Consider the following 57,671-nt stretch of genomic DNA (forward strand, 5'->3'; position numbering starts at 1 on the left):
ATGAAGCATTTGCAGCACAATCAATTGCTGTAGATCGTGAATTAAGCTTTAATCATGATAAACTAAATGTTAACGGGGGTGCCATTGCTCTTGGTCACCCAATCGGTGCTAGTGGTGCTCGGATTTTGGTAACGCTATTACATGAGATGGAAAAGCGTGATGTGAAAACGGGCTTAGCCACATTATGTATCGGCGGTGGACAAGGCGTAGCAACAGTTGTGAAGCGCCCTTGATGTCAATAAGAAGGTGATTAGAAATGGGAAAGAAACGAAAACAGCAACAACATACCGACAATAGTGTAACAGCTAGTCTACCTAAGCAAGAGGCCGTTACATTAGCAGATCAGCTAGGTGGCGATGTGCTAGCAAAATTAAAAGCAGCGAAGCAAGATTTAACTGCTAAAGAGCAGGCGGCAGAAGAAGAACGTCAAGCAAAACTGGCCTTTGAACGTAAACAACGAGAAAAAAACAAATCGTTTGAAGAACTTTTGAACGAATACGGCGATAAAGGTACTAAATATTAAGAGAGAACAGTGAATTCACATAGGTGGGTTCACTGTTTTATATTTACAGCATAAAATTTATACGGTTGTGGTCGATATATAAGGAGAGATTTTTGAAATTAATGGAACGGGAGACGCTGCCAATAACATATACCTAATTGTAATTTAGTATCAATTAAATTATGTTAGGAGACCAACATGGTAGAATTACAAACAGAAAGAATAAGATTAATTCCTTTAAACGCTAAGTATCTTAATTTACTAATAGCGCATGAGGAGCAAATGGCGGCGGAGTTGTCATTAAGTAAAGGTGTAGGGAGTTTAGATGACGAGCTTAAACAAGCGTTGTATTTTAGACTTTCCAAAGTATTAAAAGACGAGCAAAATTATCTGTGGCACACGAATTGGTTACTTGTCTTAAAAGAAAAAAATTGTGCTGTTGGTGGCATAATGCTAAAAGGTACGCCAAATGAGCAAGAGGAAGTGGTGATCGGGTATTATACTTTGCCTCCTTATTGGAGGCAGGGCTATATGACAGAATCAATCATAGCTCTTAAAGACTGGTTACTCCATCAGCCAAATGTAAAATACGTTATCGCTGACACGGAAAAAGAAAATATGGCTTCCCATCGAGTTTTGGAAAAAGCAGGGGCTGTCTTGTTTAAAGAAACGAAGTCCCTCTATTTTTGGCGGTTCCACCTTTAAAATAAAAGACAAAAGGCTATAATTGAGCCTTTTGTCTTTTATTTTTGAGTATTTTTCTTACTGCAACAATGAGACTAACAAAAACAATGGCTCCAGCTGTATCGACAAGCACATCTTGAGCACTCATTGTACGACCTGGCGTAAAGCCTTGACGAAATTCATCAAGCACCGCAATTATAGCTGTTCCACCGATAGCAATACTTGCTGCAAAACGTCTTTTTCCCCAGGCAAAGTAAAGGCCAAGTGCGATGCATCCAAATCCCATGAAGTGTGTCAATTTACGAATTAAAAACTCTACAAATGGAAAATAACCTCGCTCTTCCACTGAAACGATGATTCCCCAATAGGGAATTTTTAAAATAGATAGTTGTTCTTCGAAAGGTTTATTGGCGAGCAAATCTTCTAATTCTGGTAGTATACTTTGTTGCTCATAGGTCATACTAGAGGAGATTACTAGTACAACTAGACAAATGAGTAAAATTAGCCATTTTTTCATCGATGTTCTTGATAGTACTCATTTTTTGTTAGCACATTAGCTACCTTGAAATCTGTTATTGAATTAATTTTCTCGTAGGAAGCAAGCGTTTGTGCTAGTTGTTGTTGTGAGCTTGCACCAATGACCGTAGAAGCGATTGTTGGCTCTTTCAGATTAAAAGCGATAGCCAAAGCATGCAAATCATCATAGTGTATAGCTAAGTCTGTTAACGTTGATGTTAACTCCTCAGCAGTATAGGTGTTAAAACCATTTACATGTTGTAAACGTTGTTGCCAGCTATTCGTTAATAAGCCCTTTGCCACTGTGCCACGTGTTACAACAGAAGCACCCTGTTTCGCAATAAAGTTAAACCATTCTTCAGGGCGGCGATCGAGGGCACTGTATTGCATCATGACGCTTCTAGCGGAGCTTGCAGGTAAAAATCGCTGCAATACATTAGGACGTATGGAGGATATACCATATTCACGAATAAGCCCTTCTTTTTTCAGTCCTTCAAATGTGTCAATTATCCCGTCCCAATCATCTTCGATTGTGCCACCGTGTAATTGATATACATCAATGTAGTCTGTTCCTAAACGTCGTAAGCTAGCATGGACAGCTTCTTTTATATAGGATGGTGATGCATCCCAATGCCAGCCATCTATCCCTTCTGCCCACCGATTACCTACCTTTGTTGCTAGAATGATATCATGACGACGCTTACCTAACGTTGTACCGATAATCTCTTCATTTGCACCATAATCATATAAATCCGCTGTATCAATATAGTTAATGCCAGCATCTAATGCCATATCGACAATGGCAGCTGCTTGTGTTTTATCTGTCGAAAGAGACATGCCTCCTAAACTAATCTCTGAAATAAACAATTCACTTGTACCAAGCTGTCTTTTTTTCATACGAATGACCTCCTTCGATTTCTCTACTTGTAATGGTACAATGAACATATCTGAAGAACAAGCGAGGTTATCGTCAATGAAAAAGTTTGAGGAAAAAACAACGAAAACGACACCGATCTATGACGGTAGAATAATAAAACTACAAATTGATGATGTCACTTTACCAAATGGACAGGATGCAAAACGTGAAATAATAAAGCATCCAGGTGCAGTAGCAGTGATTGCTGTTACGGACAAGGGTAAACTAGTGTTAGTAGAGCAATATCGCAAAGCACTGGAGCGTTCTATTATTGAAATTCCGGCTGGAAAGCTTGAGCCAGGTGAGGAGCCAGTGATGACAGCACGTCGAGAATTAGAGGAAGAGACAGGTTATGGCGCACATCAACTTACTTTTTTACAAACATTTGCAACATCACCAGGCTTTGCGGATGAAGTTATTCATTTGTTTGTGGCGAAGGGATTATATACAATAGACAATAAAGCAGATTTAGATGAGGATGAATTTGTCGAACTATTAGAAGTTTCGTTGGAAGAAGCACAAGTAATGGTGGCTGACCAGCGTATATATGATGCTAAAACAGCATTCGCAGTGCTATGGCTAGCTGCAAATTTAGAAAATAATCTTTTAGCATAATAGAGACGGACGAGCATAAGCTGTACAAACCTTGATAGAAAAGGAGCATGTTTATGTCTCGTACGGTGTCTATTTTTTATCACGCTTCCATCATTGCAGTAAGTTTTGTTTGTGGCGTTATTTTCTTTCATATTATTGGTGGACCGAAAGCGGAACCCTTTCTATTATTTATAGAGCCTCGTTTAGCAGATGGGGACAGGCAATCCATTTTTCGTTTAGTACTGCCTGTTGCTATTTCCATAGGTCTTATATTATTACTAGCAACACATAGCGTCTTAAAGGTGTTAGTGCGTGTGACGGTAGCCATGCGTGCCACTTTTTTTGGCTTTAGTTCGGTTTTTTTATTACAAAAACTTGAAGCTTTTTGGCTTTATACGATTTGGTGGTTTCCATTTCAGCTCATCTATTGTATATTGTTGCTAGTCCTATGCAATTTACTTGTACCCGCTTGGTCAAAGCGAAAAATCGGGAAACAAGTATCTGGTCGGACAATTTTGTTGAATTTTATCGCATTTTTCATCATAATAGTTGCTGAGTTTATTGTTATTTCTTATGTGTTAAAATGATGGATTGAATAGACCAAAATTGTGATCAGATAAAAAAGTAGAAGCATGTTAGAAATCTATTCACTATCTTGTAATAGGATTTACTCCTTTGGTATAATGGAAAGAGTTTAGGGGGGCGTCACATGGAGAGCCGAATTGATCGTATAAAAAAACAGTTGCATAGTGCTAGTTACAAGCTGACGCCGCAGCGAGAAGCGACAGTTGCTGTTTTGCTTGAGCACGAAGAGGACCACCTAAGTGCTGAAGATGTTTATCTTTTAGTAAAAGAAAAAGCACCTGAGATTGGTCTAGCTACTGTTTATAGAACGTTAGAATTATTAACTGAGCTCAAAATTGTCGACAAAATCAACTTTGGCGATGGCGTATCGCGCTATGATTTACGCCAAGAGGGAGCTGCCCATTTCCACCATCATCTTGTTTGTATCGAATGTGGTGCTGTTGATGAAATTCAAGAAGATTTACTTGAAGATGTGGAAGCCGTTGTTGAAAAACGTTGGAACTTTATCATAAAAGATCACCGACTAACTTTCCACGGCATATGCTGGCGCTGTCATGATAAAAACGACGAATCGAATGAAGAAAAATAACGAAAAACTGTCTGTTTTAATCTTTGGTATAGATTGAATCGGGCAGTTTTTTGTTTTTTTTATTGAAGTATAGACACCATTAGGGTTGGTGGTTTATGTCGAATGGAGGGTCCTTTAGCACATTTCTTAAGGCCATGCTAAAATAGAGAATAATTGACAGTGAGGGGGCGTTGTGATGAATGAATTTCAATATGCAGTAGAGGACTATATCCATTTTATTCAGGTGGAAAGGCAGTTATCTGTTAATACATTAGCATCCTATCGCCGAGATTTAGAAAGCTATGTACATTTTTTAAAGGAAGCAGAAGGTATGTCTGATTTTAGTGTGGTAGAACGGACAACTATATTACGCCATTTAGAGCAATTGCGGGCACAGGGAAAGACAAGTCGTACCGTTGCCCGTCATATTTCTTCGATTCGGAGTTTCCACCAATTTTTACTACGAGAAAAGCGCGCAGAAACTGATCCGACAGTCCATTTGGAGATGCCGACAATTGAGCAAAAGTTGCCTAATATTTTATCTATCCAAGAGATTGAAGCTTTACTAACAGCTCCTAATAAAAGTAAGCCACAAGGTATACGTGATCTTGCCATGCTGGAGTTATTATATGGCTCTGGTATGCGCATCAGTGAACTTATTGCACTAGATTTAGCTGATATTCATATAACAATGGGTTTTGTACGTGTATTTGGGAAGGGTGGCAAGGAGCGAATCATTCCACTCGGCAAAAGCGCACTTTCGGCAATAAATGCCTATTTAAATGGTGCTCGTAGTCAATTACAGGGAAAGTACCCCAAAACAGATGCGTTTTTTATTAATCAAAGAGGGAAACGTTTAACAAGGCAGGGTTGTTGGAAATTAATGAAGGAGCATGCGCTAAAGGCAGGCATCCAACATGAATTAACACCACATACATTGCGTCATTCCTTTGCCACTCATTTGGTTGAAAATGGAGCCGATTTACGAGCGGTGCAGGAGATGCTTGGTCATGCAGATATTTCTACTACGCAGATTTATACACATATTAGCAAAACAAGATTATCTGAGGTCTATAAGCAATTCCATCCACGGGCTTAAAAGTTAATAGGAAAAAATTATATTTCAGTCGGATGTCTGACCTTTATTTTTCGCATTTTTTTGGTAAAATAGAGTCATGAGATTAGGAGGCAACCATTATGAATAAACCATTTAACAAAATCCATGTTGTTGTCATGGATTCCGTAGGTATTGGTGAAGCGCCAGACGCTGCAAAATTTGGGGATGTTGGCGCACATACACTAGGACATATCGCTGAAAAAATGAATGGGCTTACAATGCCAGTAATGGAGTCATTTGGTTTAGCGAATATTGAACCATTGCATGGAATGCATGCAACTACTGACCCTAAAGCATACTACGGTAAAATGCAAGAAGCATCAGTTGGTAAAGATACGATGACAGGCCATTGGGAAATCATGGGGTTAAATATTGATAAACCCTTTAAAGTGTATCCAGATGGGTTTCCAGCAGAGCTAATTGATGAGCTAGAGAAACGTACAGGTCGGAAAGTGCTATGCAATCAGCCAGCAAGTGGTACACAAGTAATTGAAGATTTCGGGAAGGAGCATATGGAAACAGGTGCGATTATTGTCTATACATCAGCCGATCCTGTTTTACAAATTGCTGCTCATGAAGAAATCATTCCGTTAGAAGAGTTATATAAAATTTGCGAAATTGCTCGTGAATTAACATTACAGCCTGAATATTTAGTAGGTCGCGTCATCGCACGACCATTTGTTGGTACGCCTGGAAACTTTACTCGTACATCCAATCGTCATGATTATGCGTTAAAGCCATTTGGTCGTACAACAATGAATGTTTTGAAGGACGCGGGATTAGATGTGATTGCAATTGGAAAAATCTCAGATATTTTCAATGGTGAAGGTGTGACAGATTCTGTACGTACAAAAAATAATATGGATGGTATGGATCAATTTGCAGAAGTTGTACGTCGTGACTTCCGTGGTCTAAGCTTTTTAAATTTAGTCGACTTTGATGCCAATTTCGGCCATCGACGTGATCCTCTAGGCTATGGACAGGCATTACAAGAATTTGATGCACGTCTACCAGAAATTCTAGAGGCAATGTCAGAAGACGATCTATTAATTATTACAGCAGATCACGGCAATGATCCAACCTTCCCAGGAACAGATCATACACGCGAATATGTACCACTAATTGTCTATTCACCACGTTTTAAAGGTGGTGCGGAACTTGCGCTTCGTGAAACCTTTGCAGATATTGCAGCAACAGTTGCAGAAAACTTTCATGTAGACGCACCGCCATTCGGTAAAAGTTTCTTACATGATTTGAAATAAGGGGGTTTTTTGTATGAATATGGTTCAATTGTTTGAAAAGAAAAAACAAGGATTAGAGCTTTCTCAAGCTGAAATTCAGTATTTTGTTGAAGGCTATACGACAGGCTCTATCCCAGATTATCAAGCAAGTTCTTTATTAATGGCGATACGTTTATTAGGCATGTCTGATGATGAGACATTTTATTTAACTAAGGCAATGATCGAATCAGGCGATGTCATTGATTTAACATCTATTGAAGGCTTTAAAATTGATAAACACTCAACTGGAGGTGTTGGTGACAAGGTTACACTTGTTGTTACGCCAATTATTGCTGCTCTAGGAATTCCTGTTGCGAAATTTAGTGGTAAAGGCTTAGGGATTACTGGTGGGACAATTGATAAACTTGAATCCATTCAAGGCTTTAAAACAGAGCTTTCATCACAGGAGTTCATTGATAATGTCAATCAGCATAAAATTGCCGTTGCTGGACAAACAGGTAATCTAGTACCAGCCGACAAAAAATTATATGCATTGCGTGATGTGACAGGTACTGTCGATTCTATTCCATTAATCGCAGCGTCGATTATGAGTAAAAAAATTGCAAGTGGTGCCGATGGTATAGTCCTCGATGTAAAATGTGGCTCAGGTGCGTTTATGAAGACGCAGGAAGAAGCACAGCGTTTAGCAGATACAATGACGGCTATTGGAGAAAAACTTGGCCGTAAAGTCATCGCACACATCAGTGATATGGATAATCCGTTAGGGAAAATGATTGGTAATAAGCTTGAGGTAGTGGAGGCTTATGCCCTATTAAGTGGACGTATGGAAGAAACGCATGAAGATTTGGTTGATGAATGTGTTGTCATCTCTTCCTTGATGTACCAAATTGCGGCAGGTGTGAATGAAGCGGAAGCAACAGCTGCTGTTAAGCGAGTGCTAGCAGATGGCTCTGCAGCTGCAAAATTCGAGGAGTTTATTGTGGCGCAAGGAGGAGTGGTCTCTGATATTGTTCAAAATGACACAGCTCATAAAGTAGCAGTGACAGCGGTTTCAGAGGGCACGGTGGAGACGATTAATGCATTATTAGTTGGAGAAGCAAGTGTTAGTCTAGGCGCTGGACGTTTAACGAAGGAATCAAAGCTTGATTATGATGCAGGAATTCAGCTAATCGCCAAAAAAGGTGATCATGTCAATAATGGCGATACGATTGCTTATTTGTATTCCAATCAGTCAATTGATGAAGAGACAATTAATAAAATTCAGCAAGCTTATACAATTGCATAAAGATTATTAGCGAGAGCCCTCACTTATAAGGGTTCTCGCTTTTTTGTGCGTTCGATGAATCGCCAAAATTTAGAGCTCGATAGCGTTTAGAAATTGTAGATTTATCCCATACTGCACATAACCTAAAAAGCTATAAGTATGTCGATTAGACACTATTTCGGAAGACTTTGCACTAGTTCTGTCAGCCACAAGGATTCAACCTATTGAATGTGGAATTGCACGAGGAGGAGGCGATGTTCATGCATTATCAATTAGAAATGGTCACAAGAGAGACAGTCGTTATACGTTTGTTTGGGGAGCTCGATCATCATGCCGTTGAACAAATTCGAGCGAAAATTTCTGCAGCAATTTTTCAAGGCACTGTGACGACCATCATTTGGAACTTGGAAGGACTATCTTTCATGGATAGTTCGGGAGTTGGATTAGTGCTTGGTCGTATGCGTGAGTTAGAGGCAGTTGCTGGGCGAACTATATTATTGAATCCATCGCCAACAATGCGAAAAGTATTTCAATTTTCAGGTTTAGGACCGTGGATGATGGATGCAACAGAGGAACAAGCGATTGATCGCGTAAGGGGGATTGTAAATGGATAACGAAATGACATTAACTTTTTTGGCAATTAGTGAAAATGAAGCTTTAGCGCGTGTAGCTGTTACAGGCTTTATTGCTCAATTAGATCCAACTATTGATGAGCTATCAGAATTTAAAACAGTTGTCTCAGAAGCAGTTTCCAATGCTATTATTCATGGCTATGAAGAAGATGGTAAGGGTGTTGTGACAGTTCATGCTAAACGTGAGGATGATATTGTGACAGTATCTGTCATGGATAAAGGGATAGGAATTGAAGACGTTAGTCGAGCGATGGAGCCATTATTTACAACAAAAAGTATGATGGAGCGTTCGGGTATGGGCTTCACGATTATGGATAGCTTCTCAGATCAGCTGACAGTTATATCAAAATGGCAAGAAGGAACAACTGTAACATTCACGAAGAAATTTTACACAGTTCGCACAGCGGTAATGTGAGGTTAAACCCGTGAAGCCGTTAGAACAGTCGTCCGATAAGCTATTGTCTCAGGAGGAAATGCGTGATTTAATTGCACGCGCACAGCAGGGCGATCATGAGGCTCGTAAACGAATGGTAGAAGGCAATACGAGACTTGTGTGGTCCATTGTTCAACGTTTTACAACGAGAGGTGTTGAGCTTGAGGATTTATTCCAGATTGGCTGCATAGGGCTCATGAAATCTGTGGATAAATTTGATTTAACCTATGATGTGAAATTTTCAACCTATGCTGTACCGATGATCATTGGAGAAATTCAGCGCTTTTTAAGGGATGATGGCATGGTGAAGGTGAGCCGCTCTATTCGTGAGCTCAATTTTAAAATCCGTCATGCTACAGATGAATTTATTAAAAAGAATGAACATCCACCAACCATTCAAGAGCTTGCTCAGGTGCTTGGTGTGACAACAGAGGAAATTGTTACCGCATCCGATGCACTGAGAGACCCTGCCTCTCTTCATGAGCAATTGTATGAGAGTGAAGGGGATTCCATTACACTAATGGATCAAATGAAGGATGAAAAATCGGAGCAACCCTTTGATTACATCCCATTAAAAGAAGTACTAACAAGACTTGAGCCAAGAGAGCAGTCTATCATATATCTTCGCTATTTTTCAGATTGCACGCAAACTGAAATTGCAAATAGATTAGGTATTTCGCAGGTACAGGTTTCCCGTTTAGAGAAAAAAATCCTTGCCCAGCTGAAAAGTTGGATGGCAACAAGTGCAACAGTGGAGCAGGAAGCAATAAAAAAAGACATCTAAGAAAATGGTGACAGCATGACAAATAAATTATTTAACAGCTTAGAAGAAGCCGAAGATTTTCTTATAGAACAATTTGGTGACGGCGAATCGTTTGACGTTGGTATTAAACACTTATTTGTCAAAGATTTGCCGGTCCTTTGTGCATATATTAGTGGGCTTGTAGATGGAGAAGCTTTAACACAGTTACTATCTAGCATGCTTCCAGAAGAGGACATTGAAATTGATGTAGAGGATGAGAAGGAATATTTTGAGTCTTACTTTAATTTCCATGGACGTTCAGAAGAAACAGAGCGTAAAGCCTATTTACTAGCCATTTTAAGTGGACAAGTCACCTTTATTACTAAAAGTGGCTATTGCTATGTTGCGGAGCTTAGAAACTATCCAGGTCGTTCTCCAGAAGAGCCGGATAATGAAAAAGTTATCCGTGGATCAAGGGATGGCTTTACAGAAGGGATTTCTCAAAACACTGCCTTAATACGTAGGCGAATTCGTAATAGTAATCTACGTTTCGAGCTACATAAAATATCCAAAATCGGTCAAACCGACGTGGCGATCGCGTTTATGAAGGATGTTGCCAATGAAGATATGCTCGAAAGTTTACGACAGCGTCTTGGACAAATAAATCATGATGGCTTGACGATGGCCGATAAATCATTAGAAGAATGGCTCTTTAAACAAAAGTTCCACCCAGTTCCATTTGTACGTTATACGGAGAGACCTGATATTGCTGCAGCGCATCTACTTGAAGGGCATATAGCTATATTAGTCGATACTTCTCCATCCGTTATTTTAGTACCTGTTACAGTGTTTCATTTATTGCAGCATGCAGAGGAATATCGTCAAGCACCCACAGTAGGGACGTTCGTACGTTTTATGCGATATTTTGGCTCTGTAATGGGTTTACTTTTATTGCCATTGTGGTATGTATTTGCAACGAATGAATCCCTACTTCCAGATGCCCTCTCCTTTTTAGGTACGGAGGAGAAATCGCATGTACCTTTATTACTACAAATTTTGATTGCAGATATTGGAATAGAATTTTTGAGGATGGCCGCCATTCATACTCCGTCACCACTGTCCACAGCGATGGGGTTGGTTGCGGGGGTAATCATTGGTCAAATTGCCATAGATGTTGGATTATTCTCTTCAGAGGTGGTCCTCTATACAGCGGTGGCAGCCATTCTTATTTTCATTATTCCATCCTATGAGCTTAGTATCTCCATTAAAATTTTTAGGTTACTGTTACTTCTGATGACGGGTCTCTGGGGTGTCAATGGGTTATTTATTGGTTTATTTTTATTGTTTACGTATTTATGTTCATTGCGACCAATGCAGGCACCTTATTTATGGCCGCTTGTTCCATTCTTTCCAACAGCGATGCTTCGTGTCATTATTCGCTTCCCAATGACAGCGGATGCACTAAGACCTTATGTAGTCGCTTCCAAACAGCGAAAAAGATCATAGGAGCCGTTGCACTCGTTTTTTTCATGTGATAAAGTTCACATATAGTATTTTGTGATTTTTGCAAAAATTATTTTCATTCAAGAAAAAGTAAGAACTATACATTTGTTTTTTATAGTTGAGGGAAATAATTTTTTGATGGAATGGTTCTAATATAGTAAAGAACCATTCCACTTTCAAATCGTAAAAATAACAAGATGGAACGATGTGAAAAGGGAGAGATGCACATGCATTTATATGGAACACAAGCGATTTCTGAAGATGGTCATTTAACAATTGGACAGGTAGACACATTAGAGCTAGCAAAAGAGTATGGTACACCACTTTTCGTGTATGATACTGCACTTATTCGTAAGCGTGCGCGTAGCTTTATCGATACGTTTAAAAAACTAGGTGTAAAAGCAGAAGTAGCTTATGCTTCAAAAGCATTTGCATGTGTAGCAGTGTATCAATTAGCAGCAGAAGAAAATTTATCATTGGATGTTGTATCTGGTGGCGAATTATTTACGGCCTTAAAGGCTGGTTTCCCTGCAGAGCGCATTCATTTTCATGGTAACAATAAAAGCATTGCTGAATTAGAGCTAGCTTTTGACTCCAAGATTGGATGTATTGTTGTAGATAATTTCTATGAAATACAGCTTTTAAAAGATATTTCGGAGCGCCGTCAGCAAAAAATGCGTATATTATTACGTGTTACACCAGGTGTGGAAGCACATACGCATGATTTCATCACGACAGGTCAAGCAGATTCAAAATTCGGCTTTGACTTAAACAATGGTCAAGCAGATGAAGCATTCCAACAAACATTTAACCATGAATTCCTAGAGCTTCTTGGTTTACATTGCCATATTGGCTCACAAATTTTTGACACTGCCGGCTTTGGGTTAGCTGGAGAAAAATTGATTGACAAAATTTCTGATTGGAACAAGACTCACGGATTTACATGTACTGTGTTAAACTTAGGTGGGGGCTTTGGTATTCGTTATACTGAAGAAGATGCACCGCTTGAACCACAAGTATATGTAGAGGATATGATTACAGTTGTCAAAAATAAAGCAACTGTTCTTGGACTGAAGATGCCGGAAATTTGGATTGAACCAGGTCGATCACTTGTAGGTGATGCAGGAACATCTCTTTATACAATCGGTTCACAAAAAACTGTGCCAGATGTGCGGAAATATATTGCTGTTGATGGAGGTATGAGCGATAATATCCGTCCCGCATTATACGACGCTAAGTATGAGGCAGTCATTGCAAGTAAGGCGAACGAGCCGAAAGATGAACTTTATACAGTTGCTGGTAAATTATGTGAATCTGGCGATAAATTAATTATTGATGCTAAACTACAAGATGCTGCTTCAGGTGATGTATTAGCCATCTTCTGTACAGGTGCGTATGGTTATTCGATGGCTAGTAACTATAATCGTGTGCCAAGACCTGCAGTTGTATTTGTAGAGGATGGACAGCATCAACTAGCTATTCGCCGCGAAAGTTATGAAGATATTGTGCAAAACGATCTCCCGCTAACTTTAAAAAAGGGTGAGTAAATTTGAGGAAAAATAAGTGGGTATTACTAGCGTCCATTACAACATTTATTTTATTATGGGGCGTAGTCTATTGGGTGTTGGCGTCGAAAGGTATTCTCGGACCTGGTTCGTAAGACAGAAATTGGCTTGCGGTAAAAGTACAAATCGTGTAGGATAGTCAAAGATTATGTACAGCTAGAAAAAGAGGGAATAGACAAATATGTTAATTCGATATAAAAAAGCTTTAGAGAAAATAGCAATGGGGCTACTTTCATTTATGCCTAACGAAAAAGACGTAAAAAAGCTTACAGAAACCATCCACTCCTATGAAAATGACGATAATTGGGTTTTATACTTATGGAAAAAGAATGATGAATATGTTGGCATTGTAGGGCTTGTTGTTGATGAGCATAATATAGCCACAATCCAGCACGTGTCGGTGATCCCTTCCTATAGAGGAGAGGGCGTAGCAACGGAGATGCTTCAAGAAGTGGCGGAACTTGGCCAATATGAAAGTGTACGCGCTACAGATGAAACACGTAGTTTTGTTCAAAAATGTATTCATTGTATCGATGAAAAAGCAGACGATTAACAACGTCTGCTTTTTCTTTGTTTGCTTTCTTGTCGCTCTGCAAGAATATGTGAGCGATCTCGAAGCATATGTTTATGAAGAAGATAATTTGAGCTATTTGATGGCAAAAGCTTTATACGTACTAGGGCTAAATCCAGCAAGTGAGGTGAGAGAGTAAGCTGGAAAGATTGAAAGGACTTGCCCATTTCAATCGAAGTGATAGCTTTTGTTATTTGTGTTAGGAGTTCAAGATAATCAATTTCTTGGAAAAAAACATGCCCTTCATTTACTTGAAAGTTATGAAGTGCTTTTTCTAAAATTCGTTTAGCACCAGTATTGTTACCACGTCGCCAATGATAGAAACCTGTTGCCAGCTGCACATAGCCGACAAGCGGATGCATTTTATCGCCAGGTGCAATTTCCTTCCAATATTCCTCTAGCACTTCATGGCATTCAAAAAAATCTTGATTGCCATTAAAATAGGCACAGTAATCTATAAATAAAGTATGATGCTGTGGATGCATTTTGGACTCCTTTCCACTATACTAAAAGAACATAGAATCTCAGGGTGGTAAAATAATGTCTTATGAAGTAAAATTAGAAGCCTTTTCAGGGCCTCTTGATTTATTATTGCATTTAATTCACAGATTGGAAATTGATATCTATGATATCCCAATGGCTGAAATTACACAACAATATATCGACCATATACATGCAATGCAAGTATTAGAGTTAAATGAAGCAAGTGAATATTTAGTAATGGCAGCAACGTTACTGGCAATTAAAAGCCGCATGTTATTGCCAATTCACGAAGGAGAGATGGAGGACGCAGAATTAGAAGTGGACGGCCCTGACCCTCGTGAAGAACTGGTGCAACGCTTAATCGAATATAAAAAATACAAGGAAGCAGCTAGTAATTTGCAAGAGCTTGAAACAGACCGAGCACAGGTATTTACGAGGCCACCTGCTGATTTAACAGGATTAGCCTCAGAAGAACAGATGGCTTTATTTGATTTGAATGTGAATATCTATGATATGCTTGGAGCATTTCAGAAATTAATGCGTCGCAAAAAATTAAAAAAACCATTAAAAACTACTGTAGCAAGGCAGGAACGATCAGTAAAAGATCAAATGCGCTCTGTTGTGGATTCTTTACGATTAACAGGTGGACGTGCATCATTTTTCGAGCTTTTTCCCTTTGAAGATAAGCCAACACTTATTCTGACGTTTGTATCTCTTCTTGAACTGATGAAACGTCAGGTCGTCATCGTAGAGCAAGATGGTAACTTTGAAGAATTAACGGTTACCTTACAGAAGGAGGAATGGGAAGATGACGAAAACATTGATGTTACAGAGTAGAATTGAAGCCTTATTATTTGTTGTAGGAGATGATGGCTTAACGATTAAACAACTTTCACAACTCTTAGGAGAGCAGGAAGAGCTGATTCTGCAAACAATGAATACCTTGAGAGAAACCTACGAAGAAGATTTAACAAGAGGAATCACGGTGAAAGAAATTGCAGGCGTTTATCAGCTCATTACAAAATCTGAGTTTGCCGATACGATTCAAAGATTAGTAGAAAATCCAACCGCACAATCCTTATCTCAAGCCTCCCTCGAAGTGTTGGCAATCGTGGCATACAAACAGCCCATTACCCGTGTAGCAATAGAAGATTTGCGTGGTGTCAAGTGTGAGCGTCCCATCCAAACATTAGTTTCACGAGGATTAATTAAAGAAGTAGGACGGTCAGAAGGGACTGGACGTGCCATCTTATATGGAACAACCAAAGAATTTTTACATTATTTTGGCTTAAATAGTATAGAAGAAATGCCTCCTCTACCTGAAGAGGATCTTGTTGATACAGAACAAGAAACAGATTTATTTATGACAAAGTTCCAAGAGACATTTAGCGTGGCAAAATAATGGGTATAATGGTTGGCCTTCAACATAAATATAAATCTATAATTTCCTATCACATTGAATAAGGAGTGGCTCGTTGCTTCGGTTATTTCGTTTAACACTGTTTATGATCATTGTGTTAATGGTAATGCTTCCTCAGACTAGCTTTGCAAGAGGAGGAAGCGGCTATGCTGTCTTAGATGGCGATACTGGACGGATTTTAATAGGGTCCAATAGCGATGAACGATTACCTATTGCTAGTCTAACGAAAATTTGGACAGCACTTGTGGCAATTGAAAATAGTGACTTGCAGGATGAAGTTGTAATATCTCCGAAGGCTGCTATGGCTGAGGGAAGCTCTATTTACCTACAGGCTGGTGAAACGGTGACAGTTGAAACGTTATTGTATGGCTTAATGCTGCGTTCCGGCAATGATGCTGCAACAGCTTTAGCCGAACATGTAGGAGGCTCTGTAGAGGGTTTTGTCAAATTAATGAATGAAAGAGCTGTTATTGCAGGTCTTACCAATACCGTCTTTATGAATCCTTCTGGTCTTCATCATGATGAGCATTTATCGTCTGCAAGAGATACTGCTGAGATGTTAAGACTTGCTTTGCAAAATAAAACCTTTGAGAAAATTGCTTCAACGGTACTTTATCGGGCAAATACAGTAAACGGAATGCTATGGGAAAATAAACACCGTCTATTAAGAGAAGGCTCAGGAATGGCGGCAGATATAGATGATGAGACAGAACAGCCTGTTAGTTCCTTAAAGTCAGCCACTGGTACTGCTTTCGCTGGGAAAACGGGCTTTACTAAGGTTGCTGGACGAACACTTGCAACGGCCTTTCAAAAGGACGGGCAAATCTGCATTGTCGTCACATTAAATGAATCAGATGATTGGAATGTACATCGAGGCTTATCTAATAAAGTATGGCAAGATTATAGTCTTGAAACAGTAGTGAAAAAGGGTAAATACAATGTCAATAAAAAGTTAGCTATTCGTTTACAAGAGCCCGTTCGACTACAGTTAAATAAAGAGGAGAAAGAACAAGTGAGGCAAGTATTACATGTTTCAAGGAAACGCCAAGAAGCAGTTTTGTCGATCTTTATAGGAGAAGAACGGATTTATGCAACGCCAGTAAAAGTTGAATCAGCGGATCGTTAAAAACGATTTGCTGATTTTTTTACATTATTTGATCAATTGATGTTAAATTTGGTAAAATGATAATGAGTGTAAAAATTCTTAATTTTCTTAAAAAAGGGGGTGCGGAAATTGAGGAAAGCTTCAATGGAAAGTAATGGTAGGCAAATTCAATTTGGGCTAATCATTATCTTATTTTTATCAAGTTTAATTGTCCCTGTCATTCTACTATATCCAATTCAAGAGATACTATATCGACCAAATGAATTTTATTATTTTGCACCTTATTTTAATGCTTATATTATCTTTATGGTCTCTTTATTTGTCATGGCCCTCGTACTACTAATCAATTATTTGATCATACCTAAAACGAAAAAAAGAAAGAATATTCAACGTGGTCTAGTGTCTACTTCCTTATTAATTGCCTTAGGTTTCATCGCATTAAGCTTTAATACTTATAAATGGATAGATTCAAGCGGTATTCATATGAATCCATTTTTTAGTTTAAAAGTAAATTTTGTCGAGTGGGAAGAAATAGTGAAAGTTGAGCAGGTTAATCTAGAAAAAAGTGGTGTGACAAAGCCTGATCATCTGGTTTTTACAATTCAAGATGGTTCCACAATTGAGGAACCTTTGGCAGGCAACATGGTACTGGCTAAAAACTATATAGCCAATGAGTTAAAGCAGCGTGGCCTAACAATTGAAAATGTATACAAATAAAAGCTGCCGAATGGTAGCTTTTTTTGTGTCAAAATAAACATTTTACAATCGATTCGCATGATTATCAAATGAGTATACTGCTAGTAAACAAAACAAAATCTCGGTTCAAATGTTAAGAAATTAACGAATGAGAAATTAGTCGGAATACTTAATTAAAAAATGTGAAATTTGTTTTTCTTTAATAATGTCTAAAAGTATGACATAATTTTCACAGATTAGCGGGAAAAATAACCCTATTCATTGGATCGAAATCGAATGATGACGAACGTGTCAATGTGAAAGAAAACTAGAGGTGAAGAAATGGAAAGATTACAAAAGGTCATTGCCTATGCAGGCGTTGCGTCAAGGCGCAAGGCAGAGCAATTGATTTTAGAAGGTAAAGTTAAAGTAAATGGTGTAGTGGTTCGTGAGTTAGGAACAAAGGTATCTAATTCCGATACAATTGAAGTAGAAGGTGTGAAATTAGAAAAAGAAGATAAGGTATATTTCTTACTTTACAAACCACGTGGAACAATTTCTGCAGTTACAGACGATAAAGGACGCAAAACTGTCACAGATTTATTTCATCATATTCCGCAACGTATTTTCCCAGTTGGTCGTCTTGATTATGATACATCTGGATTATTGCTATTGACAAATGATGGAGAATTTTCCTATATGTTGACACATCCGAAATTTAAAATTGACAAAACATATATCGCTCGTGTCAAAGGTGTGCCAACAATTGAAGGACTTAAAAAGCTTCAACGTGGGATCAAATTAGAAGATGGTAAGACAGCACCTGCTAAGGTAAGCATGACATCTTTCGATGAAAAAGCGGGCAAAGCTATTTGCGAAATTACGATTCATGAAGGGCGCAATCGCCAAGTTCGTCGTATGTTTGAAGCGATTGGAACACCCGTTGTTAAATTAAAACGCGAACGCTTTGCTTTCTTAGATTTATTTGGCCTTACTCCAGGAGAATACCGTGAATTATCAAAGCATGAAGTAAAGCAACTACGTGTGTTAGCAGAAACAGGAAAGCTTGATTAATGCAATTTTGCCAGAAGAAAGTGTGGATACCACAAGAGGTATTTGGATGTTTACACTTTCTTTGTGGTGAAATCGTTCATAAATCATTCATAATTAATAGCTAAGTGTTTTTGTATCATTTTGCTATAATAGGTGAGAATAGTACACCTAGTAGCAGTTTGTTCAAAAAAGCTGTAACACATTTAATCCGGTATTGTTGACGTCAATGTGAAAGAAGCTTTTACATATTTATAGACGTATAGAGAGTGAAAAAGTTCTATTTGTTTCTTCAATATGTAAAAGCAACGCAAGCCGTAATTGATAGGGGGTTTATTAACTTGGAGAAAAAGAAAAAACGTCTTGTACTGCGAACTGTCATTTTAGCTGTGTTAGCGTTGGCAATCGGGTACACAGTATATGGAACAGCAACAAAGGAAAAAGTAGAGTTAGTAGCAGTAGGCTCTGAGGCACCTGACTTCACGTTAGTAGATTTAAACGGTGAAAAACATAAATTGTCGGATTATAAAGGGCAAGGGGTATTTTTAAATTTCTGGGGAACTTGGTGTAAGCCTTGTGAGAAGGAAATGCCCGCAATGGACAATCAGTATCAAGAATTTAAAGATCACGGTGTACAAACATTAGCTGTCAATATTGCTCAAACAGATTTTGAAGTACAGAATTTTGTCGATCGATATGGGTTGTCATTTCCAGTAGTTATCGACAAAACAAAAAGTGTTATGACTGCTTATAATGTAGGACAATTACCTGCAACAGTGTTAATTGATCCAGAAGGCAAAGTGGCCAAAATTATTACAGGTGAAATGACGGAGAAAGATATTGCTTCGTACATGGAATTAGTGAAGCCAAATAAGGAGTAAATGACGATGGAAAAAATCATTTGTGCTTGTGGTCATAGTAATCCATACGGCACGAAGCTTTGTGAGAAATGTGGTCGTCCTTTAACCGAAGAAGAAAAACAAAATAAAGTTGTTGATATGCGCTATGATGGTATGGCCATTCGCTCCAAAACATATAACAAATCATTTGTTGATAAAATATGGAATTTCTTCTCAAGTGTTAAAGTTGGTATATCCTTAATTATTATCACATTAATTGCTGCTTCAGTCGGAACATTACTACCGCAAGAGTTTTACGTAAAAGCTTCTGATATGGAGAAGGGGGCTTATTACGCAGACGTATATGGTACATTCGGTAAAATCTATTATACGTTGGGGCTTTCGGATTTATATAGCTCATGGTGGTTCCAGATTTTAGTTGGTATGCTAGCAGTTTCAATTATAGTGGCAAGTCTTGACCGAGGCATTCCACTTTATAAATCATTAAAGAATCAACGTGTTAAAAGACATGAAAGCTTTATGAAGCGTCAGCGCATTGTTGCAGAAGGACAAGTGTCAGCGAGTGCGGAGGAAACGCTTGATAAAGTGGCTCAAAAAATGACTGAGATGAAGTATTCTGTTCGTCGAGATGGTAGCGCTCTCTTAGCTGAAAAAGGACGCTTTTCTCGTTACGGTCCGTACATAAACCATGTAGGTCTCATCATTTTTTTAGGTGGGGTCATGCTACGTCTAGTTCCAGGCTTCTATGTTGATGAATCGATATGGGTGCGTGAAGGTGAAACACGAGCTATCACTGGAATGGAAGGCTATTTCATTGAAAACCGTGACTTTATTTTAGAAACACATGATAATACACCTCAAGGTGAGCAAGTTAAACAGGGTGTGAATGTAGTGGCAAAAAACTTCCAGACCGATATTACACTTTACAAGCAACCTGAAGACGCATTACCTGGGGATACGGAAAATCTAGAAAAAGTAAAAGACTATTCTATTCGTGTAAACCATCCTTTGAAAGAAGATGGCTTTGCCCTTTACCAGATGGATTATCGTCTAAATGAATTAAAACAGATGAACTTTGAATTAATTAATAAGACGACAGAGAAATCATTAGGTAAGGTAGAGATTGATTTAACAAATCCTAAAAAAGAGTATGATTTAGGGAATGGTTCATCCGTTCAAATTCTTGTCTATACACCTGATTTTGATGGATTTGAAAATGGGGAACCTCAGACTAAAACGTCTATTCCAAATAATCCTGCATTTTTATTTAAAATGACTACACCAGAAACTCCTGAAGGAGAAGTAAGCTTTGTTGAAATTATGCAGCCTCCTTTAGAACCACTGGGTGAAAATAAATACAGAATGAAATTTGCTAGTGCAGAGATGCGTGATATGTCAGGTATTACGGTGCGAAAAGATAGTACCATCCCTATTCTGTTTGTTGGTGGGGTCATCTTTATGATCGGTGTTGCCATTGGCTCTTACTGGAATCATCGTCGTTTATGGCTTCAAGTGGAGCCAGACGGCCGTGTGTTAATGGCTGCCCATGTCAACAAAAATATGTTCAGCATGAAAAAGGATTTAGATGCTGTTACAACATTTGCTGCATTGCCTCCGTATAAAGATCAGTTAGAGAAAGATGAGGCTAGCGAAGAGTCCACTACTGGTGGCATTAAAGAAAAGGAAGGTGACAACACCTTATGAGTTTGATTGACTTAAGTGGAAACTTACTATTTGTAGCGTTTATTGCTTATCTAGTTGCGACATTATTATTTGGTGGTTCAATTAAGCAAGGTAATGCTACTGGTAAAAATACTGGCAAATGGGGCAAGCTTGCCATTGTGGTTACTATAATTGGTTTCCTATCACAGCTTGGCTATTTTATTACGCGTTGGATATATACAGGACATGCGCCAGTAAGTAATATGTTCGAATTTACAACTGCCTTTGGTATGTTCATTGTCGGCGCGTTTATCTTAATTTATTTTATTTATCGTTTGACGGCACTTGGATTAGTGGCATTGCCTGTTGCGCTTTTGATTATTGCTTATGCAGCAATGTTCCCGAAAGAAGTAAGTCCTTTAGTGCCTTCATTACAAAGTCATTGGTTAACAATTCACGTTATTACAGCAGCATTAGGGCAATCTATTTTAGCCATTAGTGCTGTGGCAGGACTTATTTACTTATTAAAAGTAGTAGATTTAACAAAGCCCTCTAAACAACGTTTTTGGTTAGAAGCCGTTATGTACTGTCTTGTAGTCGTTGTTGGATTTGTCGCGGTAACATCTACATTTAGTGCGATGGATTACGAGTCTAGCTATAATTATGTGGATAAAGAAGGAACTACTCGTAAAATTATTTACAATTTACCTCCAGTATTCGGTATGAATGAATATGAAGTGATAGAAGAACATGGCATGTCGCCATTAGTAGAAATGCCAGCGTTAATTAATGCAAAAAAATTAACAACCGTTGTTTGGTCATTACTGGTAGGATCTGTGTTGTATTTATTAATTCGTTTAATTGCTCGCCGTCGAATTAGTGCCATTTTCCAACCACTTGTTAAACGTGTCAATTTACAATTACTTGATGAAATTGGTTATCGTTCAGTGCTGATTGGTTTCCCTGTATTCTCCCTTGGTGCTTTAATCTTTGCGATGATTTGGGCACAAATTGCTTGGAGTCGTTTCTGGGGTTGGGATCCAAAAGAAGTATGGGCTCTTATTACATGGTTATTCTATGCAGCATTCCTGCATTTACGTCTATCAAAAGGCTGGGAAGGTCGAAAATCTGCTTGGTTAGCACTAATTGGTTTTGGGATTATTTTATTCAACCTAATTGCTGTTAACTTAATTCTTGCAGGTTTACACTCCTACGCGTAACCTGTGAAGCAACAAGCCTTTTCGCTGTAGCGAAGAGGCTTTCTTTTCTTTTCAATATGTGTCACACCATGTACAATAGAAGTTAGAGAAAGATGGAAGAGAGGGATCGTGAAAGTGTCAGAAAATATTTCAGTATTAGTAGTAGATGACGAGGATCGTATTCGCCGCTTATTAAAAATGTATCTTGAGCGAGAAGGATACCTTGTTGACGAGGCCGAAAATGGAGAACAAGCGATCGAGAAATCTTTAGAAAAAGAATATCACTGTATTTTACTTGATATTATGATGCCTGAAAAAGATGGGCTAGAGGTGTGTGCAGAAATTCGAGAGCGCGCAGCAACACCTATTATTTTATTAACTGCTAAAGGCGAAGAAGCGAACCGTGTACAAGGCTTTGAGCTTGGTGCAGATGACTATATCGTTAAACCATTTAGTCCTCGTGAGGTTGTGTTACGTGTGAAGGCTATTCTACGTCGTTCACAGGCTTTCTCACCAACGACTAATGCATCTTCTTCAAAAGATTTAGTGGTGTTCCAACACTTAATGATTGATCATGATGCACACCGTGTGACTGCAGAGGGCATTGAGGTTAATTTAACACCGAAAGAGTATGAATTGCTGTACTTTTTAGCGAAATCGCCAGACAAAGTATTTGACCGTGAACAACTACTAAAAGAGGTATGGCATTATGACTTCTTTGGTGATTTACGTACAGTGGATACACATGTAAAACGTTTACGTGAAAAACTCAACCGAGTTTCTGAAAACGCTGCTAAAATGATTGTGACGGTTTGGGGCGTTGGATACAAATTTGAGGTTGTCAATGAATAGAATATGGAATAGTGTTGTCGGGAAGCTATGGGTAACCATATTGCTTCTCGTTTCATTTGTATTATTTGTTTTCACGGTATTAATGCTGGAATTTCTTCAAAATTACCATATGCAGCAAGCAGAAATTTCATTGCGACAAACAGCAGCAACAGTAGCAAGTATAGTAGATGACAATGAAACAGCCGAATCTACCTCGGAATTATTAAAAGATATTTTACCTACAGGGACCAATGCATTGATCGCTATCAGTCATGTTGAAGTGTCCTTTGCGATGCAAGAGGGTGTCAACAAAAAAGAAATACAAGATACTATTTTAGCCAATAAATCTTTTCATGAAGTGTTTCAATCAGATGAACCGATTATTAAAGAAATGATGATGCCTTCTTCAACTGATCAAGAAAAGATGGAATCTTATGTCGTACTTGGTTTTCCCCTAAATGTTGAAAATGCAGTACATGGAGCTGTCTTCATCTACCAAAGCCCAGATGCGTTACATAAAACGTCTAAGGAAACAACGAAAATTGTCTTTTTAGCAGCCTTCATTGCATTTGTGTTGACGACATTCTTCGCATTCTTCCTTTCTTCACGGATAACTTCGCCATTAAGAAAAATGCGTGAATTAGCTTTTGAAATTGCAAAAGGGAATTTTGAAGCGAAAATGCCCACTACTCAAAATGATGAAATTGGTCAGCTTGCCGTTGCCTTCAACCAAATGGGCCGTCAATTAAAGCATAATTTAGAGGTTATCAATCAAGAAAACGAACAGCTTTCTAATATTTTGACATCTATGACAGATGCAGTGATAACATTTAATCGGGATCGTACAATATTATTAAGTAATCCACCAGCTGAACGTCTAATGCAAAAATGGTTTGTGAATAAAGGCTCACAAAGTGCAAAACCTATTCCGCCAGAGCTGTATCATATGCTTGATCATGTACTGATGTTTGAGGATAAACTAGAAGAGGAAATTGAAATGGATGGCAGCTATTATACATTTACTATTAGTCCTCTATATAGTGGTGAAATGATACGTGGCGCTGTGGCTGTTATTCGTGATATGACTGAACAGCATCGCTTGGAAAAACTAAGATCCGATTTTATTGCCAATGTCTCTCATGAGCTTCGAACACCGATTGCCATGCTTCAAGGTTACTCGGAAGCATTAATGGATGATGATTTTATTCAGGATCAGGAAGAGCGAAATGAGATTACCAAAATTATTTATGATGAATCGAAGCGAATGGGTCGCCTTGTGACAGATCTATTAGATTTGGCACGCATGGAATCAGGGCATATGACGCTTTATAAAGATGAATTACCAATTAATTCTACATTCGAACGTATTACACAAAAGTTTGCACAGGTAGCAAAAGAAAAGCATGTTCGTCTGTTGTTTGAAAGTGAATTTAATGACGAGGCCATGATTAATATAGATGAGGATCGCATTGAACAAGTGCTTACAAATTTAGTCGACAATGCCCTGAGACATACAGATGAAGGGTCTGTAACTGTGAAAATAGAGCAGGAGCCGACATTTGCTAAAATATCTGTTCAAGATACAGGACATGGCATTCCTCAAGAGGACTTACCCTATGTCTTTGAACGTTTTTATAAAGCCGATAAGGCACGTACTCGTTCCAAGGGTGGAACTGGTCTTGGCTTAGCCATTGCTAGAAATATTGTGAAGGCTCACTCAGGTAATATAATGGTAGACAGTGTGTTGAAAGAGGGTACGACCTTCACGTTTTATTTACCGTTCGATTAATAACAAGTATTGCTATTAATTGGCTGTAACTTCTATGAATGTAAGACGACAAATATTATAGAACGGGGGTGGAGTGCTTTGAATGACTCCGTGTTCCATCGACTATACGATGCATATCACCAAGACGTGTTTCAGTTTTTAATATATTTAGTAAAAAACCGTACACTTGCCGAAGATTTAGCACATGAAGTTTATGTACGAGTGTTGCGCTCATACGATCAATTTGCAGGCAATAGTAGTGAGAAAACTTGGCTATTTGCTATTGCTAAAAATGTAGCGATTGATCATTTTAGAAAGCAAGCTGTACGTCAAAAGCATTCACATGATTTCTTTGACTGGGAAACGGAACAGCTCCATTCAACCACACCATCACCGGAAGATATGCTACAGGCCAGTGATGAATTTATGCAGGTAGAATCAGCACTTGAAAACTGTACAGGCGACCAAAAAATGGTCATTATTATGCGCTATTTTCAAGATTTATCGATTGCAGAAACAGCGCAAATACTAGATTGGACAGAAGCTAAGGTAAAAACGACCCAGCATCGAGCCATTAAATTTTTAAGGCAACAGCTACAGCCGATTAGAGAACAGGAGGCGAAACGGCAATGACGTATAAGCCATTTGATGATGAACAGCTTGAACATGTCTTGAACAATGCCCCTAAGCTTTCTGACCGCCGTTCAAAAGAAGAAATATTAAATCGGTTAATGGCAGATGCTCGCTTGCAGGATAATAGTCACCTTCAAGAAGCGATACAACAACCCATAGAGAATGAAGAAGCACAACAAGAAAGTAAACCTTTAATTCAAGATGAACGACCATCACGATTTAAGTTCCGTAAAATGCCGATTTTTACGAGTGTAGCAGCAGTTTTCGCGATAACGGTACTCGTTGGCTTCATGTTGATGAATAATGACGCTAGCCAAAAAGATTTAGCTAGTACGCCAGAAACGGCTAATTACTCTACGTTACAGGAAGATCGTTCTGCCAAAGAAGCAGCTACCCAGGATGAGGCACTTCAATCCAGTATTGTATCGGAGCATGAGCGTATGTTATCTTTACGGTCATCTGTCTATGAGGAAGATGTGAAAGATGCTGTCGTATTTCGTATTGGTTTGGCAGGACGCGATGCAGAAAGTGTTCCAATGACATATGTGATACCAAATGAGCGTGTAGCAACTGATTTTGGAACAGAAAAACCTTCTACCTTACAGATGTATGAAAAATATGCTCCTCAAATAGATGAAGAAGCCAAAGGGTTTACGGATTATCATCCATTTAAAGGTGAACTGAAGGAGAAGGAAGACAAGCTTGTCCACGTTTTACCAAAGGACAATGACTATGATATTGCATCAGCTACCGTTAATGAGTACAAAGGGACTTTAGAGGATACCTTCTCGGATTCTGAATATACGGAAGTTGAGATTCAAAATGAAGATGGCACACCTTATGAGTTTTCTCAAGAGGGTGAGCCAAGTCAAGCCATGTCATTAACAAACGCCAAGCATTTTAATTATTACTTATACCAAGATGAGAATGGGGCAGAATATCTGTCACCAGATTTCCGTCAAACATTTGCTAATGTTACAGAAGCACTTACACTAATGAAAAACAAAAATGATGATGTTTATGTAACAGTGGTTCCTGAAAACGTAACATATACCGTGAAAGAGGAAGCGGAAGGTGTAGTCGTAACATTCGACATTCCCTTAGATTTAGCATCGATGGAGCCAATTCGCGCTACCCAATTGATTGAAGCGATGATGTTAACTGCTGCTAGCTTTGACCAACAATTACGCTTAGATAATGTGGTCCAAGAAAGTTGGGAAGGATTCGATTTAAAAAATTATTTGCCAAAGCCTGTGGGGCCAAATAAACAATATATGCCTTAGGCAGAATCAAAAATGGAGCATTCCTGTAACATGGAATGCTCCATTTTTACAATACATACAAATCTAATCGGATTTTTTTAAGCAGAACTGTTTACTTTTTCTTGATAATTAATTATAGTAAGGTTGTAGTATAAAATAATATGATTCATCTTCGGGGCAGGGTGAAAATCCCGACCGGCGGTAATAGAGTGGTGAACCGTTAATGTTTCCATTAACTCGAATGGTTTATGCTTCGCTCTTCAGCCCGCGACCTGTGCAAATTTATTTGCATGGCTGACTTGGTGTGATTCCGAGGCCGACAGTTAAAGTCTGGATGGGAGAAGATGGAGGTACGATCGTCATTCATTGTTATGAAATAAACTATAAACGAGCGCTTTTTTGTATGGCTTTTTAAACGGTGCTCAAAAATAGTTTAAATTGACGCTTATTCGTCATGCCTTTCTCCCTTGTGCTCTTCATGCATAAGGGTTTTTTGTGCTAACATTGAAAGATCGTCACCTTTCTTCTTGCGAGATTGAATCAGCAAAGAGGAGAGAGTTTTCTATGAAGAAAAATGTTAAACTTCAATCGTTTATTACGATTGGCATGCTGAGCAGTATTTCGTTTTTATTAATGCTTTTTAATTTTCCAATTCCACCATTTCCAGCATTCTTGGAAGTCGACTTTAGTGATATGCCTGCATTAATAGCAGCCATCACAATGGGGCCTGTAGCTGGTATTTTAGTAGAATTATTTAAAAATGTATTGGATTGGATTTTCTCTGGAACGCCAACAGGTGTGCCAGTAGGTCATATTGCCAACTTTGCAACAGGTATTTTATTTATTTTGCCAGTAAGCCTTATTTTTAATCGCTTTAAAACAATTGCTGGTCTTGTTGGAGGTTTAGCGACAGGAACAGTCGTAATGGCAGTAGGCATGAGTATTTTAAACTACGCTGTATTTTTACCGATGTACACATACTTCTTAGGAATGGAACCTGTTGTAGGTGACTCACTTTATAAAATGATTATCGCTGGGATTTTACCATTTAACATTGTAAAAGGTATTTTATTAACGGCTATTATGGCGTTTTTATTTACTACTATGCGCAAGTGGATCGACCGCCAGCGTTCTATCTATATAACAAAATAATTTTTACTAACCTCGGGTGAACATACCTGAGGTTTTTTGTTGGAAGGAATGATGGATAGAGAAAGGTGTGAAGAATAATAAATATAGAAAAAAGTAATAGGGTAAAACAGCTAACTAGTACTTTATAAGTATAATCTAGTCGAAAGCTATATTTTCATGTAAAATAGAGAAGAGTTTAGAATGTTTGAGGAGTTTGAAGAGATGAGTGGAAAAAAAGGACAGTGGTCTAGTAAATTAGGTTTTATTTTAGCATCAGCTGGTGCGGCGATCGGACTAGGAGCAATTTGGAAACTTCCCTATGTAACGGGACAAAGTGGTGGAGGAGCATTTTTCCTTATCTTTGTGTTATTTACCTTGTTAATAGGACTACCAATGTTATTGTCCGAGTATGTGTTAGGACGTGGTACACAATCCGAGGCTGTAACAGCGTATAAAAAAATTGCCCCAACTAAGCCAGGCTGGGCTTGGATTGGTCGAATGGGCGTGCTAGGCTGTTTTTTATTATTAACTTTTTATAGCGTAGTCGGAGGTTGGATCTTTATTTATAGCGGGCTAGGTGTAGCTGGCGCGGTAATTGATCCAGCAGTAGATCCAGCTGAATTATTTGGAAAAATTATAGGCACGCCATGGATTACACTAGTTGGTCTAGTGTTGTTTACATTAGCCAACGTACTTGTGATTTCATTAGGTGTACAAAATGGGATTGAAAAAGCCAATAAATGGATGATGCCGTTACTTTTCATAATGTTCATTGTCCTTGTTGTGCGTGCTGTTACATTAGATGGGGCAATGGAAGGGGTAAAATTCTTCTTATGGCCTGATTTCTCGAATATTACGGGTAAGGCATTATTAGAAGCCCTCGGGCAATCGTTCTTTGGGTTAGCAGTTGGCTTTTCTTGTCTAGTTACATATAGCTCTTATCTAAAAAAAGATGTCAGTCTTCCGAATTCAGCAGGTTCTGTAGTGTTGTTAACCGTGCTCGTTTCATTTTTAGCAGGTTTAGCGATTTTCCCTGTTGTGTTCGCCTTTGATTTAGAGCCAGCAGCGGGTCCAGGTTTGCTATTTATGGTACTACCAACAGCATTTAGTCAAATGCCATTCGGTGAAGTGTTTTTAGCCATGTTTTTATTGCTATTTTTATTTGCTACATTAACGTCATCATTTAGTTTATATGAGATTATCGTCGCAGCATTTATGGAGCATAGTCAGAAATCCCGTCCCATGTGGACACTTATACTTGGTATAGTCGTATTTATTGCAGCTATTCCAGCAGCGCTTTCTTCGAGTGTTTTATCGGATATAATGATTTTCGAGAAAAGTATCTTTGATGCAACCGATTTTTTAGTGTCGAATATCATGCTTCCGCTAGGGAATTTATTCATTGCTATTTTTATTGCCTATGTAGTAGATAAAGAATTTGTGAAGAGAGAATTGCTAACGGGTAGTCAAATGGGACAAGGGTATTATTCGACATATCGTATGTTAATGCTAGTTGTTGTACCGTTTATCATTCTAGTTGTGTTTGTTAATATGCTACTGCAGTATTAAAGAAAAAGAAAAGGGTGTATTCCATAATAGGAAATACACCTTTTCTTAGTGTTACAAAACAAAACAAAACAGTCAATTGAAAGGTAGAAATGGATTTCTGTTGCTGGCTGCATGCTTTTCTATGGACGAGCGCCGAACTGCTTCCGCTCCATGTAGGGGCTCGCCTGTCTAGTTATCCCATGGAAGTCAAATACCTTCCACTTCAATCCAAAAAACTAATCTTTTTAGCGAAGGTTTTATAAAGTATAAGAGTTCATTACTCTTTATGAAGAGGTGTTGTCACTCAGCACTTCACTTCACTTCACCACATTGAAAATAAGAGCCTATCTCCTCTAAGAATACAGATAATGGGTAGATTTGATCGCTATGCTACTATGAGGTAAAGCCTGCTTTGTAGAATGGTTGATAGCGTCACTCCTATGGGATTTAACGGCTCATCGGACGCCCTCCTGGAAAGGACGCTGGCAGAACGGAAATCAACCTCTCGCCTTGTAAAGTTACTATTTCTACCGTTGACATCTTCTTTTTTAACAACATAAAAAGGTGTATTCCGTTAATAGGAATACACCTTTTATTATGCTTATAGAGATTAATAATCGTTAAGTGATAGTTCACCTAGCCAATCTTCTTTAATAATCTTCCTTGCTTGTTCTTCACTTTCGGCAATAGGGAATACTTTATCAACCTGTGAAATAGCGAATAAGTTGCGAATGAAATCATCGACGACAATAATGGCGATTTTCTTATCTTTTACAGACACCTTCTTAGCAAAATTAACGATCATCCCGAATCCAGTACTATCAATATTTGTTACCCTTTGCATATCGATAATGTATCCGTGTTTTGTGTCTAAGCTAAGTGTTTGCAGCTCTGACTTTATTTCTTCAATCATCCCGTATTCTAAATCGCCTGTAAACGCAATCACAATATAATCAGCCTTTGTGTCAATATTCATTGCAATTTTCTTCTGATTCATCCTATAGCGCCTCCATTTTTCTTTTCTTGTTTGGGGATTTATTCAAACTTAAATTTATTCACTTCATTTTGTAATTTATCAGCAATTGATGATAACTCATCTGAGCTTTGTGTAATTTCGGCAACAGTCGCATATTGCTCTTCTGAGGTTGCGGCAATCTCTTCTGTAGCTGCTGCAGCGTCCTCGATGATGCGAGAAATATCTTGAATGGCTTGTTGCACATCTAGGGAGTTGTCGTTAACATGTGTAAATGCCACTTTCATTTGTTCGACACCTTCTTCAGTTTCGACCACTTTCTCCACGATTTCTTTTAAGGCACTTCCACCTTTATTAATGATCGTTACTTGCTCCTCAACAGCTAGTAAATTACTTTCCATTGTCCGTACAGTCACAGAAGTTTCCGCTTGGATATCATTAATAAGATTAGTAATTTGTCCAGCTGCTAAACTTGACTGTTCAGCTAACTGACGAACCTCTGATGCAACGACAGCAAAACCTTTTCCTTGATCACCTGCTCGTGCCGCCTCGATGGCCGCATTGAGTGCTAACAGATTTGTTTGTTCTGCGATGCCAGTAATAACGGTAATAATACCACCAATTTCTTCTGAGCGCTTTCCTAATTTTTGGATAGAATCAGTTGCATAAGACACTGTTTTCGTAACATCACTTAGATGCATAATCGCTTCGGTGATGGCTTCTTCTCCTTTACGTGCGATATGAGTGGACTCGATAGCACTGTTTAAAGTGATTTCGGCTTTTTGTAAGCTCTTTGATACTTCCTCAATCGTTTTTTGCATCATTGAAACTATTCGTTCAGCCTGATCAGATTGAGTGGTAGTACCAACGGCGATTTCATTCATTGTTAGTGCAATCTGATTAGATGCTTCGCTTGTTTGATGAGATGATTCTGCCAAAGTGTGTGACGACTTTGCAATTTGATGTGCACTACCAGCCACAATCTTTATCGTCTCTGTTAAATGATTTTTCATACTACTAAATGCACGTGCTAATTCAGCGATTTCGTCTTTGCCTTTAGGGTTTAACAGTTTAACATTTAAATTTAGGTCTGCTAGTTCCTTGGCATTGGTACTTAGAATGTTAATAGGATTAACAATTTGCTTTTGTAAGAACCAACTAATTCCTCCGATCATTACAATGGCGATCACTAAGGAAATCGCTACATTCTCCAGTGCAGATTTTGTGGCAATGCCTATATAAGGAGCGGTAGGGACAGCGGTTGCCCATACACCGATAACCTCGCCTTGACTATTTACAATCGGATCATAGGCTGCTTGATGCAAACTTCCTAAGACATTGGCAGAACCGATAAAGCGTTTTTTTTCTCCCAGTACAACAGTAGCAACCTCGTCAGAAACCTTTGTATTTAAAGCGCGTTGACCATTATCCACTATATTGGTACTTATACGCGTATCGTTTTGAAAGATGGATACAGCATTTCCATTTGTGAGTTCTCCAACTTTATCAGCTACCTCAAAGTTTTCTACCATATTGATATCGCCCTTATAGAGTTGGTTGTTTTTAATGGACCATTCTCCAGGATATTTAGCGTCTAAATATTCATAGCTCAACTGTATATCTGATAAAAGCTTTGTATCAGCACTTTCTAATAGATTGTTCTTGGCAACAAAAAAATTGACTCCTGCTAAAAGGGAAGTAAGTAAAATAATACAACCAAATATAAGCAGATTCATTTTCTTTCGTATAGATAACTTCATTAAAACGCCCCCAATTTTACGTTTACTTTTATAGATGAATCTTTTTGGAAATACCAACTAAAAATTTTGTTTCAGAAATATTTTCGAACCAAATATGGTCGACCATATTTTTGACAAAAAATAACCCGCGTCCACGATCAGCATAATCAAGTTTGTCTAAATCGAATTGAAGAACTTTGTCCCAGTCCTTTTCGTCAATGCCTTTTGCTTCGTCAGTGACTGTTATTTTTATTTCTTCGTTTGATGGAGTTACATGTATTTGAATCTCCTTTTGAGCGGGTATATCAATTTTTCCCATAGCCTCTACGGCATTGATGACTAGTTCATGAACAACAAATCTTAACTCTCGTTTATAAGGTAGATTATATAAATCTGTATAATTCTCCATAACTTGATCAATAAAGGCTATAGCTTGTGTATCAGGATTTACATTGAGTGTGAATTCCATCTTCAATCACCTACCCTTTAATGTAATTGTTATTGAAACGACTGTGATGTCATCGCTGTAATCATTATCAAATAAATTGTACTTTTGAGAAAATTTTTGTAGTGCATAGCTGTTATCCTGTGAAGCATAAGTGTAGAAAAAGTCCATATCAATTGAGTTTTGCTCGTTCAATGTTAATAATCCATCCGTATAAAGAATAATACGATGCCAGCCTGATAAAGGTATTGTTTTTTTATTTATTTGAATAGTAGGGAATAGTCCGAGGATAGGCGTATTCGCTGGGAGGAAGACTGTTTCTCCATATTTTCCAAATAAAAAGCCAGAAGGGTGAGCCGCATTCACATAGTGCAAAGTGCCGTTTTTTGTATCGAGAAGTATGTAGATTGCTGTCATTAAAAAACGGTCCATATCTTCATCAGAAAATAGCTCGTAAATTTGGCGGTTAAGTTCTTGGATTACGGCTACTGGATCAATTAACTTAGTAATTATTCCTTTTAATAATGATCTGATGGACATAGTAACGAGTGATGCAGCTATGCCATGCCCCATTGCATCGTACAGAAGAATGGCGGTTAAATGGTCATTAATCTTAAACCAGCAGTACATGTCACCTCCTAGTGTATTGGATGTTACATAAAGACCATCAACCTGTATTTGCTCAAGATTTAATGGAGGAGATAGTGCATTCTTTTGGAATTTTTTTGCAATAAACAAATCTTTTTGAATCATACTTTCTTGCTGCTTTCGAAGTTTGGCTTCCCTCTGATATTTTAAGGCTACTTGAATTCGAGTCTTAAAATGAGTAAAATCAAACGGCTTTAAAATAAAGTCGAAAATGCCTGCTTCAAAAACCCTATCGATTGTTATGTTTTTTTCGTAGGTAGTAGATAGTAGGATAGGGACATCTATCCAATTTTTAAGTGCATGAATGTGCTGACAAATTTCCTCGCAATTGCTGAGTGTCATTTTCGTGTCAAGTACGATTAATTCCAGCTCATCTTTCAAAGCTGAATCTACTAAATAGTTCATTGCTGCTTCCGTTGTTGAAAAGCAATGAATATTGGGGATGCTGATACGATGAAAATACTTTTGCAGACGTAGCACATCATTACTTACGCTGCCAATAATTAATACTGACATGCCTACTTAATTCACCGCCTTATGTATCTATAACTAAATATTTCCTGGAAGCCAACATAATGATTTCTAACCATAATTATATACTCCGTATTTACTTATAATATGAATAAATTAAAATTCTAATTTGCTATAAATTTACCAATAAATATCGCATTATACAAGGCTTTTGTGATATAAAGTAAAACTTAATCAATAGGATTTTTGACATCTTGGTTCTTGGATAGGGTTCACGGGTTATCTTTTTAACGATGTTCTTGATATATCTCCATTTGATGCATGTAGAAGTAGTGAATGCTTCGTCTCGTCATGATATAGGCTGTTTATTTTTAGAATGACGAAGAATTTTTATAAGACTAAAGGCCTTTTGTAGAAAGTGGTAGTTTTGCCCTTTTTTAAAGATGAAAGATCTCGCTATTTGAGATGGAGATAGGGTAAGAAAAATTAATCTAAAATAAGGATTAATATATTCGATAAAAGGCATGTCATAAAACCTTACATACACATTGCTTATTCTTCAAAAATAATGTATTTTTAGAACAGTTATAAAAAACGTGTTAATAAAAATTACATTGGAGTGGTGAAGAATGAAACATTATACCAAAGAAGATATTATACGCCGAGTGAAGGAAGAAAATGTGAAATTTATTCGCCTACAATTTACAGATATTTTAGGGACAATCAAAAATGTGGAAGTTCCTGTCAGTCAATTAGGAAAAGCGCTTGATAATAAAGTTATGTTTGACGGCTCTTCAATCGAAGGTTTTGTGCGTATTGAAGAATCAGATATGTATTTAAAGCCTGATATCAATACCTTCGTGATTTTTCCTTGGACTGCTGAAAAGGGGAAAGTAGCTCGCTTTATATGTGATATTGCAAGACCAGATGGTACACCGTTTGAAGGAGATCCACGCGCCAATTTAAAACGCGTATTGAAGGAAATGGAGGAGCTGGGCTTTACGTCGTTTAATTTAGGGCCAGAGCCTGAATTTTTCCTATTCAAGTTGGATGAAAAGGGGCATCCGACACTGGAATTAAATGATAGTGGAGGCTATTTTGATTTAGCGCCAACTGATTTGGGAGAGAACTGTCGTCGTGATATTGTTTTAGAGCTAGAGGGAATGGGCTTTGAAATTGAAGCATCTCATCATGAAGTAGCACCAGGCCAGCATGAAATCGACTTTAAGTATGCGAGTGCTATTGAGGCATGTGACAATATCCAAACATTTAAACTGGTGGTAAAAACCATTGCTGCACAGCATGGTCTCCACGCAACATTTATGCCAAAGCCACTATTTGGGGTCAATGGGTCAGGAATGCATTTTAATCTCTCCTTATTTGAAGGTGACAAAAATGCCTTCTATGATGAACATGCAGACTTGCAATTAAGCGCAACCGCACGTAACTTTATGGCAGGAATTATGAAGCATGTGCATGGCTTTACGGCTATCACGAATCCACTTGTCAATTCCTATAAACGATTAGTACCTGGCTATGAAGCCCCTTGCTATGTAGCATGGTCTGCTCAAAACCGTTCACCATTAATTCGCATTCCAGCAGCACGTGGGCTATCTACACGAATTGAATTGCGCTCAGTTGATCCAGCAGCAAACCCTTATTTAGCAATGGCTGTAATTCTAGCATCAGGGCTGGATGGCATACGAAAAGATTTAACACCACCAGCCGCGGTAGACCGTAATATTTATAAAATGACAGCAGCAGATCGGGAGTTGAACGGGATTGATAGTTTACCATCCTCATTAGAATTTGCGCTGATTGAATTAGAGATGGATGCCATTGTTCGTGATGCATTGGGAGACCATATTTATGATAAATTTACAGCTGCCAAAGAAATTGAATGGAATAAATATCGCACACGTGTCCATAACTGGGAGCGTGAGGAATATTTAACGATGTACTAAAGGTGTTGGGGCTTTTTTAGCTCCAACTTTTTTGTGTGACATGAACTTCTTTTTGCTCTATCATAAGATTAAAGGAGTGTGGACAATGACACAGATAACTCAAGTTGTGACAATTCAAAACAATGATATTGTGCAATTTGAACTTGATATTAACCGTGCTTTAGTAGATTTAAAAGGCTTTTTCATACTTGATATCAAATACAATACGCTCTTTATTGGAGAGCAGACGGTCATCCATTCTGCTTTAATTATTTATCAGCAAAACAATTACACTATTTAACAAGAGGGGTCATGTCGATGAGACGTGACTTTTTTTATTTAAATAACGATAAGAGAAATACCCGATCTTCTGGAAATGTTAGGGGTAAAAGCGCTACTTCCTCTTTAGATTTCCATGCTATGTCATATATTAATTCATCGGGATCATGTATCATCATTTGTCCACCTGTTAAGATGGTTTGAAAATAGCGAACTTCCACTACTTCATTGTACTTATAATAAATTTCCTTAATAATATCTACTGTATAGCCTGTTTCTTCATAAACTTCTCGTATACAGCAAGTCTTAAAATCTTCCGTGGCCTCTTTTCCACCTGATGGCACAGTCCAAGTTTTCTCTTCATCAACAGTTCCTTGTAAAACCATTAATAACTGATTACTTTCATTCAAACAAATAGCAGCAGCACCTAACCATTTCATCGCAAAGTCCCCCTATATCTTCTCTTATACCGTTTTACCATTTAATAGAAACTCTTGTAAATATATTTTAGAAATATTTTGGATGTTTTTTGATTTCTACTACAATGGAATTTTAGGGAAAAATAGTGAGTGGGATAAGAAATTAAAAGTGGGGAGCTAGTCAAAAAATGCTTTCCATTTAACCTGTCCGAAGTTAGCATAAAAAGACAGGTTATGCAGCAATATCTATTTTAAGATGGAATCAAGGAGTGAGAGCAATGAGTTGGATTGAGTCGATACAAAAGGCCATTAATTATATGGAAGAACATTTATTAGAGGATATTACGATTGAACAGATTGCACAGGAGGTTAATTCATCTGTCTTTCATTTTCAGCGAACCTTTGCCATTTTGACAGATATGTCTATTGCAGATTATCTACGGCGAAGAAGATTAACGTTAGCTGCACAAGAATTGCTGGGTACTGAACAAAAAATAATCGATCTCGCCTACAAATACGGCTATGAAACTCCTGAAGCCTTTACTAAAGCGTTTCGAAAACAGCACCATGTAACGCCTAGTGAAGCAAGAAAGAAGCAAGGACCATTACAATCATATAATCGCCTGGTCATACAGGTAAGCTTGAAGGGAGCAGAAACAATGAAATATAAAATTATTGAAAAAGACAAGTTTCAAATTGTGGGTGTAAAAAGAACATACAACTGTCAAAATGGAGAGAATACTACGGAAATACCTCTATTTTGGCAAGAGGTAAACCAAAGTGGCTTTGATCACCAGCTATACCAATTAAATAATGGCACTGTCAATGGTGTATTAGGTGTTTGTGTACCTAATACTGAACAGGGACAAAAGGGCTTCATTGATTATTGGATTGCTACTGATCATGTAGGAGAGGTAGGAGAAGATCTCTTAACAATGGAAGTACCTGCATCCAAATGGGTTGTCTTTGAAGTACATGGACCTATGCCTGATGCAATGCAAAATACGTGGAAACAAATTTATTCAGAGTGGTTCCCATCCAACCCATATGAACCAGCAGGAACAGCGGAATTGGAGGTTTATCCTGAAGAGGATGCTTATCGCCCTGATTCGTATTCAGAAATTTGGATTCCAATTAAATAACAAGAAAGCCGAGGATGCTATACTAGTGCATCCTTGGCTTTTATTATTCTACTGAAAAAATTTACCCTTTTTTTAATTTTGTTAAAGATGTAAAATATATATATGTTTGGAATAAACGGTTTAACGACGTTTATTAATCGTTACATAATTTCATGAGGGGGTTAAGAAATGATGAGAGGTACGATTCAAAACAAACGTGTGGAAATTTCACAAGAGGACGCACAGCAATACTTAAAGTTGGGAAAAGTTGCGCATGTTGCAACAGTTGATGAGGAAGGTTTTCCTTATGTTATTCCGTTTGTCTATGTATATGAAGGGGAGGACAAACTATACTTGCATATTGGTAATCTTCGAGAAAGTCACTTTTGGTCAAATATCAAACATAATCCTAAAATTTGTATAGAAGTTTGCGATATGGGTGATTTACATCCAGGCAAAAAATACGCGTGTCAATCCGCACTAGTTTATCAAAGTGTTGTTTTGTTTGGACATATCGCAAGAATTGAAGAGGAAACGAAAAAAGAGTGGTTCTTTGATGCGTTACTGGAGAAGTATGGCAATCCCGAATGGACATTTGAAAGAGAAGGCTATCCAATTATGCCCAAAATTGAACTATTTGAAGTAAAAATAGAAAAGCTGACAGGGAAAATTAATCACGGCATGTATCACTAATTAAAAAGGCTAAGTATTGGTTGAATTCTGCCATGCTTAGCCTTTTCTCATTAAGATTTTGTTAAAGTGTAAAGTTGTAGAGTATCTTCAGTATTATGCTTCTCTTGGTAAATGAAGTTCAATTTTTTTAAAACCTTGATTGAATTGATATTGGCAGCGTCAACTTCTGCCACAATTGTTTCCATTTGTAAGTGCTTAAAGGCATAATCAATTAAAGCAGTTATAGCTTCTGTTGCATAGCCTTTTCCCCAATATTCCTTGCTCAAATCATAGCCAATCTCGGTTAGAGCATTGTCATAATCAATCTTATTAAAGCCACATGAGCCAATGATATGTTTGGATGCCTTTTCAAAAATAGAGAAGCGGATTGCCTTATGTTGCTTAGTTAATTGTTCTAGAAGTTCAATCATTTCCAAGGCCTGCTCTTCTTGTGTAAACTGGGTAATATTCATATACTTGGTTACATCAGGATCAGACCAAATAGCTAATAAACTTTTAGCATCAGCTTTCCTCATTTTTCGTAACCGTAATCTTTCCGTGTCGATATGGTCAATCAATACTTTTACCTCCAAAATTATAATGATGTTGGATGAAAAATATTGCTATCTGCGCATAAGTCAGTCCCTTCATATGGATTTAAGTTTATTATAATAGAAATGATATATACTGCAAAATACTGGAGGAAATAGCATGATAAAAGTCTCGGAAGAGCAATATCCTATCATTAAACAATTTATTTCAAGAGCCCCGACATTTGTTTATAGTATACTAGATCGAATGATAGAAGGAGCTGTCTATTCCGATACAGTTGCTTTTCGAACATTATTATTCCACACGAAATCAGGGATATACTATGTATATGGCGATGAAAGTAAGACTTCGATTGATCATCAGCTAGCCTATTGTTTGCAACAGGCTATAGAACAACAGAAACGGTTTACCTTATTTTCTTATTCAGAACAGTGGAATACTAAAATCGAACAATTGTTAAATAAACAGCTGAGAAAGCTAGAACGCTATACATTTACATTTGATGAAAATATTTATAATCATCGAGAGAAGCGTGGGGAAGGTGACTACGAAGTCAGATCTATTACTGAACCCCTGATTAAAAATTCACTGGAATTTGATCAGACATATTATGAGGAATATTGGGATTCTATCTCTAATTATCTCAAGAATGGTTTTGGCTTTTGTTTCGTACACAAAGAACAAATCATTAGTGAAGCCGTCTCTATTTTTAAATCAAATGAGTATGCAGAAATTGATATTATGACAGATTCAAATTTCAGAGGACAAGGATTAGCAAGTAGCATTGCTGAAACATTTATAGATCATTGTCTTGTCAACCAGCTAAAGCCTTGTTGGGATTGTGATATTTCGAATACAGGATCCATTCACCTAGGCACAAAGCTTGGTTTTACGACACCACAAAAATATGCTATCTATACAAAAAGCTAGCCCACGTGGTTATTAAAAACATCGTGAGCTTTATCTGCTTTTAAAAGAAACGATTGCGTAACTCAAAAACTCGATAGAACAGTCTAGCGTCTCTAGCCATTTTATTTGGTGCATTCATATGGGGGCGGAGGCATTGTTGAAACAATTCATCACAGTATTTTGTGCTACCGTGGCGTTCATAGCATTCATCATGCAGTTTACAGCAAGCATCCACTGCATTTGTAGGTGTACCTGGTCCTGAGCAGCCGGGACCACAGTATCGGTAGCCAGGATAACAAAAACCGAGCTTGCGATTTCTATTCATCTCCTAAACCTCTCTTTTCGATGTTTTTACTATAAAATATGTAATATTTCATCGTAGAAGAGGATAAAAAACTATAAGACTATTCTTTTTGATTTGTAAGGTTCCTGTAAGCTTAAAAATAATTAGTTGTAAGGATAGGGAGTTATGCTAGCTATAGCATAAAAGATAAGGAGCTTTTTCAACATGAATCCATCCGTTACACAAAAAGAACGAATCATTTCCTTAGATATTATACGGGGATTAGCATTATTTGGTATTTTATTTATTAATGTAGGTGCTTATCAGCTCATAATAGAAGGTGCACCAATGCCTGATATGAGTGGAATGAATGGGGTTATTGATTCACTTATTAATATTTTTATAGAAAAGAAATTTTTCTCTATCTTTTCATTCCTATTTGGAGTTGGCTTTTATATTTTTGCTACACGTGCAGAAGCGCGGGGGGATAGACCGAGAATGCGCTTTGCAAGACGCTTATTTGCTTTATTGGTTATAGGTATTATTCATATTTTTATATTTTGGGGCTCTATCCTAGCCATTTACGCAGTGATTGGTTTTTTATTGCTACCATTTTACTCTGCGAAGGTTTCAACGATTTCTAAATGGTTGTTTACGATTATCGCACTGCATATTCTGGCACTATTAGGACAAATGTATATGCCGTCTAATGCGCTTTCGTCAGCTATATTTGGCTTTTTAGGCAATGATGCCGTAGCCATCTTTATTATGTTTTTAAGTGGATTTTTAGTAGCAAAAGCTGATTGGATTGGGCATATTGGAGCGCATAGTCAAAAAATAAAACGGTTGCTTTATAGTACTTTCCCATTCTTTATTGGATTCTCATTATGGATTTGGTTTGGCTCACAAGCAGATGACCAACAGCTTCAATCTATCATTGGCTTAGGGGTTGTTCCCACAACCTATTTTTACCTAAGTTGTTTGTTTATTCTATTAGAACATAAAACAATAGCGAAGCTACTTCAGCCAATTGGACGTGTTGGGCAAATGGCCTTTACAAATTATTTGGCGCAAAGCTTTATTGGAACAGCCATGGGGCTAGAAGTAGTTTCACCATCAGATATTGTAGTAATAGCAAGTATTACGTTTATCATTCAAATAATTTTTAGTGTGATTTGGTTTAAGTTCTTTACAATAGGACCATTTGAAAAATTATGGCGATATATGACTTATGGAAAAAAAGTCGTGTCCAAACAATCATAAAACACTGTAAATCCCAAACAATCCTGCTGTTTGGGATTTTTTTCTGCTAAAATAAATTGTATGTTTTTGTAAAAAATGAAACCTATAATGGTAGATATTCGTAAACTAGGTACTAGAAATAAAGGAGCGTTTATAATATGGCAAAGCAAATAAAAAAATATATGGCTGTGACAACGGCATCTTTGATGGCTGTACAGCTAGCAGCATGTGGAAATAGTGAAAATCAAACAGCAGAAGAATACCCTTTAACTACTTCTAATCAGGTAACGGAAGATCAAAATCAAGCAATTGCAAGTGATGAAATACAAAGTGTTTACAATAGTGAAATGGCTGATGCCTGTGATGAATGGCAAGAAGGTGATGATGGTTCCTTTGAATGTATCGATGAAAATTCACCTTACTATGCACAGCATTTCTTTAATGGTTTGATGTATGCAACGGCTGGAGCCATGATAGGAAGTGCGATATACAAAAGTCGCAATTTAAAAAATGGTACAGATCGAGATGAGCCAAGCAATGGTGGCGGTTCAGCAGTGCCACGATCGTCATCAAGCGCTAAGGATGAAAGTAAACCAACAAATGGTATCACAAACAGTACGCAAAATAAGGCTAGTTCAACTTCAGGTAGCTCAACTTCAAGTGGATCAAATTCTTATTCAAGTGGACAAGGCTCCTATTCGACGGATAGTTCATCTAAGAGTTCCAATTCCTACTCCAATAGCTCTTCCTCAAGCACAGGAAAATCGGGCTTTGGTTCTGGTGGGGCATCTCGTGGCGGCTCGTCCTCCTCGTAAGGTTTGGATAGGGAGTGAAGAACATGATGAATCACACACAGCAACGACAAGCATTTTACTCAAAATTCCCTGACTTCTTTCCTGACTTTGAGGATTTAGAGTATGCATTATATGATGTTTTAGAATTATCAAAGCAACAAATTGATCAACTTCATTATGCAACACAGATACTTTGGCGGATCTTTTTAAAAGTTGGGAAACAATTTAAACATTTATCGGTCGATCAGCTCTTAGCCTTAGGTATTCGACCGGAAATGATCCCATATATTCAGTTAGACTATTTACAGCAGCAATCAATTCTGGCACGATTTGACTTTATTTGTACAGAGGAGGGCTACATTAAATGTTTAGAGTTAAATGGAGAAACCCCTTTTCTTGTATAGTAAGTATGGTTTAGGGCGGAATTTGAAATTTAATACTTATACATAGTAGAAACCCTTGAGCCTCAATAGATTGGAGGCTTTTTTTATTTCCCCAAGTCATATGAAAAGCGGGAAAATTATGATAGTATATATATAGATATTATTGGTAAAGGAGAAAATTTATGTTATTAAGTGATCGATATAGGTGGACTACAAAAGACGTACCAATAGAAAACGTCTTAAACAATGGGCATATTGAAGATGATAGAGCAGTAATAATATGCGTTGAGGATAAAATGAAAGGGATAAAGTTTCCACATCCTATTACTCATTTTATTAAACAGATATACGCTCATAAAGGTACTTCAATAAACACACAAAAAAATGCAGCTAGGGAAATATGTAAGTTCTTGAATTTTATTAACAAACAAATTTCATCGAATGAAGAAGAATTTATGATGTTGAAGGAAGAAGGAATTCCTGGTTTACAGCCAATTCATGGTGCAAGATATATAACCTTTTTAACGAATGAGAGGGATAAAGACAACAAACAAAAAGATTATAAGTATGTTAAAAACATAGAGAGATATTTAACAATATTTTATAAGTACCTATCCGACATGGACATAATAGAAGATATAGAGTTTGTTGATCATGTAGACAAGCTAGACAGAATAATTGTAGAAACTCCTTTCGACGACCCAAAGTTTGGCATTCAATATCCGAAAAGAAACGATGGCGAAAAAATAAAATACAAATTAAAAGACTTTGGTAACGAAACGGAAAAAAGAGACCAAATGATTGTAGAATTCCTAAGGGTTGCTGAAGTTACATGTCCAGAAATTGCGTTTGGTATAGGATTACAAATATTCGGTGGACTTCGTAAAGGAGAAGTTGTAAATATAATGAGCAGTAGTCTTCCAACAAATTTTTTAAATGGAGAAAATGCAATCGTAATCAAAGATAATCAAAAAACGTTATTTGAACGTCTTAAAAGCCAAGGTAAACAAGAAGTGAAGAGACCTAGATTACAACTGTTTTTTGCTAACGAGTTATTAAGAGATATGTACAAGAGTCACCTAATTAGAATTGATTCACAAAAGAATCGTCGTAATATGTATGCTTTTTTTTTAAACAAGGATGGAGAAGCAATCTCCGGGGAATCATATGAAAAAAAATTTGCCAAAGTAAAACGAAAGTATATTGAAATTTTAAGAAAAACAAATGGTAGATACAGTGATTTCAAGATACTTGATGAGTCTATATGGGGAACGCATATTGGTAGAGGTATTTTTACAAATATTTTATTTGATTTAAAAATAGATGAAATACAAATGGCAATTTTGCGTGGTGATATGAGTACACTATCATCAAAGGAATACATCGACAAAAGGAATGCATTAGCTCACTTCCAAAGCGCTATGAACGGAATTTATAAAACAGATAGTCTATCTAAAACATTAAGCTTTGAGGTGAAATAATGGAACATAATAAATTTACAGAAGGACAGATGATAGCTATTTCTATTCTTAGCACTCCTGACAGAAATGGACTAACTCTGGCGGAAATAGCGGAGAAATCAGGTGTCCCTTACTGGACATTAGCACGATGGAGAAAAAATGAAATCTTCATGAAAGAAGTTTTAAAACTAAACCCTTTATATTACGAGAAAAGTTTATCAAATGTTCAGTTAGAAGTTATAGATTTATTATCAGAACCTAAATATAAACGATTAACTCAGAAAGAAATAGCAGAAAAAATGAACATCTCAGATTCCACTATTGGTTATTGGTTAAAAAATGATTTGTTCAATTCAGAACTGAAGAAGAGAACAGATGAGAAGATGATTAGCAATCCTATTAATGAAAAATTTTCTGATGTACAACTTGAAGCTATTCAACTGTTAACTAATTATAAAATGAAAAATCTTACTCACAATTCAATAACGGGAAAATTAAAAATTCATAGAAGTAAATTGAAATCTTGGCTAAAAGACCCTTATTTCTTAGCGGCTATCAAGGAAGCAGAAGAAAAAAACAATACTGATTATTTATCCCCTATTCAACTTAGAGCAATAAATCTCGTTTCTAATGAATTAAAAAAAAATATCAACCTATACAGAATAGCTAGGATGTTAAAAATTTCTTATAAAACTCTTATTTCTTGGTTAGAAGATGAGGTTATAAAAAAACTAGTTATAAAAGCTGCTCAGGATAAAAATATTCCTTTAGAGAAAACCCCATTTTCCCTTCTAATTAGACAGAAAAGAAAATATGGCGAAATACTTGATGAAACAAACACGTATTCAAAGAAGCAAGTGATGGAATTATTATCAATTAATTCTGAAAATGAATTTTATAAGATTATACAACATCATCCTATCCCATTTATTTATTATAATGGTGCTTACAAATTTTACATCAAAGCAGAAGTTGAAAATTTAGTGGCAATTCAAAAGCAGTTGTTGTCAGATTACGTAACAGTTGAACAAGTACAAGATATGTTATCAGGAACAGAATTAAACTTTAGAAGTCAATCAATGAAAGATGGAATCGAGGAAACAAGCCCAGCTATAGTAGCTTTAATACGCCCTATTCATAAGAGAGTTTCTAAGCTATACAAAAAGGACGATGTCCTTGCTTGGAAGAATAAACAGTTATTAAAGATTTCGGCGAATACTATAAGCTTGGATAATTCATATGAGACTTTCCTTTATAGGTTGGAAATTAAGGAAAAGATGGATGATACATTGTATTTAAATAATTTTGGACCATTCACTAAAGAGAGTTGGTTAGCTTATGTAAGAAATAAATTAAAAAATTCAACTGCCAATCAAGAGACACTGAACAAGATGATTGGTACATTCATACATTGTACTTCAGAGCTAAATGAATTTTTGGGAAGTAAAAAAAGTCATGAAATTTATTCGTTTAATTCAAACGAAATAAATATGCTTTTTAATGGAATAGGAAAGACACATGCGGAAAGTATATATCTTTATTTAAAGAATATTTCAGATAAGTATGAAGAAGTGAGAAAACGTGCTTATAAAATAGACAATATAACTAATCCTTTTGAAATACCTCCTACCAAAAAGCATTCTAAAGAAATTTATGATTACAAAACATTTAAAGATGTTATGAAATTTTGTAACAATATTTCTTTTCAAAAGGAACGAGCTATCTCGGATATTATTGAGGAAATCAATAAAAAGAAAAAGAAATATAAATATTATGGATCGAGTTGGTTGTACATGCTTATGCATTTAAATAACGCATGGAGAAATTCAGATGTTATAACTTTTCCACGAATCAGTTTAGAAGGAACAAGTATCGTAGACTTGGAGTGGTTAAAAGAGAATGATATCCCTCCTACTGATGCAGATATTATCGTAAATCAAATTCAACGGAAAGATTTAACTATTTCTAAAACTCAAGTGAAAAACCACTTTTTTATTTCCGATGAATTAAAGTTAGCTTTTGCAACAGCAGCAGCTATTTGTGAATTGCGTGTACAAAAATTGAATCCTTTGAGAACAAATTTAATCGATTTCGGAACTAAAACTAATGTATTGACACCATCAAAGAGCAAGAATTTTCTTAAAGAATTAGATAACGAAGAATTTGTTTTTGGTTCCAAAAAGATGAATCGAACTTTAATGTCTTACGTTTATTCCATCTTGAGCAAAATGAAAGGTAGTGATTATGCGTTAAAAGTAGTCCAAAATATGCGTGGTCATGTTGATGAAGAAACCACGTTGATATACGTAGATTTAACGCAAGAAGCTGTAGACGATTTGACAAAACAATTATTTGATAGAGGGGCATTTGGGTTTATTTATGATACATTTATTGATTTCATCAATGGTGTAGAACTGAATAGGCACAAAAGAACATTGGAAATACAAAGTTTAAAAAACAATTTCGGTAGCCTAGAAAACGTAGAACACTTATCTGGTTTTATAAATTCAATACAACAAGAACGCCAAGCTATCATGGATACAATTTATTCATTAGGATTAGAAGAGGCTAGATTATATGTTAACAAAATACATGCGAATGTAATGTTGGGTAAAGATAAAGCTACACAGTGTTTGGTATATAAAAGTAAAGGATGCTTAAAACCCCATTTACCGTGTTTAAATTGCGTTTATTCTATTCCTAACTATTACACCCTTTCTGTATTGGCGGATAGCTTAGAACGACGTATAGAGGGGTATTTGATCATGTTAAGTTCAGAAGAAGCAAATTATAATGAACAAAGAAAATACATTCGCCTGCTATACACAGAATTGGAGTCGTTTTTTGAAGCAAAAGGAAAATTCGATGAAGAAGTTTATACTTTCTTATCTATTAGCAAAGAAGACTTTATAGAAAAATTAACGAACTTACCCGCTAACAAAGAAAATTTTAATTTAGAGTAAGGTGGAAGATATGCATAGTGCCAGTGGAATAGAGGATTTAATTGATGTAGAAGAATTAGCTAATGAAACGTATTCGTTAGAAGTAAGTAAAGAAAAAGCACGATACATTTTAAACAAAATAGACGAAGAAGATGTTAATTTCAAAACAACTTTCAAAGATAATATATGGACATTTTCTTGCAATACACGTATAGGCAGAACACACTCCATTAACTTTAATGATCTAGAGTTGATTTCTAAGAAACATAAGGGAATCAAAATCTTAGAACTAGTTAAATGTTGGTGTGCAGAACTTCTTGATTCTTATGTACCATCTACAGTCACACAAAAAACTAATCAGTTAATTTCAAGTATTTATAAAACAGATTTTTTTAGCGAAGAAAAACTAGATGATTTTATAAATTATCTTTCAGAAGAAGTGTTTGTTTTTAGCAATGTTTCTGTTATGGAATATGTTAACAATTCTAAAAGTAATTTGAAAAATGCTCACAAAGTTTTAAGTATCATAAACAGCGTCGTATCATTTATCAATTATTTAGATTTATCCGGACATGAAAGTTATGTACGGGAATTAGTGAATTTAAGGAGGAAAATACCTAGAGATGTCAATAACAGACTTCTTCCTAAATCTAAGGATGTTTTAACCCTAAATAATTGTATTGAACATTATTTTGAAAATGGTTTTAGTTGTGAAAAAGTAATACATTTCTCACCTATATTAATTTGGTGGAAATTAACTAACATCATTCCTATGCGTATTAGTGATTTTTGTAATATCAGTAGAGATTGCTTAGATGAAGAAAACTGCACGATAACATTACCTAGAATAAAAAATACTAATTCGAAAAGAAATCTCCAAAAGATAAGCACTATCGCTATAAATAAAGAGATGTTTGATTTGATAAATGAATATATTATAACAACAGATTCATACGGAAGAAGCGATACATTGATTTCTTGGAAAGCTATTAACGAAACAGGTTCAAACATTTCTAGTGCTTATAGAGATTACTGGTTTAGTAAAAAGGCTCCTGAATTTATACATAGCAGTAGTTTTCATAATTTATTAAAATCTTTTTATAAAAATATCGTTACAAAATATTATCACAAAGATTACGAAAGAGAAGTTAATCCTAATGACACGCGTCACTTTGCATTTTGTTCTCTTATGTTACAAGGAATATCACCTGTTGAAATAGCTCGACTAGGAGGGCATTCAACGATTGAAGCTCAATATCATTATTCCAATCATACGGAGTATTTCATAGACATAGAAGTTAAGAAGCTTATGGAGTCATACCGAATAAAAAACGGGCAACTTAGTAATTCGACAATTAGCGGTCTTGAATTTTCCAGAAAAGATGTAGAATCGAAAAGTTTTAATTATCCTAAAAGCAGCACCCGTTTAAAAATGAATATTGGATATTGTACAGATGAGTTACAAATATGCGAAAGCGAAGACTGTATGCTTTGTAGCAAATGGTGGATTTCTCCTGAAGAACTTGTAGATAATCTTCATTTAATTGAGGAAAAAATAAATTCTAGAAAACAAAAAATAACAGAGTTATCAGCATTTTTAAAAACGTTAAATGAAAATATTACTACTACAATGTTTAAAGAGGGATTAATGAAAGAAGAGCTAGAGGCGTTCGAAACAAGCGCTAACGAGATCAAAAGCCATATTGAAGCTATAGCTCGCTTTAAGGAAATAGAGGGAGATGTTTATGAGTAAGAAAAGGAAAGGTAGACCAAGCCTAGAATACGATGAACAAGAACTGTATAAGATAGTTCAGCATTTTAGAGAGAATGTAAGACCAACTGGATTAATAAAGTACGCAGAAATATACAGATTTCATATTGAATTACATGAGAAGAATCCGGAATTATATAGCAAAACATTTAGTCAAGACTTTTGGAAACGCGAAGGACAACCAGGCAGGAAAGTGATAGATACAGCAAACGCCATTAGGACCGTAAAAATTGTTAGAGAAAACGAAATAGAGACAACAATACCGAACATTATAGATGTAATCGATAGGTACGCGAACAATAAAGAGAAACTTCATACTCATTTAAATCCGATAGTGGTTGAGTTAAGACGCATCGCAAGGGAAAACGATACTTTAAACGATAAAATGGATAAATTGAAAATCGAGTTAATAAATGAGAAGGAAGAAAAACGTCGATTAATGGAAAAGGTCTCTATACTGGAAGAAACCTTAGCTAAACTGTTTTATTATAGCGAAAAAAAAGGAACACCTTTAGAGAACTTATTAGATATTAATAACGCTAACAAACGTATTAAACGAGCTTTAAATAAAGCATTTGATTATGATAGCCTCACTGATTTTTATTTTAAAGCTTCTAACGATAATGCATCAGAGGCGGGAGAACCACCCTCTTCGGAAAACGTTGTACCATTTAAAAAACCTAATAAAAGCATAGTAGATGAATTTAAAGATAGGTTTTAAAGTAAAAAACCTCCGGTGAATATTGCGGACTAAAAAGACCAACTGTGCGCTAAATTAAGCCATACAGAGCCACTCAGTGCGACTGGAGAGCCATTTAACATTTATTGAGGGTGGTTATGACACAGTTGCAAGTACTATTATAGATATTTGATTAATCAAGTACTCAATTTTTTTATTAATCTTAATAGAAAAAAAGATGATACCATATTATGATTGAACCTTTTCAAAATTACTCAAAGTTAAAATATAAACAAATCAATTCAATGTTATATAACTATAAGTTTTTTTGTTCAATTTAATATTATGAGTTCAATTATAAATATAGAATTATATTAAAATAAAGGGAAATATTTATTAGTTAGTTTAAAGAAGGGTGAATACTTATGAAAATGAAAAATTTAGTGGCTTTATTTGCAGTTATATTGATATTTAGTTTTACATTGAAAGTGCATGCTGCTTCCCAAGTATCATTAGACTCGCCAGAGTGGAGTTATACAAGTGAGAATACGGATATTCTTAGTGAATTTAAAAAATTAGGAGATTATATTTATATTCAATATAGGGGAGACGATACGAGGTATGAAATATTAAATGATAAGACAGGTAAAAAAACTGGGGAAATTCAATCTCAACGTAATACATATTTTGCTCTAGATAATAAGGGGAATATTTATATTATATCGAATGATGGACGTTCAAGAAAATTAGTTTTAAATATTTATAATACTCATGGGAAAAAAATTGGAACTTATAATTTCAGTGAAACAGTTGATTTATATAGTATTACAGCAACGAAAGATGGGAAAGTACTAGTTTATATTAGGAATAATGTTGCGAAAAATATAGTATACAAATTTTCTGATTCAGGAAAAATACTAAAGAAAATGGAAACATGGGATTTTGTAAACGGATATTATGGAAAATTGTATGCATATAAAAAAATAGACTCGAATAGTGGAAAGATGTCATTTTATGATGATAATTTAGTAAATAGTAATAGTTATACTAAATATGTAGAGCAGGGGTATCATCTAGGTTCAAATGCTGATGGGGTAATGTACTTTAATAAACATGAATATAATAAGCCTACATTTACAATTAGTGCTGTAAAAGAAGATGGGAAACTGTTATGGAAACAAGATTTCAAGGGTCAATTGACAGCAGATAGTTTTAATAAATTTGCTTATTTAAACAACAATTTAATTGGTACAATGAATTTTGTAGTTGCAGCGGATAATAATATTTACGTATTTAATAACAAAGGACTGATAGCAAAAAGACAATTTTCATATAATACAGATTGGCCTGAGAAAAGCATGAAAATAAAATATGGATATGACAATACAATAATGGTAGAGGAAGATACAAGCTTAACGATAGTAAATGGGAATAATCTTAAGACAATAAAAGAAATTAATATTCCAAAATATAGAGATGATAATTATTATTATGATGGAAATGGAATTATTTATGCGACATATGATGATAAAATAATTAAAAAATTCGATTATAAAAAATAATAATTCTGCTGAAAGAAGAATTAAAAAACTTTTCAAGTGAAGAAAAACCATTATTGAAATTTGGAGTCATGATGGTTCAACTGCGTTCAAAAAGTGAATTTTTGGGGGTTTAGTTGATTGGGATAATGACTTAAGTTTAGTTTCGAGAACATTATAGTGAAATTGTGACAAACAAGTTTAATTCCATTTACTAGAAAACATTATGTTTGGAAAGATTTTAAATCAATTTATAAGTAAACAAAAAAGAGCCGGTAGAAGGCTTGAGTTAATATATTATAAAGACATTGGGTGACTGTAAAAAAGTTTGATCATTTATAATAAAGATTGATAATTTGTAATAAATTTTGATTAAAAACATCTCACTTCTATAGTTTTTTAGAGGTGAGGTTTTTTTATTGGAATTTATGATAATATCACCTAGGGGATTGTGAAGAAATGTACTTAAACTAACGGAGCAGGATAGTTAAAGAACATTTACGGTACGTTACTTCTAGAAGGAGTAACTAAATGAGAGAAATAAGAATGACAAAAAAGGTATCGAGAATACTCTTCTCGATACCTTTTATCTAAAGTTCAATGCAGCCTTAAAGGGTGCTTTTTTACGTCTCTTCTGACTCTTTGTTTTTATTTTTCTAGTTCTAACCAACCCTCAAATAGGGTATCATCTTTTAAATCAAAATAGTATTTTACGAATCTCACAAATTCTCTAGTATCAACTTCTTTATATCTATAAAAATGATAATAGCTTTTTAAAAATTTTTCAGCTTCTTTAACCTCTCCATTATCTTTAAATAATTCCCATAACTTTGTGGCAGATTTTCCATAGACATATGAACTCATGTTGGATTCATATTGATCGAGAGGTAAATTTACTGGTAACTCTAAATTAGGATCCGGTCTGTACATTGAATTATAATCTTCAGCCTCTTTCAATTTCGAAAGTTTGAATAAACTCGCTGCAAATACTGCGAAACCTTCATCTAACCATGCATCACTATAAGGATCGTTGCTAACGATCCCATAAAACCATTGATGAGCAATTTCATGTATCACCATATTTTTTAGCTCTTGAGAATTACTAGGACCAGTATTATAAATCGAACCAACTGTAACTATTCCTGGATACTCCATCCCCATTCCATCTACTATAATATCAAATTGTTTGAAAGGATAAGGCCCCATAATTTCTTCAAAATAGTTTATTGCAGCTATAGCCTCATCTGCTATTTCTCGATATAGTTTTTCTTTATTTTCATTAAATCCAAATACTCTAACGGAAAGGCCCCCATCATTTTCCATAAGTATAGGATCTTTTAAAATAGCGACAAATATTTCCTTTATATTCTTTGCTTCAATGGAACCAACGTTTGAACTCGGAAAGACTTCTTTATCAGATGAAGATACAAAGGTGAAACCTTTCGGAATATCGTATGTTAATTTAAAATTACTAAATCCAGTATGGTAAGTCTCTCCTCTATCTTGGTAAGACTCCTTGTTCCACCGATAGTTCCTATATGTTGCAAGCATTGGGTAAAATTGAGCTAAATGAAAATTACCATTATTACTCTTTGTAAATCTTAAGCCTTGTTCAGGAAAGGTGAGTTCATAGGAAAAATATACTTTAACTTCTTGATTAGGTTTCAACTTATGGGGAAGTTGAATATTTAAAGTATCTCTTTCTAGTGTGTAAACGACTTTTTTACCATCAATAGATATGTCATGAAAATTAACTGTAGAGGGATGTTCCAGCTCTGGTGAAACACTTTTTGTAAATATATTTGGTATAAAATAGAAAGTTAATTGTTCCCAATCATCGGTAGATAGATTTTTAATTAAAGCGGTTGATTCTAATTGGAAATTTCTGTTATTATCCATTGTTAGTTTAATGTCATATTCACTAGAATTTCCAGTATTTACTCCTTTGGAAATAAATTCTCCTCTATTCACTTTTTTAGTAACCGTCGATTCCAAATTATCATCTTGTTTATTTAACTTCCATGCTGCGAAAAATACACATATTAAGACTAAAAATATAATAATTATTTTCTTCTTAATAACTTCCCCCTCCAATCTATGTAACAATAAAAATAATTTACCCACTATATGAATTTACTAAAAAGTTTTTAAATTTATACATATATCTTGAACTTAATAGTTACTACGTTTCTGTTTGAACCCACAATAGGTTTTTAAATCTATATAAGTCTTACTTTAAGACTTATTATTCAATGAATATTCAGTAATCTTAAGTATAATATAGATATATACAATTATTGGAAATGGGGTATAAATGAAAAAGAAATTAAGTGTATTTTTACTATTAACAATATTGGCTTGTGGTATTTTTTCATTTTCAAATAATTCTTATGCAGTGACACAGGAGATAGAATTAATAGACGGCTTTCATTCTACGGAGTTTCAAACTGAAACAATTTTAGATTTTCAAGGTATTTCCTACTTAACTACGAAAGAATATTTACACACACCTTCTGGATTACCTATTTATACAACTGAATTATTTTATGCCGATTACCGTGAAGCACCCGAGTTTATCGAATTTACAAAAGATGTTGAAGGACATTTGTATAAAGGTACTCTAGAACTATATCAAACCGAAAAAGATAAAGTTACCTGGAAAGCTATGTATAGCGGGATAATCTCCAAAGTCGAATCGTCTAACGAATAACAGTTACATTTCATAAAAAATTTATACAAGTTGTATTCAAATAACGTTCCCAAATGGAAGTTTAGAAACAGACTTAAATGCCATGAATGTTGTGAAATCAGCGTTCGTGGCTTTTCTTATGAACATTGTTTATGCGTTATTTTATGCATTTTTGTTAAAAGTCAGTCATGGCAAAGGTTTTGAAGCATTTGAAGTGATATTGCACTATCGTCTTTGATGAATAAAATCTTGTATAAAAATTGAAGTCTTACGGCGTAAATCTGCATAAATTTTACTCCCGTCTTATTGAACTAACGGGGTGCGATTCTCAAATAAGGATTGCGTCATTTTTCATTAACTGATTAGAGTTTGGAACAATTCTTATGGAAAGACCGTTTATCTAAAATAAACCATATAATCCCAATGTAATTTACCATTTTTAAGGAGGTTGAAATTTGAATATTGAAGAAAAGAGCGTAGTATATGCGAAGAGGAATATATACAAAAAATTGCTATTAAGATTAATGATAGGTTGCCTCCTATTTATTATTTTAATTGGATACGGGGTTTATTGGGCATTTTATGATATGAATAGATTACAAACAGGAGAGTATCTCACAGAAGCAACTTCACCTGATGGAAAATATACTATTAAAGCATTTGTTACTAACGGCGATGCTACAACGTCTAATGGGATTCGTGGGGAATTAGTATTTAATGAACAGGGATACAAAACTAAAAATATCTATTGGAATTATCGTGAAGATACTGCAGACATAAATTGGATAGATAACAACAAGATGATAATTAATGGGTATACCCTTAAGGTCCCTAATGAAAAATTTGATTATAGACATCAATAATAGCTTTCTTCTTCTAGTGTGATGCTTATTTCTTATCTCTTTCCCATATATACTATTCAACAATCGGGCGCAATTCGGTACTGCACCCCAAAAGTTAGAGTGAAAAACTAACTTTTGGGGTGATTTTTATGACTAAATATAGTGAAGAATTTAAATTGATGGTGGTTCAAGAATATTTAAGTGGCTCTATAGGATATCGAGCGATAGCGAAGAAGTATGGTATAGGTGATTCTCCATTAAGGAGATGGGTACGTGCTTATAAAGAGTTTGGACGTAACGGCTTATTAGTTAAGAAAACGAAGCTGTTTTATTCTGTTCATTTTAAAATAGATGTATTAAACTTTATGAAACGAACAGGTGCTTCCTATCAAGATACTGCGATTCACTTTAACTTGAATGATCCAACTTTAGTTGCCAGTTGGTATCATCGATTTTTAAAAGAAGGGATAGAGGGCCTGCAAAAAAATTCAAAGGGGCGCCCGTCAATGTCTAAGAAACAAAAGTCAACAGCGAATAACCAAGAAAAAGCAATGTCACGTGAGGAGCAGCTAGAACGCGAAAATGAACTGCTTCGTTTAGAGGTGGCGTATTTAAAAAAGTTGAAGGCTTTTCGGGAGAATCAAGATGCCTTCCTCGAAAAGCACAAGCTGCCATCGCCTTCGAACTTAAACAAGAAGGATTTCGATTAAAAGATATTTTAAAACAAGTGGATATTCCAGAAGCGACGTATCATTATCATATCAAACAGATGGGGCAAAAGGATCCAGACGTAGAGTGGAAAGTCTTGATTTTAGAGACTTTTGAAAAACATGAAGGTCGATATGGCTACCGCCGAATTCATGCGGAATTAAGAGTGCAAGGACATACAATTAATCATAAAAAGGTACAACGAATCATGAAAAACCTAGGGTTAAAATGTGTAAAATTCGTACGTAAATCACGCTACAAATCATACAAAGGAACAGTTGGGAAAGTCGCTAAAAACCTTTTGAATCGTAGATTCAGAACGTCATATGCCCTTCAAAAATTGGTGACTGATGTAACTGAATTTAAATGTACAGATGATGAAAAATTATATTTAAGTCCGATCATGGATTTATATAATGGTGAGATTATTGGGTTTAGTATGTCAAAACGGCCAAGCCTAGATTTTGTGTTAGATTCACTTAAACAAGCACTTCCAATTATTCTAAAGCGTGCTGAATATCGGACAACAATTCATTCTGATCAAGGATGGCACTATCAACACAATACGTGGGTGAAAACATTAAGGCAGAACAGGATTTTTCAAAGCATGTCTCGTAAAGCAACATGCGCAGACAATGCGGCCATGGAGAACTTCTTTAGCTTACTAAAACAGGAAATGTATTATGGAGAACAATTAATCTCTTATAAAGCATTACAAAAGAAAATAAATGAGTATATCAATTATTATAATAATGTTCGTATTAAACAAAAACTGGCCGGCATGAGTCCGGTAAATTACCGAAAACATGCCAGCCAATTAGCTGCATAATAAAAACTCTAACTTTAAGGGGTCACTACCTCCTTGAATAGGAGAGTGTCCTTTTTTCAGTGTATATTTTTTTACATCCAAAAGCTTCAAGCTCCTTCAATTGGCGATCTAAATTTTGATCAACAGAACTAACCCTCACATAAATCCCGAGATTATTTTTTTGAATTTTGTAACTTTTCAATCCTTTAAAACGACTTATATGTGAATATCTACCAATAGGGGGGATTGTATTGCATGATTTGGCTAATTTAGAAGATAGGATTAGCGAAATTTATTATAACTATTACTCAGATGTCTATAGATTTCTGATTTGTTTTTCAGGAAATAAAAGCGATGCTGAGGACATGACACAAGAAGTATTTATCCGTATTCTAAAAAATCTACCTAGTTTAAATAAAAAAAGCAAAATTAAAACATGGATATTCTCAATTGCAAAGCATGTTGCAGTGGATAACTATCGTAAGAAAAAAATTATTTCGTTTCTTACTGATGGGGTCTTAACAAAGTTAGAATCTGCGGATAAAGGACCAAGCGAAATAATGGAACAAGAAGAAATAAAGAGAATTATTCACAGTGCTATTTCAAATTTAAAGCCTAATTATAGAACAGTTGTGATTTTAAGAGGAATAAATGAATTTTCAATCAAAGAAACTTCAGAAATTCTTCAATGTAGTGAAGCAAAGGTAAAGGTAAATTATCATAGGGCATTAAAAGAACTTAAAAAGGACTTGGAGATTTTTTCGAAAAAGGAGGTATTTGAATATGCAAAAGGATAAAGACATGTTTGATTTAATAAAAGAAACTTATGAACTTGAACCGACAGAAGAGTTCGTTAAGTCAACTCATATTAAAATAAAAGAATCGGCGAGAAAATTAAACAGAAGAAAATTATTAAACAGAGTATCGATTGTTACTAGTGGGTTCGTTATATCTGCTATAGCTATTTTCTTCATTGCAATCTTTATAAATAAAAATATAATGAACAACCATCAAGTTTCTATCTACAACAGCGCTTCTGCATCTGCTCAGAATAAGCAAGAACCATTAATATATATTTATCATACAAATAATAATCAGTCATTTTATTCAGAACTTGAGGAAATGAGTTCAACTAAAGAAAGGATAGAAATGAATTCAACGCAAGTAACTCACCCTTCTAACAATATTACTTTGGTAGGAAAAAGATTTAGTGAAAGTTTAGAGAAAAAGAACATTAATAATGTTTATGATAATACGGATATTATGGGTATTATGAAGAATGAAAATCCAAATAATTATGATCCATATATGTTGTCAAGAAAAACTCTACAAGAAGCTTTAAGAAAATATAATCGTATTAGGATGGTATTCGATGTTCAGAGGGACGGTTCAGACCGAGTTACAACAACTTTAAATATGAAAGGGAACAAATATGCAAAAATACAGTTTGTTGTATCGAAGACAAGTTATAGATATGATAAAAATCTAAAGTTCGCAGAACACTTACACAATGAAATAGAGAAGAAATATCCAGATCTATCAAGAGGAGTAGTAGTTAAACCAGATTCCCATAAACAAAGCACCTATAATCAAGAACTCTTGGACCAATCAGTTCTCTTACAAATCGGTGGTGTAGAAAACACATTAGAAGAGGAATACAGAACTATAGACATTTTAACTGAAACAATTGAAAAAATCCTAAATAATAATTAGTAAAACCTAGTCATAGATATAACACGATGTTTTTTTATGGTAATATGGCTTATCTATGACCTTTACTTTCTTTTATTAACTTTTAAATAATTATAATTTATAAAAAAGTTTGATAAAAGGATCTATTTTGTAGAGTATTTCTTTATTCCACAATCGGGCGCGATTGTTGAGCAACATATTTAGAAAGTGATCAAACTTTTTTATAAAAAGGAAACTATATATGCAAGAGAAGAATCTATTTTAATCAGACTTTCTTTCAAAATGGATTCTTCTTTTTTACAGTAAAATACGGGTTTGTGAGGCATTTTTGATTAAACTTTATTACAAAGCAACAGCATTCGTTGGCTTAAAACTCCGCACTTCTTTCTCAAATGCTCCGCAGTACTCACTCCGGTTTAATGAACCGGAGGTTTTATGTTTTCGTAGATATTATTATACGAATAAAATAGGTTGGTTAAATTGAAGTAAGTAGAGTCATTAAAAAGCGCATGAGTCTGATTTTATCCCTTTTTAAAAAGGGAAAAAGTAATACAACCATTTATATAAAAGGGGTTTTTATATTTTCCCTTGATATATCGTCAGTACAAC

At 35.9% G+C, this 57,671-nt stretch carries 59 protein-coding genes, 1 pseudogene and 1 riboswitch (1 of these 61 only partly in view); of the genes and pseudogenes, 48 read left to right on the plus strand and 12 right to left on the minus strand.

The features are described 5' to 3' along the window. The 3 genes from EW028_RS00310 to EW028_RS00320 form a co-directional block, all read left to right on the plus strand. On the plus strand, positions 1 to 233 hold the 3' portion of the coding sequence (locus EW028_RS00310; RefSeq protein WP_193767295.1) for an acetyl-CoA C-acetyltransferase. 952 nt of this gene lie to the left of the window's left edge; only the last 233 of its 1,185 coding nucleotides appear in the window; its start codon lies off the left edge, out of view; it ends in the stop codon at positions 231 to 233. Positions 234 to 256: 23 nt separating this feature from the next. Then, positions 257 to 523, plus strand: coding sequence for a YqkE family protein (locus tag EW028_RS00315; RefSeq protein ID WP_036080173.1), 267 nt, complete (start codon positions 257 to 259; stop codon positions 521 to 523). Positions 524 to 700: 177 nt separating this feature from the next. Then, complete coding sequence (locus tag EW028_RS00320; protein ID WP_131519520.1) at positions 701 to 1,207, plus strand: GNAT family N-acetyltransferase; 507 nt, start codon at positions 701 to 703, stop codon at positions 1,205 to 1,207. Between the two features lie 16 nt (positions 1,208 to 1,223). Here EW028_RS00320 and EW028_RS00325 read toward each other — a convergent pair whose 3' ends face one another. After that, the gene (locus EW028_RS00325; protein ID WP_131519521.1) at positions 1,224 to 1,703 is read right to left on the minus strand and encodes a VanZ family protein; all 480 of its coding nucleotides are present in this window, start codon (positions 1,701 to 1,703) and stop codon (positions 1,224 to 1,226) included. Next, positions 1,700 to 2,599, minus strand: coding sequence for an aldo/keto reductase (locus tag EW028_RS00330; protein ID WP_131519522.1), 900 nt, complete (start codon positions 2,597 to 2,599; stop codon positions 1,700 to 1,702). The genes EW028_RS00325 and EW028_RS00330 overlap by 4 nt, the downstream gene beginning before the upstream one ends. A 76-nt stretch (positions 2,600 to 2,675) precedes the next feature. On the opposite strand from EW028_RS00330, the gene EW028_RS00335 reads away from it, so the two are divergent. The 12 genes from EW028_RS00335 to EW028_RS00390 all read left to right on the plus strand — a co-directional run bounded on the left by EW028_RS00335 (position 2,676) and on the right by EW028_RS00390 (position 13,415). Beyond that, a complete protein-coding gene (locus EW028_RS00335; RefSeq protein ID WP_131519523.1) occupies positions 2,676 to 3,233 on the plus strand; it encodes an NUDIX domain-containing protein in 558 nt (185 codons plus the stop codon). 47 nt (positions 3,234 to 3,280) lie between these two features. Beyond that, entirely contained in the window at positions 3,281 to 3,799 is a 519-nt protein-coding gene (locus EW028_RS00340) for a hypothetical protein (protein ID WP_227744818.1), read from the plus strand. Between the two features lie 122 nt (positions 3,800 to 3,921). Continuing rightward, entirely contained in the window at positions 3,922 to 4,386 is a 465-nt protein-coding gene (gene fur, locus EW028_RS00345) for a ferric iron uptake transcriptional regulator (protein ID WP_004232171.1), read from the plus strand. Positions 4,387 to 4,561: 175 nt separating this feature from the next. After that, positions 4,562 to 5,464, plus strand: coding sequence for a site-specific tyrosine recombinase XerD (gene xerD / locus EW028_RS00350; protein WP_131519525.1), 903 nt, complete (start codon positions 4,562 to 4,564; stop codon positions 5,462 to 5,464). A 98-nt stretch (positions 5,465 to 5,562) separates the two neighbouring features. After that, positions 5,563 to 6,744, plus strand: coding sequence for a phosphopentomutase (gene deoB, locus EW028_RS00355; protein ID WP_131519526.1), 1,182 nt, complete (start codon positions 5,563 to 5,565; stop codon positions 6,742 to 6,744). A gap of 13 nt (positions 6,745 to 6,757) precedes the next feature. Then, positions 6,758 to 8,008 carry a thymidine phosphorylase gene (locus tag EW028_RS00360; RefSeq protein WP_131519527.1) on the plus strand — a complete coding sequence of 417 codons (1,251 nt, stop codon included), beginning with the start codon at positions 6,758 to 6,760 and terminating at the stop codon, positions 8,006 to 8,008. Between the two features lie 239 nt (positions 8,009 to 8,247). Beyond that, positions 8,248 to 8,601, plus strand: a complete 354-nt coding sequence (gene spoIIAA / locus EW028_RS00365) for an anti-sigma F factor antagonist (RefSeq protein WP_004232181.1) — start codon at positions 8,248 to 8,250, stop codon at positions 8,599 to 8,601. Further along, a complete protein-coding gene (spoIIAB, locus tag EW028_RS00370) occupies positions 8,594 to 9,034 on the plus strand; it encodes an anti-sigma F factor (RefSeq protein ID WP_048391296.1) in 441 nt (146 codons plus the stop codon). The genes spoIIAA and spoIIAB overlap by 8 nt, the downstream gene beginning before the upstream one ends. Before the next feature lie 58 nt (positions 9,035 to 9,092). Next, on the plus strand, positions 9,093 to 9,836 hold the full coding sequence (gene sigF, locus EW028_RS00375; RefSeq protein ID WP_283778184.1) for an RNA polymerase sporulation sigma factor SigF: 744 nt from the start codon (positions 9,093 to 9,095) through the stop codon (positions 9,834 to 9,836). Between the two features lie 15 nt (positions 9,837 to 9,851). Beyond that, positions 9,852 to 11,300: a spore germination protein gene (locus EW028_RS00380; protein ID WP_131519528.1), complete on the plus strand. Its 1,449-nt coding sequence runs from the start codon at positions 9,852 to 9,854 to the stop codon at positions 11,298 to 11,300. Positions 11,301 to 11,524: 224 nt separating this feature from the next. Continuing rightward, the gene (gene lysA / locus EW028_RS00385) at positions 11,525 to 12,844 is read left to right on the plus strand and encodes a diaminopimelate decarboxylase (RefSeq protein WP_131519529.1); all 1,320 of its coding nucleotides are present in this window, start codon (positions 11,525 to 11,527) and stop codon (positions 12,842 to 12,844) included. A gap of 199 nt (positions 12,845 to 13,043) precedes the next feature. Then, positions 13,044 to 13,415, plus strand: a complete 372-nt coding sequence (locus EW028_RS00390; RefSeq protein WP_004232192.1) for a GNAT family N-acetyltransferase — start codon at positions 13,044 to 13,046, stop codon at positions 13,413 to 13,415. On the opposite strand, the gene EW028_RS00395 is transcribed toward EW028_RS00390, so the two are convergent. Further along, positions 13,412 to 13,918 (minus strand): DUF309 domain-containing protein, encoded by a 507-nt coding sequence (locus EW028_RS00395; RefSeq protein ID WP_131519530.1) that lies wholly within the window; start codon positions 13,916 to 13,918, stop codon positions 13,412 to 13,414. The genes EW028_RS00390 and EW028_RS00395 overlap by 4 nt on opposite strands. Before the next feature lie 55 nt (positions 13,919 to 13,973). Here EW028_RS00395 and EW028_RS00400 point away from each other — a divergent pair, with 55 nt between their 5' ends. The 14 genes from EW028_RS00400 (at position 13,974) to EW028_RS00465 (ending at position 29,081) form a co-directional block, all read left to right on the plus strand. Beyond that, on the plus strand, positions 13,974 to 14,753 hold the full coding sequence (locus tag EW028_RS00400; protein ID WP_131519531.1) for a segregation/condensation protein A: 780 nt from the start codon (positions 13,974 to 13,976) through the stop codon (positions 14,751 to 14,753). Beyond that, positions 14,725 to 15,318, plus strand: coding sequence for an SMC-Scp complex subunit ScpB (gene scpB / locus EW028_RS00405; RefSeq protein WP_131519532.1), 594 nt, complete (start codon positions 14,725 to 14,727; stop codon positions 15,316 to 15,318). Before EW028_RS00400 ends, scpB begins: the two co-directional genes overlap by 29 nt. 73 nt (positions 15,319 to 15,391) lie before the next feature. Beyond that, positions 15,392 to 16,462: a D-alanyl-D-alanine carboxypeptidase family protein gene (locus EW028_RS00410; RefSeq protein ID WP_131519533.1), complete on the plus strand. Its 1,071-nt coding sequence runs from the start codon at positions 15,392 to 15,394 to the stop codon at positions 16,460 to 16,462. Positions 16,463 to 16,570: 108 nt separating this feature from the next. Next, on the plus strand, positions 16,571 to 17,158 hold the full coding sequence (locus EW028_RS00415) for an alkaline shock response membrane anchor protein AmaP (RefSeq protein ID WP_227744819.1): 588 nt from the start codon (positions 16,571 to 16,573) through the stop codon (positions 17,156 to 17,158). A 300-nt stretch (positions 17,159 to 17,458) separates the two neighbouring features. Then, on the plus strand, positions 17,459 to 18,190 hold the full coding sequence (locus EW028_RS00420; RefSeq protein ID WP_131519534.1) for a pseudouridine synthase: 732 nt from the start codon (positions 17,459 to 17,461) through the stop codon (positions 18,188 to 18,190). A gap of 317 nt (positions 18,191 to 18,507) precedes the next feature. Then, positions 18,508 to 19,047 carry a thiol-disulfide oxidoreductase ResA gene (gene resA / locus EW028_RS00425; RefSeq protein ID WP_004232210.1) on the plus strand — a complete coding sequence of 180 codons (540 nt, stop codon included), beginning with the start codon at positions 18,508 to 18,510 and terminating at the stop codon, positions 19,045 to 19,047. Positions 19,048 to 19,053: 6 nt separating this feature from the next. Beyond that, positions 19,054 to 20,730 carry a cytochrome c biogenesis protein ResB gene (gene resB, locus EW028_RS00430; RefSeq protein ID WP_131519535.1) on the plus strand — a complete coding sequence of 559 codons (1,677 nt, stop codon included), beginning with the start codon at positions 19,054 to 19,056 and terminating at the stop codon, positions 20,728 to 20,730. Then, a complete protein-coding gene (ccsB, locus tag EW028_RS00435) occupies positions 20,727 to 21,908 on the plus strand; it encodes a c-type cytochrome biogenesis protein CcsB (protein ID WP_048391290.1) in 1,182 nt (393 codons plus the stop codon). Before resB ends, ccsB begins: the two co-directional genes overlap by 4 nt. Positions 21,909 to 22,022: 114 nt before the next feature. After that, positions 22,023 to 22,739, plus strand: a complete 717-nt coding sequence (locus tag EW028_RS00440; protein ID WP_004232215.1) for a response regulator transcription factor — start codon at positions 22,023 to 22,025, stop codon at positions 22,737 to 22,739. Next, positions 22,732 to 24,507, plus strand: coding sequence for an ATP-binding protein (locus EW028_RS00445; protein ID WP_131519536.1), 1,776 nt, complete (start codon positions 22,732 to 22,734; stop codon positions 24,505 to 24,507). The genes EW028_RS00440 and EW028_RS00445 overlap by 8 nt, the downstream gene beginning before the upstream one ends. Positions 24,508 to 24,585: 78 nt before the next feature. After that, positions 24,586 to 25,119 carry an RNA polymerase sigma factor SigX gene (gene sigX / locus EW028_RS00450; RefSeq protein ID WP_009370717.1) on the plus strand — a complete coding sequence of 178 codons (534 nt, stop codon included), beginning with the start codon at positions 24,586 to 24,588 and terminating at the stop codon, positions 25,117 to 25,119. Continuing rightward, entirely contained in the window at positions 25,116 to 26,402 is a 1,287-nt protein-coding gene (locus tag EW028_RS00455) for an RNA polymerase subunit sigma (protein ID WP_131519537.1), read from the plus strand. Before sigX ends, EW028_RS00455 begins: the two co-directional genes overlap by 4 nt. Positions 26,403 to 26,545: 143 nt before the next feature. Further along, a riboswitch (FMN riboswitch) is annotated at positions 26,546 to 26,731 on the plus strand. Between the two features lie 214 nt (positions 26,732 to 26,945). Beyond that, positions 26,946 to 27,533 carry an ECF transporter S component gene (locus tag EW028_RS00460; protein WP_036080135.1) on the plus strand — a complete coding sequence of 196 codons (588 nt, stop codon included), beginning with the start codon at positions 26,946 to 26,948 and terminating at the stop codon, positions 27,531 to 27,533. Between the two features lie 201 nt (positions 27,534 to 27,734). Then, positions 27,735 to 29,081 (plus strand): sodium-dependent transporter, encoded by a 1,347-nt coding sequence (locus tag EW028_RS00465; RefSeq protein WP_227744820.1) that lies wholly within the window; start codon positions 27,735 to 27,737, stop codon positions 29,079 to 29,081. 589 nt (positions 29,082 to 29,670) lie between these two features. Here the strand turns inward: EW028_RS00465 and EW028_RS00470 are convergent. From EW028_RS00470 to EW028_RS00485, 4 genes are read right to left on the minus strand one after another with little or no spacing between them, the layout of a single operon-like run. Continuing rightward, entirely contained in the window at positions 29,671 to 30,057 is a 387-nt protein-coding gene (locus EW028_RS00470) for an STAS domain-containing protein (protein ID WP_009370722.1), read from the minus strand. 38 nt (positions 30,058 to 30,095) lie between these two features. Continuing rightward, a complete protein-coding gene (locus EW028_RS00475; protein WP_131519539.1) occupies positions 30,096 to 31,793 on the minus strand; it encodes a methyl-accepting chemotaxis protein in 1,698 nt (565 codons plus the stop codon). A gap of 28 nt (positions 31,794 to 31,821) precedes the next feature. Continuing rightward, complete coding sequence (locus EW028_RS00480) at positions 31,822 to 32,241, minus strand: ATP-binding protein (RefSeq protein ID WP_131519540.1); 420 nt, start codon at positions 32,239 to 32,241, stop codon at positions 31,822 to 31,824. Between the two features lie 6 nt (positions 32,242 to 32,247). Then, positions 32,248 to 33,381 carry a SpoIIE family protein phosphatase gene (locus tag EW028_RS00485; RefSeq protein ID WP_131519541.1) on the minus strand — a complete coding sequence of 378 codons (1,134 nt, stop codon included), beginning with the start codon at positions 33,379 to 33,381 and terminating at the stop codon, positions 32,248 to 32,250. Between the two features lie 584 nt (positions 33,382 to 33,965). Between EW028_RS00485 and glnA the strand changes: the two genes are divergently transcribed. Both glnA and EW028_RS00495 read left to right on the plus strand, forming a co-directional pair. Beyond that, positions 33,966 to 35,300, plus strand: a complete 1,335-nt coding sequence (gene glnA, locus EW028_RS00490) for a type I glutamate--ammonia ligase (RefSeq protein ID WP_131519542.1) — start codon at positions 33,966 to 33,968, stop codon at positions 35,298 to 35,300. Between the two features lie 85 nt (positions 35,301 to 35,385). Continuing rightward, a complete protein-coding gene (locus tag EW028_RS00495) occupies positions 35,386 to 35,580 on the plus strand; it encodes a hypothetical protein (RefSeq protein WP_048391275.1) in 195 nt (64 codons plus the stop codon). Between the two features lie 34 nt (positions 35,581 to 35,614). Here EW028_RS00495 and EW028_RS00500 read toward each other — a convergent pair whose 3' ends face one another. After that, complete coding sequence (locus tag EW028_RS00500) at positions 35,615 to 35,998, minus strand: NUDIX hydrolase (RefSeq protein WP_131519543.1); 384 nt, start codon at positions 35,996 to 35,998, stop codon at positions 35,615 to 35,617. A gap of 257 nt (positions 35,999 to 36,255) precedes the next feature. On the opposite strand from EW028_RS00500, the gene EW028_RS00505 reads away from it, so the two are divergent. Continuing rightward, positions 36,256 to 37,119, plus strand: a complete 864-nt coding sequence (locus tag EW028_RS00505; protein ID WP_131519544.1) for an AraC family transcriptional regulator — start codon at positions 36,256 to 36,258, stop codon at positions 37,117 to 37,119. A gap of 168 nt (positions 37,120 to 37,287) precedes the next feature. Further along, positions 37,288 to 37,791: a pyridoxamine 5'-phosphate oxidase family protein gene (locus EW028_RS00510; RefSeq protein WP_227744821.1), complete on the plus strand. Its 504-nt coding sequence runs from the start codon at positions 37,288 to 37,290 to the stop codon at positions 37,789 to 37,791. Between the two features lie 50 nt (positions 37,792 to 37,841). Here EW028_RS00510 and EW028_RS00515 read toward each other — a convergent pair whose 3' ends face one another. Beyond that, positions 37,842 to 38,348: a GNAT family N-acetyltransferase gene (locus EW028_RS00515; RefSeq protein ID WP_131519545.1), complete on the minus strand. Its 507-nt coding sequence runs from the start codon at positions 38,346 to 38,348 to the stop codon at positions 37,842 to 37,844. 133 nt (positions 38,349 to 38,481) lie between these two features. On the opposite strand from EW028_RS00515, the gene EW028_RS00520 reads away from it, so the two are divergent. After that, on the plus strand, positions 38,482 to 39,252 hold the full coding sequence (locus EW028_RS00520) for a GNAT family N-acetyltransferase (protein WP_131519546.1): 771 nt from the start codon (positions 38,482 to 38,484) through the stop codon (positions 39,250 to 39,252). A 40-nt stretch (positions 39,253 to 39,292) separates the two neighbouring features. Here the strand turns inward: EW028_RS00520 and EW028_RS00525 are convergent, their stop codons facing one another. Then, positions 39,293 to 39,556, minus strand: coding sequence for a Parvovirus coat protein VP1-like protein (locus EW028_RS00525; RefSeq protein WP_081011051.1), 264 nt, complete (start codon positions 39,554 to 39,556; stop codon positions 39,293 to 39,295). Between the two features lie 183 nt (positions 39,557 to 39,739). Between EW028_RS00525 and EW028_RS00530 the strand changes: the two genes are divergently transcribed. The 8 genes from EW028_RS00530 to EW028_RS00565 all read left to right on the plus strand — a co-directional run bounded on the left by EW028_RS00530 (position 39,740) and on the right by EW028_RS00565 (position 50,347). Further along, on the plus strand, positions 39,740 to 40,777 hold the full coding sequence (locus EW028_RS00530) for a DUF418 domain-containing protein (protein WP_131519547.1): 1,038 nt from the start codon (positions 39,740 to 39,742) through the stop codon (positions 40,775 to 40,777). A 137-nt stretch (positions 40,778 to 40,914) separates the two neighbouring features. Beyond that, on the plus strand, positions 40,915 to 41,571 hold the full coding sequence (locus EW028_RS00535) for a hypothetical protein (protein WP_131519548.1): 657 nt from the start codon (positions 40,915 to 40,917) through the stop codon (positions 41,569 to 41,571). A gap of 23 nt (positions 41,572 to 41,594) precedes the next feature. After that, entirely contained in the window at positions 41,595 to 41,954 is a 360-nt protein-coding gene (locus EW028_RS00540) for a glutathionylspermidine synthase family protein (protein WP_227744822.1), read from the plus strand. 161 nt (positions 41,955 to 42,115) lie between these two features. Further along, entirely contained in the window at positions 42,116 to 43,414 is a 1,299-nt protein-coding gene (locus tag EW028_RS00545; RefSeq protein ID WP_131519549.1) for a hypothetical protein, read from the plus strand. Then, a complete protein-coding gene (locus EW028_RS00550; protein WP_131519550.1) occupies positions 43,414 to 46,356 on the plus strand; it encodes a hypothetical protein in 2,943 nt (980 codons plus the stop codon). The genes EW028_RS00545 and EW028_RS00550 overlap by 1 nt, the downstream gene beginning before the upstream one ends. A 10-nt stretch (positions 46,357 to 46,366) precedes the next feature. Continuing rightward, the gene (locus tag EW028_RS00555) at positions 46,367 to 48,088 is read left to right on the plus strand and encodes a site-specific integrase (protein ID WP_131519551.1); all 1,722 of its coding nucleotides are present in this window, start codon (positions 46,367 to 46,369) and stop codon (positions 48,086 to 48,088) included. After that, entirely contained in the window at positions 48,081 to 48,827 is a 747-nt protein-coding gene (locus EW028_RS00560) for a hypothetical protein (protein ID WP_131519552.1), read from the plus strand. Before EW028_RS00555 ends, EW028_RS00560 begins: the two co-directional genes overlap by 8 nt. Positions 48,828 to 49,210: 383 nt before the next feature. After that, entirely contained in the window at positions 49,211 to 50,347 is a 1,137-nt protein-coding gene (locus EW028_RS00565; protein ID WP_131519553.1) for a hypothetical protein, read from the plus strand. 624 nt (positions 50,348 to 50,971) lie between these two features. Here EW028_RS00565 and EW028_RS00570 read toward each other — a convergent pair. Beyond that, a complete protein-coding gene (locus tag EW028_RS00570; RefSeq protein WP_131519554.1) occupies positions 50,972 to 52,447 on the minus strand; it encodes a M1 family metallopeptidase in 1,476 nt (491 codons plus the stop codon). A gap of 190 nt (positions 52,448 to 52,637) precedes the next feature. On the opposite strand from EW028_RS00570, the gene EW028_RS00575 reads away from it, so the two are divergent. From EW028_RS00575 to EW028_RS00590, 4 genes are all read left to right on the plus strand, one after another. Then, a complete protein-coding gene (locus tag EW028_RS00575; RefSeq protein ID WP_131519555.1) occupies positions 52,638 to 53,033 on the plus strand; it encodes a hypothetical protein in 396 nt (131 codons plus the stop codon). Between the two features lie 434 nt (positions 53,034 to 53,467). After that, positions 53,468 to 53,875: a DUF5412 domain-containing protein gene (locus EW028_RS00580; RefSeq protein ID WP_373564985.1), complete on the plus strand. Its 408-nt coding sequence runs from the start codon at positions 53,468 to 53,470 to the stop codon at positions 53,873 to 53,875. Positions 53,876 to 54,003: 128 nt separating this feature from the next. After that, complete coding sequence (locus tag EW028_RS00585) at positions 54,004 to 54,564, plus strand: helix-turn-helix domain-containing protein (protein ID WP_131519556.1); 561 nt, start codon at positions 54,004 to 54,006, stop codon at positions 54,562 to 54,564. Beyond that, positions 54,528 to 55,391 (plus strand): IS3 family transposase, encoded by an 864-nt coding sequence (locus tag EW028_RS00590; protein ID WP_131519557.1) that lies wholly within the window; start codon positions 54,528 to 54,530, stop codon positions 55,389 to 55,391. The genes EW028_RS00585 and EW028_RS00590 overlap by 37 nt, the downstream gene beginning before the upstream one ends. A 46-nt stretch (positions 55,392 to 55,437) precedes the next feature. On the opposite strand, the pseudogene EW028_RS00595 reads toward EW028_RS00590, so the two are convergent. Next, positions 55,438 to 55,536 (minus strand): annotated as a pseudogene (locus EW028_RS00595) (recombinase family protein); the annotation flags it as partial. An 85-nt stretch (positions 55,537 to 55,621) separates the two neighbouring features. Here EW028_RS00595 and EW028_RS00600 point away from each other — a divergent pair. Both EW028_RS00600 and spoIIP read left to right on the plus strand, forming a co-directional pair. Beyond that, positions 55,622 to 56,167, plus strand: coding sequence for an RNA polymerase sigma factor (locus tag EW028_RS00600; RefSeq protein ID WP_131519558.1), 546 nt, complete (start codon positions 55,622 to 55,624; stop codon positions 56,165 to 56,167). Further along, positions 56,154 to 57,083, plus strand: a complete 930-nt coding sequence (gene spoIIP, locus EW028_RS00605) for a stage II sporulation protein P (RefSeq protein ID WP_131519559.1) — start codon at positions 56,154 to 56,156, stop codon at positions 57,081 to 57,083. Before EW028_RS00600 ends, spoIIP begins: the two co-directional genes overlap by 14 nt. Positions 57,084 to 57,671 lie beyond the last annotated feature (588 nt).

It is taken from the genome of Lysinibacillus sp. OL1, assembly GCF_004332175.1.
GTDB lineage: Bacteria > Bacillota > Bacilli > Bacillales_A > Planococcaceae > Lysinibacillus > Lysinibacillus capsici.

What these genes read in the sequence shown, in the direction of transcription:
- EW028_RS00420 (WP_131519534.1), top strand. Translation starts at nt 17,459, where the DNA reads ATGGAAAGATTACAAAAGGTCATTGCCTATGCAGGCGTTGCGTCAAGG.
- xerD (WP_131519525.1), top strand. Translation starts at nt 4,562, where the DNA reads ATGAATGAATTTCAATATGCAGTAGAGGACTATATCCATTTTATTCAG.
- EW028_RS00540 (WP_227744822.1), top strand. Translation starts at nt 41,595, where the DNA reads ATGATGAATCACACACAGCAACGACAAGCATTTTACTCAAAATTCCCT.
- EW028_RS00475 (WP_131519539.1), bottom strand. Translation starts at nt 31,793, where the DNA reads ATGAAGTTATCTATACGAAAGAAAATGAATCTGCTTATATTTGGTTGT.
- lysA (WP_131519529.1), top strand. Translation starts at nt 11,525, where the DNA reads ATGCATTTATATGGAACACAAGCGATTTCTGAAGATGGTCATTTAACA.
- EW028_RS00520 (WP_131519546.1), top strand. Translation starts at nt 38,482, where the DNA reads ATGATAAAAGTCTCGGAAGAGCAATATCCTATCATTAAACAATTTATT.
- EW028_RS00340 (WP_227744818.1), top strand. Translation starts at nt 3,281, where the DNA reads ATGTTTATGTCTCGTACGGTGTCTATTTTTTATCACGCTTCCATCATT.
- EW028_RS00390 (WP_004232192.1), top strand. Translation starts at nt 13,044, where the DNA reads ATGTTAATTCGATATAAAAAAGCTTTAGAGAAAATAGCAATGGGGCTA.
- EW028_RS00325 (WP_131519521.1), bottom strand. Translation starts at nt 1,703, where the DNA reads ATGAAAAAATGGCTAATTTTACTCATTTGTCTAGTTGTACTAGTAATC.
- EW028_RS00485 (WP_131519541.1), bottom strand. Translation starts at nt 33,381, where the DNA reads ATGTCAGTATTAATTATTGGCAGCGTAAGTAATGATGTGCTACGTCTG.
- EW028_RS00535 (WP_131519548.1), top strand. Translation starts at nt 40,915, where the DNA reads ATGGCAAAGCAAATAAAAAAATATATGGCTGTGACAACGGCATCTTTG.
- EW028_RS00505 (WP_131519544.1), top strand. Translation starts at nt 36,256, where the DNA reads ATGAGTTGGATTGAGTCGATACAAAAGGCCATTAATTATATGGAAGAA.
- EW028_RS00555 (WP_131519551.1), top strand. Translation starts at nt 46,367, where the DNA reads ATGCATAGTGCCAGTGGAATAGAGGATTTAATTGATGTAGAAGAATTA.
- EW028_RS00495 (WP_048391275.1), top strand. Translation starts at nt 35,386, where the DNA reads ATGACACAGATAACTCAAGTTGTGACAATTCAAAACAATGATATTGTG.
- spoIIAB (WP_048391296.1), top strand. Translation starts at nt 8,594, where the DNA reads ATGGATAACGAAATGACATTAACTTTTTTGGCAATTAGTGAAAATGAA.
- EW028_RS00560 (WP_131519552.1), top strand. Translation starts at nt 48,081, where the DNA reads ATGAGTAAGAAAAGGAAAGGTAGACCAAGCCTAGAATACGATGAACAA.
- EW028_RS00360 (WP_131519527.1), top strand. Translation starts at nt 6,758, where the DNA reads ATGAATATGGTTCAATTGTTTGAAAAGAAAAAACAAGGATTAGAGCTT.
- EW028_RS00530 (WP_131519547.1), top strand. Translation starts at nt 39,740, where the DNA reads ATGAATCCATCCGTTACACAAAAAGAACGAATCATTTCCTTAGATATT.
- EW028_RS00500 (WP_131519543.1), bottom strand. Translation starts at nt 35,998, where the DNA reads ATGAAATGGTTAGGTGCTGCTGCTATTTGTTTGAATGAAAGTAATCAG.
- deoB (WP_131519526.1), top strand. Translation starts at nt 5,563, where the DNA reads ATGAATAAACCATTTAACAAAATCCATGTTGTTGTCATGGATTCCGTA.
- EW028_RS00335 (WP_131519523.1), top strand. Translation starts at nt 2,676, where the DNA reads ATGAAAAAGTTTGAGGAAAAAACAACGAAAACGACACCGATCTATGAC.
- EW028_RS00465 (WP_227744820.1), top strand. Translation starts at nt 27,735, where the DNA reads ATGAGTGGAAAAAAAGGACAGTGGTCTAGTAAATTAGGTTTTATTTTA.
- EW028_RS00315 (WP_036080173.1), top strand. Translation starts at nt 257, where the DNA reads ATGGGAAAGAAACGAAAACAGCAACAACATACCGACAATAGTGTAACA.
- glnA (WP_131519542.1), top strand. Translation starts at nt 33,966, where the DNA reads ATGAAACATTATACCAAAGAAGATATTATACGCCGAGTGAAGGAAGAA.
- EW028_RS00565 (WP_131519553.1), top strand. Translation starts at nt 49,211, where the DNA reads ATGAAAATGAAAAATTTAGTGGCTTTATTTGCAGTTATATTGATATTT.
- EW028_RS00545 (WP_131519549.1), top strand. Translation starts at nt 42,116, where the DNA reads ATGTTATTAAGTGATCGATATAGGTGGACTACAAAAGACGTACCAATA.
- EW028_RS00330 (WP_131519522.1), bottom strand. Translation starts at nt 2,599, where the DNA reads ATGAAAAAAAGACAGCTTGGTACAAGTGAATTGTTTATTTCAGAGATT.
- resB (WP_131519535.1), top strand. Translation starts at nt 19,054, where the DNA reads ATGGAAAAAATCATTTGTGCTTGTGGTCATAGTAATCCATACGGCACG.
- EW028_RS00380 (WP_131519528.1), top strand. Translation starts at nt 9,852, where the DNA reads ATGACAAATAAATTATTTAACAGCTTAGAAGAAGCCGAAGATTTTCTT.
- EW028_RS00550 (WP_131519550.1), top strand. Translation starts at nt 43,414, where the DNA reads ATGGAACATAATAAATTTACAGAAGGACAGATGATAGCTATTTCTATT.
- EW028_RS00395 (WP_131519530.1), bottom strand. Translation starts at nt 13,918, where the DNA reads ATGCATCCACAGCATCATACTTTATTTATAGATTACTGTGCCTATTTT.
- EW028_RS00480 (WP_131519540.1), bottom strand. Translation starts at nt 32,241, where the DNA reads ATGGAATTCACACTCAATGTAAATCCTGATACACAAGCTATAGCCTTT.
- EW028_RS00445 (WP_131519536.1), top strand. Translation starts at nt 22,732, where the DNA reads ATGAATAGAATATGGAATAGTGTTGTCGGGAAGCTATGGGTAACCATA.
- EW028_RS00455 (WP_131519537.1), top strand. Translation starts at nt 25,116, where the DNA reads ATGACGTATAAGCCATTTGATGATGAACAGCTTGAACATGTCTTGAAC.
- EW028_RS00470 (WP_009370722.1), bottom strand. Translation starts at nt 30,057, where the DNA reads ATGAATCAGAAGAAAATTGCAATGAATATTGACACAAAGGCTGATTAT.
- scpB (WP_131519532.1), top strand. Translation starts at nt 14,725, where the DNA reads ATGACGAAAACATTGATGTTACAGAGTAGAATTGAAGCCTTATTATTT.
- spoIIP (WP_131519559.1), top strand. Translation starts at nt 56,154, where the DNA reads ATGCAAAAGGATAAAGACATGTTTGATTTAATAAAAGAAACTTATGAA.
- EW028_RS00585 (WP_131519556.1), top strand. Translation starts at nt 54,004, where the DNA reads ATGACTAAATATAGTGAAGAATTTAAATTGATGGTGGTTCAAGAATAT.
- spoIIAA (WP_004232181.1), top strand. Translation starts at nt 8,248, where the DNA reads ATGCATTATCAATTAGAAATGGTCACAAGAGAGACAGTCGTTATACGT.
- EW028_RS00320 (WP_131519520.1), top strand. Translation starts at nt 701, where the DNA reads ATGGTAGAATTACAAACAGAAAGAATAAGATTAATTCCTTTAAACGCT.
- EW028_RS00510 (WP_227744821.1), top strand. Translation starts at nt 37,288, where the DNA reads ATGATGAGAGGTACGATTCAAAACAAACGTGTGGAAATTTCACAAGAG.
- EW028_RS00400 (WP_131519531.1), top strand. Translation starts at nt 13,974, where the DNA reads ATGTCTTATGAAGTAAAATTAGAAGCCTTTTCAGGGCCTCTTGATTTA.
- EW028_RS00575 (WP_131519555.1), top strand. Translation starts at nt 52,638, where the DNA reads ATGAAAAAGAAATTAAGTGTATTTTTACTATTAACAATATTGGCTTGT.
- fur (WP_004232171.1), top strand. Translation starts at nt 3,922, where the DNA reads ATGGAGAGCCGAATTGATCGTATAAAAAAACAGTTGCATAGTGCTAGT.
- sigF (WP_283778184.1), top strand. Translation starts at nt 9,093, where the DNA reads ATGCGTGATTTAATTGCACGCGCACAGCAGGGCGATCATGAGGCTCGT.
- EW028_RS00525 (WP_081011051.1), bottom strand. Translation starts at nt 39,556, where the DNA reads ATGAATAGAAATCGCAAGCTCGGTTTTTGTTATCCTGGCTACCGATAC.
- ccsB (WP_048391290.1), top strand. Translation starts at nt 20,727, where the DNA reads ATGAGTTTGATTGACTTAAGTGGAAACTTACTATTTGTAGCGTTTATT.
- EW028_RS00460 (WP_036080135.1), top strand. Translation starts at nt 26,946, where the DNA reads ATGAAGAAAAATGTTAAACTTCAATCGTTTATTACGATTGGCATGCTG.